Source organism: Nonomuraea sp. NPDC050663 (genome assembly GCF_044456985.1).
In the GTDB taxonomy this organism is placed as follows: Bacteria; Actinomycetota; Actinomycetes; order Streptosporangiales; family Streptosporangiaceae; genus Nonomuraea.
Map to the genome: position 1 here is coordinate 1 of NZ_JBITGL010000003.1, position 56,507 is coordinate 56,507.

The following is a 56,507-nucleotide window of genomic DNA, read 5'->3' on the forward strand; positions in this document are numbered from 1 at the left end:
GGCCGCACAGACAGCGGCCGCACAGACAGCGGCCGCACAGACAGCGGCCGCACAGACAGCGGCCGCACAGACAGCGGCCGCACAGACAGCGGCCGCACAGACAGCGGCCGAACAGACAGCTCGGCCGCACCAACCCGGCCCGGCCGCACCGACCGGCCTCGGCCCCACTGACCGGCCCCGGCTCCTCTGCGGGGCCGGGAAGCCCGCACCCCGCCACGGGTGCGGGCTTTCTCGCCGTCAGCCCGACTTCTCGCCCGCCCGCGTCGCGCCCAGGCTGGCCGCGATGATGCACCCGATCGCCGCCCAGTGCAGCAGGTCGAGGATCTCGCCCAGCACCACCAGCCCGATCATGGCCGCCGCCGCGGGCTCCAGGCTCATCAGCACCCCGAACACGTGCTTGGGCATCCGGCGCAGCGCCTTCAGCTCGAGCGAGTAGGGGATCACCGACGACAGCAGCCCCACGCCCAGGCCGATCAGCAGCAGCTCCGGCTGGAGCAGGTCGGCGCCGCCGGTCGTCACGCCCACCGGCGCGATGAACACCGCTGACACCACCATCGCGAACGTCAGCCCGGTCGTGCCGGGAAAGCGGCTGCCCGCCGCGGCCGACAGCAGGATGTAGGCCGCCCAGCACGCCCCCGCGACCAGGGCGAAGCCGATGCCGACCCAGCTGACCGACGCCGACTCCTGCCACGGCGCCATGAGCACGACGCCGATCGCGGCCAGGCTGACCCACAGCAGGTCGAGCCGCTTGCGTGACGCGGCCACCGCCACGCCCAGGGGGCCGAGGAACTCGATGGCCACGGCGATGCCCATCGGCAGGCGCGACAGGGCCTCGTAGAACGACAGGTTCATCAGGGCGAGCGTGCCGCCGAAGGTCAGCCCGATCGCCCAGTCGCGCCACGACAGGCCCTTGATCTTGGGCCGCGCCACCAGCAGCATGACCAGGGCGCCAGCGCCGATGCGCAGGAAGACCACCGCGCTCGGCGGCAGCACGGCGAACAGTTCCTTGGCGAAGGCGGCGCCCACCTGGACCGACAGGATCCCGAGCATCACCAGGCCCGACGGCGGGATGGCGTCGGCGGCGTGCCGGGCCAGCGAGCCCAGCCGCGGCAGGCGGGACTTGCCGTCGTCGAAGGGACGATCGAGGGCGTTGACGGTCACGGGGATCCTCACATGTCGGGCGGAGAGCTCCGAGCCTACTCAGCCGAGCCGACATTTCCGACGTCGGGTGACAGGGGGAGGAAGGTCCGCTCCGTCCCCGCGGCTACTCCCAGCGGAAGGTGCGCGAGGCCAGCCCCAGCGTCACGACGGTCCACGCCGCGAGCACGGCCAGCGGCCCGAGCGCGAGCCCCTGGCCCTCCATCAGCACCGCCCGCAGCCCGCCGGTCAGCGCCGAGATCGGCAGCAGCTCCAGCACCCTCTCCACCCCGCCGGGGAAGACCGACAGCGGGAAGACCACGCCGCCGCAGCCGAGCAGCACCAGGTAGACGAGGTTGGCCGCGGCCAGGGTCGCCTCCGCGCGCAGGACGCCCGCCATGAGCAGGCCCAGGCCGCTGAAGGCCGCGGTGCCCAGCAGGAGGTACGGCACGGCGGCCAGGAGCGAGCCGGCGGGCCGCCATCCCAGGGCCAGGGCGACACCGATGATCACGACGACCTGGAGCAGCTCGACGGCCAGGACGGCGAGGGTCTTGGCCAGCAGCAGCCCGGCGCGCGACAGGGGAGTGGCGCCCAGGCGCTTGAGCACGCCGTAGCGGCGCTCGAAGCCGGTGGCGATGGCCTGGCCGGTGAAGGCGGTGGACATGATGGCCAGCGCGAGCACGCCCGGGGTGAGGAAGTCGACCCGGCGCGACTGGCCGACGTCGACCAGGGGCGCCAGGGAGAAGCCGACCAGCAGCAGCACCGGGATGATCAGCGTGAGCAGCAGTTGCTCGCCGTTGCGCAGGATCGCCCGGATCTCGGCGCCCGCCTGCGCGGCCACCATCCGGCCGAGCGGCGCCGCGCCGGGGGCCGGGGTGAGGTCTAGGGCGGTCACGAGTCGCTCCTGGGATCGGATGCCTTGTCACGCCGGTCGAGTGCCCGGCGGCAGGCATGGAAGGCCGGCACGGCTCCTGTCACGCCGCTCCGCCGTACGGGGGTCATCGCAGCTCCCTGCCCGTCAGCTCCAGGAAGACGTCTTCCAGGGTGCGCCGCTCGATGCTGAGGTCGTCGGCTGTGACACCCTCGGCGGCGCACCAGGCGGTGACGGTCGCCAGCAGCTCGGGGTCGACCTGCCCCTCGATGATGTAGTGACCCGCCGGAGACTCCTTGGCCGCGCTGCCGGTGGGCAGGGCCGTCAGGAGCTCCTCCAGCGCCAGCCCGGGCCGGGCGCGGAAGCGGAGCTGGCGCTCGGCCCCGGTCAGCGACGCCGGGCTGCCCTCGGCGACGACGCGCCCGCGGTCGATGATGACGACGTGGTCGGCCAGCCGCTCGGCCTCGTCCATGTGGTGGGTGGTGAGCACGACGCCGACGCCTGCCGTACGCAGGTCGGCGACCAGGTCCCAGCACGCGTGGCGGGCCTGCGGGTCGAGCCCGGCGGTGGGCTCGTCGAGGAAGACCAGCTCGGGCCGGCCGATGACCGCGGCGGCGAGCGACAGGCGCTGCTGCTGGCCGCCGGACAGGCGGCGGTACGGCGTGCGCGCGTGGTCGGTCAGGCCCAGCCGGGCCATCAGGGCGCCGGGGTCGAGCGGGCGGGCGTAGAAGCGCGACACCAGCCGCAGCCACTCGCCGCAGCGCACCGCGGGCGGCACCCCTCCGGCCTGCAGCATCACGCCGACCCTGGCGCGCAGCGAGCCGTCGGAGGGCGGCAGGCCCAGCACGCGCACGGTGCCCGCGTCGGCCTCGCGGAACCCCTCGCAGATCTCGATCGTGGAGGTCTTGCCCGCGCCGTTGGGTCCGAGGATCGCGGTGACCGCGCCACGGGCCGCCGACAGGGTGAGCCCGTCGACCGCGGTGGCGCCGCCGTACCGTTTGACCAGATCGATGACCTCGACGGCTGGGGAGTCCATGGCCACGAGTTTAGGGACCCCGGGCGCCGGTCAGCGCCCCAGGAGCGCTTTGGCGGCGCAAAGCACGCCAGAAGGCGGATCGCCGGGCCTTCGACTGCGATGCGTGAAAGGCTGACTACGTCGAGAAGGAGGGGAAATGTCAGAGCGGCAATCGTACGAGCAGGGCGTGCCCTGCTGGGTGGATCTGTCGAGCACCGACGTCGAGGCCTCGCAGGCCTTCTACGGCGCGCTGTTCGGGTGGGCGGTGCGCGTCCACCCCGAACCCGAGGCGGGCGGCTACGCGGAGTTCTTCCTCGGCGACAAGGTCGTGGCCGGCATCGGGCCCGTCTTCTCCGAGGGCATGCCGTCGGTCTGGAACACCTACGTCGCCACCGACGACATCGCGGCCACCGCCGACCGGGTCAAGAACGCCGGCGGCCAGGTGGTCATGGAGCGCATGCAGATCTTCGACCAGGGCGCGATGGCGCTGTTCCAGGCGGCCGACGGCGCGTTCTTCTCCGTCTGGGAGGCCCAGGAGCACGTCGGGGCGCGGCTGGTCGACGAGCCGGGCGCCTACTGCTGGAACGAGCTCAACTCCCGTGACGTCGAGGCCGCGGGGCGCTTCTACGGCGACGTGTTCGGCTGGACGACCGACGTGACGACCACCGACGTGCCCGGCGTCGGGCCGTTCAGCTACCACACCTTCCTGCTCGGGCAGGACTCCGTCGCGGGCATGGTCACGATGCCGCCCAGCTACCCCGAAGAGGTGCCGAGCTTCTGGCTGCCGTTCTTCGCCGTGGCCGATCTGGACGACACGATCGCCCGTGCCCAGGAGCTGGGCGCGGCGGTCTACATCCCGCGCATGGACTCGCCGAAGGGGCCGTTCGGGCTCTTCCAGGACCCGCAAGGCGCCCATTCCTACGTCATCCAACTAAATGGGAATAAGGGATGACCGGATAGCTGTTAGCACTCCTCGGCCCTCGTCGGGGCCCTTTCAGGCCTGCGAGGGAAGAGGAGTGCGCGCATGTCCGTGGCAGTGGAGGCCCCCGCCCAACGGAGGGAACGCCGGGGACTGCTCCTGCTCATCCTGGGAGCGTTGTCGGCGATCGGCCCGCTGTCGATCGACATGTACCTCCCGGCGCTGCCGGCGATCACCCACGAGATGGCCACCGGGCCCGCGCAGGTCCAGCTCACCCTGACCGCCTGTCTCATCGGCGTCTCGCTCGGCCAGGTCATGGCCGGGCCGCTGAGCGACAGCCGCGGCCGGCGCCTGCCGCTGCTCGTCGGCGTCGGCGGCTACACGATCGCCTCCCTGCTGTGCGCCTTCGCCCCGAACGTCGGCTCGCTCATCGTCCTGCGCCTGCTGCAGGGCATCCTGGGCGGCGCCGCGCTGGTGATCGTGCGGGCCATCGTGCGCGACATGTACGACGGCGCCGCCATCGCGCGCATCTTCGCCAACCTGATGCTGGTCAGCGGCCTGGCCCCGATCCTGGCCCCGATCGCGGGCGCGCAGCTGCTGGAGTTCACCTCCTGGCGCGGCGTGTTCGTCGCCCTGAGCCTGGCCGGGCTGGTGCTGCTGGCCATGACCATCCCGGGCGTGCGCGAGACGCTGCCCGCCGAGGACCGCGCCGCGGGCGGCCTGCGCCCGACGGCGGTCACCTTCTGGAAGCTGCTGCGCGACCGCAGGTTCATGGCGCCGGCGCTCGCCTCCGGCCTGGGCTTCGCCGCCATGTTCGGCTACATCTCCGGCTCGCCGTTCGTGCTGCAGGAGATCTACGGCGTCTCGGCCGGCCAGTACGCCCTCATCTTCGGCGTCAACGCCCTGGCCCTGACCGTCATGGCCCAGGTCGGCGGACGCCTGGCCGGACGGGTCGATCCCGGCAAGCTCGTCATGGCCGGCCTGTTCGTCTGCCTCGGCGGCGGCGTCCTGGTGCTGGTGTCCGCGCTGGCGGGCCTGGGCCTGTGGGGCGTGCTGGCGGGACTGTTCCTGCTGCAGTCGGGCGCCGGACTGGTCATGCCCGGCGCGGGAGCCCTGGCCCTGGCCAGCCAGCCCGCGCAGATCGCCGGAAGCGCGAGCGCCCTGCTGGGCGTGCTGCAGTTCGCCCTCGGAGCGCTGGCCGCCCCGATGGTGGGTCTGGCGGGCGGTACGGCTGCCGCGATGGGGGTCGTGATCCTCGTCCTGATGGGTTGTGCTTTCGCCGCATTCACGCTGCTCAGAAGAGTTAGGTAAGCCTATCCTGCGTGAGAAATTCCATTCCCGGTTCGTTTGGTGACCGGGAAGGAATTACGGCACACTGATGTTGTGAAAAACATGCAGGGGATGGACTCGGGTACGCGTGCGCGCGTCGCCAGGCTCATTCTCGAGCATGGCCCCATCACGGCCGCGGCTCTCGGGGAGCGGCTCGGACTGACCCCAGCGGCGGTCCGTCGCCACCTCGACGCGCTGGAGGCCGAGGGGATGATCGAGCCTCGCACCATGCGACCGCGCGGGCAGCGCGGGCGCGGGCGACCGGCGAAACTGTTCGCCATCACCGATGCGGGGCGCAGCGCCTTCGAGCACGCCTACGACGACCTGGCCGGCAGCGCCCTGCGCTTCCTGGCCGAGCGTCTGGGCGAGGAGGCGGTGTCCGACTTCGCCCGTTCCCAGGTCAAGGGCCTGGTGGAGCGGCTGGAGCCGGTGATGAGCGCAGTGCCCGCAGACCGGCGCGTGCAGATGCTGGCCGAGGCGCTGTCGGCGGAGGGGTATGCGGCCAGCGCCACCAAGGCGAAGTCGGGCGGCGACCAGCTCTGCCAGCACCACTGCCCGGTCGCGCACGCAGCCGCGGAGTTCCCGCAGCTGTGCGAGGCCGAGACCGAAGCATTCGGGCAGCTGCTCGGCACTCCGGTGCAGCGGCTGGCCACCATCGCACACGGCGACGGGGTGTGCACCACGCACGTCAGCCCCGTACGGATAAAAGAGAGCAAGGAGACCGGAAGGTGACTGTCACCGACCGCCCGGAGCTTGAGGGCCTCGGGAATTACAAGTTCGGCTGGGCCGACTCCGACGAAGCCGGGGCCGCGGCCAAGCGTGGCCTGTCGGAGGAGGTCGTCCGCAACATCTCCGCGCTCAAGAACGAGCCGGAGTGGATGCTCGACCTCCGACTCAAGGGCCTGCGCCTGTTCGGCAAGAAGCCGCTGCCCACGTGGGGCTCCGACCTCACCGGCATCGACTTCGACAACATCAAGTACTTCGTGCGCTCCACCGAGAAGCAGGCCGCTTCCTGGGACGAGCTGCCCGAGGACATCAAGAACACCTACGACAAGCTCGGCATCCCCGAGGCGGAGAAGCAGCGCCTCATCGCCGGCGTCGCGGCTCAGTACGAGTCCGAGGTCGTCTACCACCAGATCCGCGAGGACCTGGAGGAGAAGGGTGTCATCTTCGTCGACACCGACACCGGCCTGCGCGAGCACGAGGAGCTCTTCAAGGAGTACTTCGGCTCGGTGATCCCGGTCGGCGACAACAAGTTCGCCGCGCTCAACACCGCGACCTGGTCCGGCGGCTCCTTCATCTACGTGCCGCCGAACACCCACATCGACATCCCGCTTCAGGCCTACTTCCGGATCAACACCGAGAACATGGGCCAGTTCGAGCGGACCCTGATCATCGTGGACGAGAACTCCTACGTCCACTACGTCGAGGGGTGCACCGCGCCGATCTACAGCTCCGACTCGCTGCACTCCGCGGTCGTCGAGATCGTCGTGAAGAAGGGCGCGCGCTGCCGCTACACGACCATCCAGAACTGGTCGAACAACGTCTACAACCTGGTCACCAAGCGCGCCGTCGCCTACGAGGGCGCCACCATGGAGTGGATCGACGGCAACATCGGCTCCAAGGTGACCATGAAGTACCCGGCCGTCTACCTCATGGGCGAGCACGCCAAGGGCGAGACCCTGTCGGTCGCCTTCGCCGGTGAGGGCCAGCACCAGGACGCCGGATCCAAGATGGTCCACCTGGCGCCCAACACCAGCTCCACCGTCATCTCCAAGTCCGTCGCCCGTGGTGGCGGCCGCACGTCCTACCGCGGTCTGGTCCAGATCGAGGAGGGCGCCCACGGCTCCGCCTCCACCGTCAAGTGCGACGCGCTCCTGGTCGACCAGATCAGCCGCTCCGACACCTACCCCTACGTCGACGTCCGCGAGGACGACGTCTCCATGGGTCACGAGGCCACGGTCTCCAAGGTCAGCGACGACCAGCTGTTCTACCTCATGAGCCGCGGCCTGGGCGAGGACGAGGCGATGGCGATGATCGTGCGCGGCTTCGTCGAGCCGATCGCCCGCGAACTGCCCATGGAATACGCGCTCGAGCTGAACCGCCTGATCGAGCTGCAGATGGAAGGAGCCGTCGGCTGATGGGCCTGAACGAGAAGCCCCTGTCGACCCTGCACGAGAAGTCTTCGTTCAACCTGGAAGACTTCGACGTCCCGAACGGCCGCGAGGAGAGCTGGCGCTTCACGCCGCTCTCCCGGCTGAAGGGCCTGCACAAGGGCACCGCCGCCGCCGGGCACATCACCGTGACGGTCGACGCCGCCCCCGAGGTGACCGTCGAGACCGTCGGCCGCGACGACGCCCGCCTGGGCCGGTCGTTCGAGCCCTCCGACCGGGTCAGCGCGCAGGCGTGGAACAGCTTCGAGAAGGCGACCGTCATCACGGTCCCGCGCGAGGCCGTCGCCTCCAAGCCGACCGTGGTCACCCTCACCGGCTCCGGTGAGGGCGCCGCCTTCGGCCACCTGCTGGTCAAGGTGGAGCCGATGGCCGAGGCCGTCCTCGTCCTGGAGCACGTCGGCTCGGCGGTCTACGCCGACAACGTCGAGTTCGTCGTCGGCGACGGCGCCACCCTGAAGGTCATCAGCCTCCAGGACTGGAACGACGACGCCGTCCACGTCTCTCAGCACCACGCCCAGCTCGCCAAGGACGCCACCTTCAAGAGCTTCGTGGTGACCCTGGGCGGCGACCTCGTACGGCTCTCGCCGAGCGTCACCTACACCGCCCCCGGCGGCGACGCCGACCTGTCGGGCGTCTACTTCGTCGACGCCGGCCAGCACCTGGAGCACCGCCTCCTGGTCGACCACTCGCAGCCCACCTGCAAGTCGAACGTCGACTACCGCGGCGCGCTGCAGGGCCAGGACGCCCACGCCGTCTGGATCGGCGACGTGATCATCCGGGTCGAGGCCGAGGGCACCGACACCTACGAGCTCAACCGCAACCTCATCCTGACCGACGGCGCCCGCGCCGACTCGGTACCCAACCTGGAGATCCTCACCGGCGAGGTCGCCGGCGCCGGCCACGCCAGCGCCTCCGGCCGCCTCGACGACGAGCACCTGTTCTACCTCCAGGCCCGCGGCATCCCCCACGACGAGGCCAAGCGCCTGGTCATCCGGGGCTTCCTCGGCCAGCTCATCGAGAAGATCGAGCTGGATGAGCTGCGCGAGCGCGTGTTCGCGAAGGTCGAGGCGGAGCTGGCGCGATGACGTTCGAGAAGGTCTGCCAGATCAGCGACATCGACGACGGCGGCGTCCTCGGGCTGGAAGTCGGAGAGACGCCCGTGGCGCTGGTCCGCAAGGGCGAGCAGGTCTTCGCCCTGCACGACGTCTGCTCCCACGCGGAGGTCAAGCTCAGCGAGGGCGAGGTCTACGACGGCACGCTCGAATGCTGGCTGCACGGCTCGTGCTTCGACATCGCCACCGGCAAGCCCACCGGCCCGCCCGCCACCAAGCCCGTTCCCGTCTACCAAGTCAAGATCGAGGGCGATGACGTTCTCGTCTCGCTTTCGAAGGAGTCATAGTGTCCACGCTTGAGATTCGTGACCTGCACGTCGCCGTCGAGGACAAGCAGATCCTGCGCGGTGTCGACCTGACCGTGCGCGCCGGTGAGACCCACGCCATCATGGGCCCCAACGGCTCCGGCAAGTCGACCCTGGCCTACGCCATCGCCGGCCACCCGAAGTACACCATCACCGGCGGCAGCGTCCTGCTCGACGGCGAGGACCTCCTCGAGATGTCGGTCGACGAGCGCGCCCGCGCCGGCCTGTTCCTGGCCATGCAGTACCCCGTCGAGGTCCCCGGCGTCAGCGTCTCCAACTTCCTGCGCTCGGCGGTCACCTCCGTGCGCGGCGAGGCGCCGAAGCTGCGCGAGTTCGCCAAGGACCTGAAGGCCGGCATGGACTCCCTGTCCATCGACCCCGCCTTCGCCCAGCGCAACCTCAACGAGGGCTTCTCCGGCGGCGAGAAGAAGCGCCACGAGATCCTCCAGCTCGAGCTGCTCAAGCCGAAGATCGCGGTGCTCGACGAGACCGACTCCGGCCTCGACGTCGACGCCCTGCGCGTCGTCTCCGAGGGCATCAACCGCTTCCGCGGAACGGGCGAGACCGGCGTGCTGCTGATCACCCACTACACCCGCATCCTGCGCTACGTGAAGCCGGACTTCGTCCACGTCTTCGCCGGTGGGCGCATCGTCGAGGAGGGTGGCCCCGAGCTCGCCGAGAAGCTGGAGGCCGAGGGCTACGCGGCCTACACCAAGGACGCCGCATGAGTTTCGACGTCGAGAGGATCAGGAAGGACTTCCCGGTCCTCTCACGTGAGCTGCCGGGCGGGCGCACGCTCGTCTACCTCGACTCGGGCAACTCCTCGCAGAAGCCCACCCCGGTCATCGAGACCATGCGCGAGCACCTGGCGATGCACTACAGCAACGTCGGGCGCGCGATGCACGTCCTGGGCAGCGAGTCGACCGAGGCCTACGAGGCGGCCCGCGACAAGATCGCCGCGTTCGTCGGCGCTCCGTCGCGCGACGAGGTGGTCTTCACCAAGAACGCCTCCGAGGCGCTCAACCTGCTGGCCTACAGCTTCGGCAACCGGTCCAACACCGATCCGCGCTTCACGCTCGGAGAGGGCGACGAGATCGTCATCTCCGAGATGGAGCACCACTCCAACATCGTGCCGTGGCAGATGCTCGCCCAGCGCACCGGCGCGACGCTGAAGTGGTTCGGGGTGACCGACGAGGGCCGCCTCGACCTGTCGGGCGACGTCATCACCGACCGCACGAAGATCGTCTCGGTCACGCATCAGTCGAACGTGCTCGGCACCGTCAACCCGGTGGCCGAGATCGTACGGCTGGCGCGGCAGGCCGGCGCGCTGGTGGCGCTCGACGCCTCGCAGTCCGTGCCGCACCACCCGGTCGACGTCGCCGCGCTCGGGGCCGACTTCGTGGCCTTCACCGGCCACAAGATGGTCGGGCCCTCCGGCATCGGCGTGTTGTGGGGCCGCCAGGAGCTGCTCGAGGCGATGCCCCCGTTCCTGGGCGGCGGCGAGATGATCGAGGCGGTCTGGATGGACCGCTCGACCTACGCGCCCGTCCCGCACAAGTTCGAGGCGGGCACGCCGCCGATCGTCGAGGCCATCGGCCTGGGCGCGGCGGTCGACTACCTGACCGGCGTCGGCATGCGGGCCATCGAGGCGCACGAGCGTGACCTGACGGCCTACGCCATGCAGGCCCTCCAGGAGATCTCCGGCCTCAGGGTCATCGGGCCGACCGATCTCGACGACCGTGGCGGAACCATCTCTTTCACCTTGGAAGGGATTCACCCCCACGACGTCGGGCAGATCCTGGACGACCAGTTCGGCATCGCCGTACGGGTCGGACACCACTGCGCCCGCCCGCTGCACCTGCGCTTCGGAATACCGGCGACCACGCGGGCGTCGTTCTACCTGTACAACACCACGGGCGAGATCGACGCCCTGGTGCGCGGCCTCCACCAAGTCCAGAAGGTGTTCGCCTGACATGATCACCGACTCCATGTACCAGGAACTGATCCTGGAGCACTACAAGCGCCCGCAGGGACGCGGGCTGCGCGAGCCGTACGAAGCCGAGGTTCACCACGTGAACCCGACCTGCGGCGATGAGATCACGCTCCGGGTGCACCTGGAGGGTGACAAGGTGGCCGACGTGTCGTACGAGGGGCAGGGCTGTTCGATCAGCCAGGCCGCCGCCTCGGTGCTGCACGAGCTGGCCAAGGGGTCCACGGTCACGGAGTCGCTGTCGGTCGTCGACGAGTTCACCCGCCTGATGCAGGGCAGGGGACAGATCGAGCCGGACGAGGACGTGCTGGGCGACGCGGTGGCCTTCGCCGGGGTGGCGAAGTTCCCCGCCCGCGTCAAGTGCGCCCTGTTGTCGTGGATGGCCTACAAGGATGCTGTTGTGAGGAGTTCTGCCGTATGAGCAAGCCTGTTGAGACCCCCACCGGCTACGACGGCGAGGCGACGCACGACGAGGTCATGGAGGCCCTGAAGGACGTCGTCGACCCCGAGCTCGGCATCAACGTGGTCGACCTCGGACTGATCTACGGCCTCAACCTCGACAAGGTCGAGGGCGCCGAGCGTCCGGTCGCCACCATCGACATGACGCTGACGAGCGCGGCCTGCCCGCTGACCGACGTCATCGAGGACCAGGCCCACTCCGCCCTGGAGGGCATGGTCTCCGATGTGAAGATCAACTGGGTGTGGCTGCCGCCGTGGGGCCCCGACAAGATTACCGACGAAGGACGCGACCAGTTGCGTATGCTAGGCTTCAACGTCTGATTCTTTCTGGTACGGCTGGCATTCGTCCCATGAATGCCGGCCGTTTCGGCGCGCACTCGGAATAATCCACCACCACGTGCGCGTTGACACCCACGTGTACCTGACGCACCAGTGATGTGCGTAATGCCGCCTGCGCCGGCTTCTCGGGTGCGCGTATGACGGGCCGCACGACAAGGCCCAGTCCCCACCCGACAGGGGCGTGCAGACACGCCCGCATGTAACCAGGCTCGTCCTTTCGCAGAAGTGACGTGCCGCTTATGAAAGGCACGATTACGTGACCATGCTCGACGCTGCCATGCCCGAAATCTCCGAAGACAACACCGTCTCGGAGTTCGAGCTGCTTGGCCTGCCCAAGCCGCTCGTCGCCGGCCTGGCCAGGCAGGGCATTGAGGCTCCCTTCCCGATCCAGAGCGCCACCATCCCCGACGTCCTCGCCGGCAACGACGTGCTCGGCCGAGGCCAGACCGGCTCCGGCAAGACGCTCGCCTTCGGGCTGCCCACGATGGCCCGCATCGCCGGCCGCCGTCCCAACCCCGGCGCGCCCCGCGCCATGATCCTGGTCCCCACCCGCGAGCTGGCCCTGCAGGTCCACGACGCCATCGAGCCCCTGGGCCGCGGCCTGGGCCTGCGCATGAAGGTCATCGTCGGCGGCATGTCCATGGGCAAGCAGATCGAGGCGCTGCGCCGCGGCGTCGACATCGTCGTGGCCACCCCCGGCCGCCTGGGCGACCTCATCCGCCAGGGGGAGTGCTCGCTCGACGAGATCGAGGTCAGCGTCCTGGACGAGGCCGACCACATGTGTGACCTCGGCTTCTTCCCGGTCGTCACCGAGCTGCTCGCGCAGACCCCGGCCGACGGCCAGCGCCTGCTGTTCTCCGCCACGCTCGACGGCGACGTCGACAAGCTGGTGCAGCGCTTCCTGAAGAACCCGATCACCCACTCCGTCGCCCCGGCCACCTCCCCGGTGGACACGATGGAGCACCACCTCATGCAGGTCTCGCGCGACGACAAGTTCGACATCGCCGCCGAGATCGCCAACCGTGAGGGCAAGACGATCATCTTCGTCCGCACCCAGCACGGCGTCGACCGGCTGTGCAAGCAGTTCGCCCGCGTCGGCGTGAAGGCCGGCGGCCTGCACGGCGGCAAGCGCCAGAACCAGCGCACCCGCATCCTGGCCGAGTTCCGCGAGGGCGTCATCGACGTGCTCGTCTGCACCGACGTCGCCGCCCGCGGCATCCACGTCGACAACATCTCGCTGGTGCTGCACGTCGACCCGCCGCAGGACCACAAGAGCTACCTGCACCGCGGTGGCCGTACGGCACGCGCCGGCGAGAAGGGCACCGTGGTCACCCTCGTGCTGCCCAACGAGCGCCGCTCCACCGACGCCCTCACCCGCAGGGCCGGCATCAAGCCGTTCAAGCTGAGGGCCGAGATCGGGCACCCGCGCGTGGCCGAGGTCACCGGCGCCCGCACCCCGAGCGGCGAGTCCATCCCGGTGTGGGAGCCCGACGTGCGCAAGCCGCTGCGCCCGCGCCGCGAGGGCTCGTTCGGCGACCGCGGACCGCGTCGTGGCCGTCGTGAGTTCGACGGCGAGCGCCGCCCGCGCCGCCACGAGGGCCAGGGCGACGAGCGTCGCCCGCGCCGCTTCGACGGCGAGGACCGGCCGCGTCGTTTCGACAACGACCGTCCGCGCCGTTTCGACGGCGACCGTCCCCGCTCGTTCGAGGGCGACCGCCCGCGTTCGTCCGAGGGTGAGCGTCCCCGTTCGTTCGACAACGACCGTCCCCGTTCGTTCGACAACGACCGTCCGCGTCGTTTCGACGGCGACCGCCCCCGTTCCTTCGAGGGTGAGCGTCCCCGTTCGTTCGACAACGACCGTCCGCGTCGCTTCGACAACGACCGTCCCCGCACCACCGACGGCGGCCGTCCGCGTCGTTTCGACGGTGACCGCCCCCGCTCGTTCGAGGGCGACCGCCCGCGTTCGTCCGAGGGTGAGCGTCCCCGTTCGTTCGACGGCGACCGTCCGCGTCGCTTCGAGGGCGACCGCCCGCGTCGCTTCGACGGCGAGCGTCCGCGCACGTTCGGCGAGGACCGCCGCGCCGGTGGCTTCCGCCCCGGCGGCGACCGTGGCCGCCCGTTCTCGGCCGAGGGCGGCTCCCGCTCCGGCGGCGGCCACCGTTCGGGCGGCTTCCGCTCCGAGGGCGACCGCGGCCGTCCCTTCTCGGCCGACGGCCGCCGCTTCGAGCGCCGCGACGGCGACCGCCCGTTCCGCGGCAACGACCGCGGCGACCGTTACGGCCGCTGACCCAGGGAACGAGTAGGACCCGCGAGGCGGGACAGGCGATGCGCCTGTCCCGCCTCGCGGCGTTTCAGGCGGTCAGGCAATCGCCGGGCAGGTACACGTACCAGTCGCCGGTCACCTCGAAGAAGGTGAGCGTGACCTTCACCCACACCTGATAGTGGTCGAAGGAGACGACCAACCCGCCCGCCTGGAGCACGGAGGCGAGGTCGGGCGGAGCCATGTGCTCCTGCGAGCTCAGATCCGGCGACACGTAGACCGAAGCCACCCCGGACGGCAACGCGCCCCGCAGCTTCACCTTCCCCCCGACGGTGAACTTCTTGGACGGGTCCACCGCGTCGAAGCCGTACTCGAAGTAGTCGGCCGCCGTGAACGGGGTGGACAGTTCGCCGGCGTGCACCACCGCCTCGCTGGGCGGTCCCGGCCCACCCATGGCGTAGAGGACGAGGAGCTCGAGCTGCTGGTCGCGGCGCCTCCGCATGATCCAGGTCTTGGCCTGCGGGGAGTGCGCAGCGGGCCGGAACTCCGGGGTGTGGTCGCGCTTCTTCGACTGGCCGCACAGTTGCGTGTAGACATCCTTCAGATGCCGCCCCCAGCTCTCCAGCCAGTCAGGGTGCTTCGGAATCGTGCAGCGCGCGTCTGCCGCGATGAGGCGGTCGACGAGCGCCGCGACTGCGTCCTCCGGGGTGGCCTCCGCGATCGCCTGTGCCGTCCCGGCCACCAGGGCGATGCTCTGCTGCCAGGCGTGGTCGAAGTCGCGGACGTGCTCACCCTCGAATGCCCGCAGTTGTCCGGCGATGCGTGGGGTGATGGCCAGCTTGATCTCGTACGAACGGTAGTCGTGGGTCCAGTCGTTCAGCTCTCCGCCCACCTCCGCGACGGGGACGATGGTTTTGACCCCGGCGACCGTCATCTCCCACTTGTCGACCACGCGCCTGCCGGTGCCGATCTTCTCCCGGCCTTCGCGCAGCCCGTACGAGACGTGCAGCGCGTCGGAGTAGGGCGGGCTCACCTCCAGCCGGAACCCATGAGAGCCCGACGGGGTGGAGACGGGGAGGAGCGAGACCGTGAAGCCGCTCCACTCGTTGCTGTTGCCGAGCACCCTGGGGAATGCGCCGGCCAGCTTCCTCCGCAGGGTCTCGGCGTCCACGGCTTGGTAGGACGGCGGATAGGACGCGGGCGCGCCCGCGAGCGCGCTCTCCTGGAGGGCGGCGTCCGTCAGGGGAGTGCTCGGCGTCGCCTCGTCGGTCTCGGCCTCCCCGGCCAGCGCCGCCTCCGCGAGGGCCTCGGGCAGGGTCTCGCTCATTCGCTCACCGGCAGGCCTTGCCGCCCGTCCAGGATCGAACCCGCCTGGCCGATCTGGTTGACCACCGGCACGCGCGGGAACATGTGCTCGAACAGCTCGCCCCGCTTCACGTCCCCGTCCCTGATGATCTGCAGCGCCAGGTTGACCCGCTCCGCCTCCAGCTCCCGCAGCGCGTTCTCCACCTTCCGGTTGCGCACCGCCTCCTGCTGCAGCCCCTTGGAGTAGTCGTCGAGCCCGTCGCCCCGCCCGATGAAGGTGTCGACGAGGACGCCGTCGGTGCGCATGACGTGCGAGTCGGCCGAGACGATCACGCCGGGCACCTGGAGGACGAGCCCCGAGCCCGCGACGTCGTAGGACGACTGCCTGGCCGGGTTGATGCGCAGGTAGCCGGCTCCGGCCGTCTTGCTGGGCGGGGCGACCTGCTGGAGGAGGTCCGTCACCGGATCCTCCCGGTAGTCCATGATCGTCGAGAGCTGCCGCACGAGCCCGGACCGCACCTCGTCGTGGCGTTCCGGCTTGACGAAGGTGGTCAGCAGGCGCTGCAGGTCGGACAGCGGCACCTCGAAGCGGGACTCGGCGTAGCCGTTGAAGAAGGCGACGCGCACGTCGACCAGGTGCAGCAGGGTGATGTACTCCTGGTTCATCTGACGGAAGACGAAGTTGAGCGTGCGGCTGACGTTGATGTTGGTCAGGTCGCGCTCGATGGCCTGCTCCTCGCCCGCCTCCAGTTTGACGTCGAGGCTGGTGTCGACCTGGACGTCGCGCTTGGTGGAGGCGCGGGCGGCGTTGTGCGAGACCGCGTTGGACACGCCCTTGGCGAACTCCTCGCGGGCGATGGAGGACGACCCGCTCACCCCGCCCGAGGCCGACGCGCTGGCCTTGCCCCAGCCCCAGGTGGCGCTGGCCTCGGCCTCGGCTTCCGCGTGGTACTCGAAGGTCTCGGTCGAGTCGTACTTGCTGGAGCGTTCCGCGATGACCGAGCGCTCGAACTCGCTCTCGGTCTCATCGCTGGTCGAGTCGATGATCGAGGTGGCCTGCAGCAGGCTCTGGGCGCTGCGCTTGTAGGTGCTCACGCGGATGCGGGTGCGCTCTCCTGGCAGCAGCGAGAAGGTCTTGATCGTACGGCCGGCGCCGTACCGTGCCGGGAAGGACGACAGCCGGTAGTACTCCACCAGCAGGATCCTGGGCACCGGGTCCTTGGGGGCCGGGATGAAGCGATAGGTGTAGCGTCCGCCGGCCGAGCGGTAGATCGTCAGCCGGTAGCCGTTCTGCAGCTGCTCGACGACAGTCTCGAGCTGCAGGTCGGCGATGGCGTTACGGGCGTTGACCCGGCTGAACTCGTCGAGACCCACCCCGACGTTGGGGAAGACGCGCTGGTCGAAGTAGCCGGTCGTCCGGGCGGTCTGGAAGGCCGCGGTGATGCGCTCGGTGGTCATGTCGGCCTGGTCGGCGCGGTCGGGCGTCTGGGAGCCGATCAGCGGCGCCTCCTCCCCGATGACGGGCGGGCCGTTCGACGGTTCCGTGGGCGGGGCCGAGCGGGCGTGCTGCCCGCCGGGCTCGACGAAGTAGGCGAGCGGGAAGTCCAGCTCGACGATGTGCCGGCCGCGGTAGGAGGTCGGCTCCGGCACGTTGTAGCTGAGGATCACCGGCGAGCCCGACGGGTCGAGCTGGACCAGCGGCCCGCCCTGCCCGCCGAACGGGGTGCTGTTGGCCGCCCAGGTGAAGTGCACGAACTGCTGCGACAGCTCCCGCAGCCCGGTGGGGAAGGTCAGCGGGATGACGACGTCGTCGACGCCGCTGCCCTCGTAGTTGAGCCGGAAGGTCATCGTGTCGCCGGTGAAGCCGCCCAGCGAGAGGACGTCGGAGTCGGTGGTGCCGTTGCGGGTGGTCATGTGCCAGACGATCCGCTCGCCGTCGAACACCGTGCAGGTGAACAGGCGTGCGTCGTGCGGGAGTGTGGTGACTCTGTACTGGAACGAGTTCGGCGGGATCCCGCCGTTCTGACTGACGAAGTACGTGACGAACAGCCCGTGCCCCTCTTGCGCCATTTCTGGAACGCTCCAATTTCTCGGGCGGGCCCCCTTGCGGCCAGACTGTAGGGGGTGGCCGGGGCCCGGGTCGAGCCGCTGTCACAGATTGGACAGCGGCCCTACCCGGAGGGCTTCAGGAGCAATGACCCCCGTTCAGCGTGAACACCTCGGGCGCCGGGTTCGGCCCGTCGGCCTGGGTGCCCAGGAAGCCGAGCGTCACCGACTGGCCGGGAGCGATGCGGGCGTTCCAGGGCAGGCTCTTGGCCGTGACCACGGAGCCCTCCTGCCGCACCGCGGCGTTCCAGGCGCGCCGCACCTCCTGGCCGCCGAGGAACCACCACTGCAGGGTCCAGCCGTTGATGGCCTTGGACCCGGTGTTCTTGACGGTGACCTGCGCGTTGAAGCCGTCGGGCCAGCTGCCGTGCACGGTGTAGGAGATCGCGCACGACGAGCTCGGCCGGCGGTCGGCCAGGAACGAGGAGATCCAGGCCAGTGGCGAGTTCCAGTTGATGGTCAGCTCGTTGGTCGACCAGGACTCGATGTCGTCGATGTAGCAGAACTGCGGCTTGCAGCCGCGCAGCAGCCGCTGTGCGACCGGGTCCTGGATGGCGGAGTTGGGCCCGCCTGACAGGGTGCCGCGCGGCGGGTTGGGCAGCGACGGGTCGAGCTGGCGGGCGTACCAGCGGCTGTGCTGGTTTTTGGAGGCCACCTCGCCGTACCCGGTCACGTACGACTGGTTGAGCGCGTTGCGACCGAGGATGTAGTCCATGCCCTCGCGCACCCCGGCGCGATACTTCTCCTGGCCGCTGAGGTCGTGGGCGACCGCCATGACGACCATGTTGTTGAGGACGAGGTTGTTGGAGCCCCAGTCGTAGTCGGGCGGGCCGTACGGCAGGCCGTACGCCTGGCCGCGCATGACGGCGAGGTACTTGTCGGCGCCGGCGAGCACGGACTGGCGCACCCTGGCCCGGTCGGGCAGGGCGTTGGGCACGGCGGCGAGCTGGAGCCGGCCGAGCTGGGCGGTGTTGCCCCAGTCGAAGCCGCGCTCGCGCCAGATGTCGGCGGTGTGGTGAGGTGAGGCCTGCACGGCCTCGCGGTAGGCACGCTTGCCGGTGGTGATGAACAGTTCGGCGGCGGCCCAGTAGAACTCGTCGCTGACGTCGGCGTCGGCGTAGCTGCCGCCGCCCACGCCGTCGTCGGGGGAGGCGTACACGGCGGGATTGCGGCGGGCGGCCTGCCAGGCGCGTTCGGCCGCCCCGAGGGCGCGCTTGGCGAAGGCCGCGTCGTAGGGGGCGTAGAGCCGGGCGGCCTGCGCGGCGGTGGCGGCCAGGTTCAGGGTCGCGGCGGTGGAGACGGGGTGCAGCTCGCGGCGCTGCGGGTCGAGGTGGGGGAGCAGGGGCAGTCCCGTCCAGGCCGCGTCGTGGATCTTGTGATGCACCATGCCGTCGTCACGCTGCATCTTCAGCAGGAAGTCCATCTCCCAGCGGGCCTCGTCGAGGACGTCGGGAACGGAGTTGCCGCTCTCGGGGATGGCCAGCTGGCCGTCGGGGAAGGCGGTCTTGTCGCGTTCGTAGGCCGCCATCAGCTGGTGCACCGAGATGCCGCCGTTGACGACGTACTTGCCGTGGTCGCCCGCGTCGTACCAGCCGCCGCTGACGTCGAGGCTGTAGTCGCACACGCCCTCCTGGCACGGCACCTGCCTGTCGCCCTGGTTGGGGGCGACCTGCGTGTGCCCGGCGGGCCTGCCGTACCCGGGGCGCAGCGAGTCGAGGATCTCGATGCCGCTGCGCTGGGTGTAGTAGAACTTCAGCGCGTCCACGCGCATCTGGTCGTAGAGGTCGGCGGCGATGTCGAAGGGGCGGCTGGTCTGGCCGTCGGCGACGAGCGTGAAGCCCTCGCCGCGCCCGCGGTAGGAGCCGAAGTCGATGGTGTGGACGTTCTGCCCGGAGCTGGCGTCGACACCGCGCGGCGTGCTGGTGCCGGTGGCCGCCTCGGCGCCGGCGGAGTCGAGCAGCCGCCAGCTCACCGCCTCGGTCGCCTCGGTGACCAGGGTGGCGTTCTTGGGGCCTTCCGGCAGGTAGCCGACCATGTTGACGCGCACGCGCGGTCCGGTGTCGGGCTCGTAGACGTCCGGCGGCGCGCCGCCCTTCAGCGAGACGTTGTCCAAGCAGAACCTCCAGGGTTCGGCGCTGCCGCCCAGCTGGAAGGCCACCTGGGCGTTGGGGAGCGAGGTCGGGGCGGTGAAGGTGAAGGAGTAGTCGTTGCCGGAGACGCTGAGCTCGGGCGAGGCCGACAGGTACTGCGTCCACGGGTCGACGGGCAGCTGGATCAGCGCGCGGGCGACCTTGGGCGTGCTGGAGGAGGCGAAGAAGCGGTAGGCGTAGCTCTCGCCCCCGACCAGGGCCAGGTCGTTCTGGCCGATGATGACGTCCCAGGGGTTGGCCGTGCCGCCGGGGATGTCGGCGCACAGCCGGCCGTCGACGATCTGGGCGGTGACGTTGCCGGTGTGCCACCACGGCGGGAGGCCGGCGTCGAAGGAGCCGTTCACGATCTGTTCCGGAGGCTCGTCCGCGGCCGCGGCGGGGGCGGGGACGAGCGTGGCTAACAGCAGGGCGGCGACCGTGAGCAGGGTACGTGTCATGGTGACCTCTCGGGGTGGTTGGGAGCGCTCCCATCTTCGGTCCCTCACCAGGGGCCGTCAATGGCGGTGAAAAGTTCAGACGTCGTCGTCGCTGGGCTCCGGATCGTGGACCTCGATCACGAGACTCCTCTCATCGAGAGCAACTCCTCCTCGATCTCAGCCAGGAACTCCCGGGCCTGCGCCCCGTCCAGGTACCGCTCGTCCACGCTGAGCTTGCACACCAGACGGGGCGCGAGCTCGTAGACCGTGAGCGTGAGCGGGGTGTCCTCGGGGCCGGTCGAGGTCTCCAGGCGGGGGCCGGGGCCGGGGCCCGCTCCGGGGTAGCCGCTGATGTTGTTGATCACCACGTCGCGGTGCCGGACGATGCCCAGCTCCGCGATCGTGCGTTTGAGCCTTTCGTGGTCGTACCTGCCTCGCCGGTAGGCACGAAGGGCCGAGCCGTGCAGGATCCTGGAGGTCTGGGTGAGGCAGGCGCCCGGCGGGAGGCGATAGCCGACCAGCGTTTCCTGGGAGATCGTCCCGATGTAGTGGGCGGTCTCCGGCTGCTGGCGGTTGGCGCACAACACGTGCATGACACCCTCCGCGCTGCCGTACCTGCGGTCGATGGCACGCGCGAGCGCGGCGAGCAGGACCGACGACGGAGCGCACGGTGCACGGCGGGCCAGGACGTCGCCCGCCCCCGGCGAGCGCAGGATCACGTGGTGATGCCCCCGATAGGGGGAGTCGTCGCGCGGCGGCAGGGCCCTGGCCGGGTGGCGGCCGAGCACGGTGACCCAGTGGTCGATCGCCGCGTCGAGCTGCCGGCGCGCCCGCGGTGACTGCTCGGCGACGGCCAGGTCCACTGGCTGGACGGCGGGCGGTGGCGCCGCCCGCTCACCGGCCAGCGCGCCCGCCAGCTCGCGCCGCAGCAGCACGGCCGCCGCCCAGTCGGCGGCGATGTGCGACAGGTGCAGGACGAGCAGGTACGGCCGGTTGCGGCGGGTCAGGATCGTGACGCGCACGGGGTACTCGTCCGCCAGGCCGAACGGCCGGTCCTGCGCCGTGGCCAGAGCGAGCTCCTCCTGCGTCACGGCCTCGACGAGAGCTGCCCGCAGCTCGCCGCGGCCGGCGACCTGCTGTGTCCCCTGCTCGGGCAGATGGGTGGAGCGCAGCGATTCGTGCCTGGTCAGCGTGGCCGACAATGCGTGGCTCAGGGCGGGCAGCCCAGCCCTGGTCCAGATCCGCAGGGTGAGGACGTCCGCGGCTCCGAGTGAGTCCTTGCCGACCCAGTCCAGCACGTTGCGCTGACCGACGGTCTGGGGCCAGGCCCCCGCGCGGGGGCCGCTGAAGGGGATCGCGAGCGTCACCGCGGATCCTCGGCGATCCCCGCCGGGTGGCGGATGGGGAGGAGCTCGGGGTCCTCCGATGCGGGCAGGGCGGGTGGAGTGTTCCTGGTCATGGGCACCCTTGGGAGGACGGCATATTGGGAGCGCTCCCACACAACGTAGGAAGGGCGTCGGCGACTGTCAACAGAGAAGTAACACGTAACGGCACGTTTGCTGGCGAAGTGTCACCCCTGTTTACCTGCGGGTCGATAGTTTCCGACAATTATCCACGTTGAGTAACGGCCGCAATTCCATCCGTGAAACACGTCTTGACGCCGGCCGAAGGCCAAACCTAGCCTGTGCCGTGGGAACGCTCCCACCCGATCAATCGCTGCCCTCCAAGCCCAGCGACCTGCTTCAGCGAGATCCCTCTTCCCGGACACAGTGCTGACGATCCACGTCGCCTGCGGAAACCTCCTGAGGATGTGAGTGATGAGCCCGCGAACCGTCCAGGACCTGCTGCGATTACGGGCGGACGAGGAACCCGGCAAGGAATCGATCATCGTGGACGGCCCTGGGCCGCCCGCGCCCTCCGCCCGGCGCAGCCGCGCGTACGCCCCGGCGTCCTGGCTCATCAGGCGAGGGATGTGCCCGCGCGCCGGGACGGCGCTCGGAGGTGCCGCGCGATGATCGTCCATCCCCTGGACCCGGCGCTCAGCCTGCTCGAGGTCTCCGACATCGACGTGGCCGGCACCATCGTCGACTGGGCCAGGCAGTACCTGTGCCGGCCCCACCCCGAACTCGGCCGCAATGGGCCGACCTGCCCATACACCCAGCCCTCGCTCGACAAAGGCCGCTTCTACATATCGATCTTCGCGGGCCCGCCGGCTTCGGTCGACGAGATCATCCGCTGTGTCGAGGTCTATCGCGACTGGTTCGCCGAACTCGCCCCACGCGAGCAGCACGCCGCCCAGTTCACCACGATCCTCGTCGCCTTCCCCGAGCTCGGCGGGCGCACCGAGCTGATCGACGAGGCGCAGCGGCGGCTCAAGACAGGATACGTCGAGCTCGGGCTGATGATCGGTGAGTTCCATGACGGCCCGCCGGACAAGGCAGGCCTGTGGAACGCCGACTTCCGCCCCCTCGCCAGCCCGGTCCCGCTGCTGGCCATCAGGCACATGGTCCCCACCGACCTGCCGTTCCTGCGCGACGATCAGCGTCAGCTGCGCGCCTACCTGCGCTACTTCGGCCACCGGGTGCCCTCCCACCTGCGGGAGACACCAGCGGCGGTGACGGCGGTGACGTCCGAGTGAACGCGCCTTTGCGGCCCGCCCAGCGCCGCCTGTGGTTCCTGGACCGGGCCGGGCACGGTACGGCCTACCTGATCTGGCACGCCTACCGGCTGACCGGCCCCCTGGATGAGGCGGTGCTCGAAGCCGCGCTCCTGGCCGTGGTGAAGCGGCACGACGCCCTGCGGAGCGTGGTGGCCGAGCACGACGGCGAGCCGGTGTGGGTGATCGGCCAGCACACCTGCGCCCCGCTGATCGTCCACGAGGCCGGATGCGCCGACGAGGCCGCGCGGATCGCCGGCCGGATCGCCCAGGAGCCGCTCGACCTGGAGCACGGACCCCTGTTCCGCGTCGGCCTGGTCAGGACCGGCCCCGAGGAACACCTGCTCGTCCTGACCTTCCACCACATCGTCTGCGACGGCCCCTCGATCGGCGTCGTCCTGCGCGACCTGTGGACCTGCTACCGGGCCCTCCTGACCGGCCGGGAGCCCGGGCTGCCCGCGCTCCCGGCCCCCGTCGCGGCGGACCAGGAGCCCGCCGCGACGCAGAGCGCCCGTGCCTACTGGAAGGCGTCGCTCACGGGCGCGCCGCCCCTGCTCGAGCTGCCCGCCGACCGTCCGCGCAGGTTCACCGCGGGCCGGGGAGCACGTCACCCCGTACGGCTCGAGCGGCAGACCGCGGCGGCGGTGCTCGACCTGGCCAGGCGTGAGCGCTGCACGCCCTTCATGGTCCTGCTGGCCGCGGCCGCCGTCATGATGGCCAGGCACAGCGGTCAGGACGACATCGTCATCGGCGCCCCCGCCACCGGGGCCGACCGACCGGGGCCGGACGCCGTGGGCATGTTCGTCAACACCCTGGCCCTGCGCGTCGACCTGTCGGGCGATCCCACGGCGCGCGAGCTCCTGCGCCAGGCCCGCCGTAGCACCCTGGGCGGCCTGCAGCACCAGGGCTTCCCGTTCGACGAGCTGGTGGCCGAGCTGGATCCGGGACGCGGCTCCGGCCACAACCCGCTCTTCCAGGCGATGCTCGTCGTGGAGCACCCGCCGGGCGCGGAGGAGCCCGCCCCTGGACTGTCGGCGGTGTGGCAGGACCTGACCCCCGAGACCACCCGGTTCGACCTCACCCTCCTGGGCCTCGTCGGAACGGAACGCGACCTGGAGCTGGTGCTCGACTACTCCGCCGACCTGTTCGACCCGGGTACGGCCGCCGGATTCGCCGCCAGCCTGGTCAGGATCCTGAAGGCGATGGCAGCCGACCCGGCCTGCCGGGTCTGGGACATCCCGCTGGCCGAGCCCTCCCTGACAGCGGTCCGCGAGGAGTGGACGCGGCCGGTCCACGAGCAGTTCGCCGCCCGCGCCGCCACCACCCCCGAGGCTCCGGCCCTGGCAGGCGAGAGCGTGCTGGCCTACGGGGCGCTGGAGCGGCGGGCCAACCAGCTGGCCCATCGGCTGCACGATCTCGGCGTCGGCCCCGGCTCGCCGGTGGCGGTGGTCCTGCCCGCGGGAGCACAGGCGCTGGTCGCCGTCCTCGGCGTGCTCAAGGCCGGGGGCGCCTACGTGCCGCTCGATCCCGCCCAGCCCGCGGAACGACTCGGCCTGCTCATCGCCGAGTCCGGCGCCCGTACCGTGATCGGCCACGGCGGCCTGACGCTAGGCGAGGGCGAGGCGGACGAGCCGCCGGCGCGTCCTGTCGGGCCCGGCGACCTCGCCTACATCGTCTTCACCTCGGGCTCCACCGGCCGGCCGAAGGGCGTCATGGTCACCCACGGCACCCTGGCCGAGCTCACCCGCTCCTTCCGCGAGGTCCACGAGTGCTTCGAGCCGGGACAGCGGGTGCTGATGTTGCCCCCGCTGACCTTCGACGCCTCCGTCGGCGACCTCTTCCCCGCCCTGACCGGGGGAGCGGCGCTGGTCCTGCACCCGGACCCGGCCGCGCTCGACGGTCCCGAACTGGTCCGCTGGTGTGTACGCCACGGCGTCACGGCGGTCGACGCGCCGTCCTCGTTGTGGCAGCAATGGGTGCATGATCTTCGCGACCTGAACGGCACCACGGTCGAGTGGCCGGTCACGACGATGATGGTCGGCGGTGACCGGGTGCCGGTGGAGTCGGTGCGCGCCTTCTCCCGGCTGACCGGCGGGACGGTGGCACTCTTCAACCACTACGGCCCGACCGAGGCCACCGTCTGCGCCACCGTGCTGCGCACCGTCGACGCCGCCGAGTTCGGCGAGCTCAGCCACCTGCCCATCGGCCGGCCCCTGCCGCACGTCCGCGCCCACGTCCTGGACGGCAGGGGCGGACCGGTCCCCTCGGGCACGCCGGGTGAGCTCCATCTGGGCGGCGCCTGCCTGGCCCGCGGTTACCTCGGCGAGCGGGAGGCGACCGACGAACGTTTCGTGCCGGACCCGTTCGCGGGCGGGCGTATGTACAGGACGGGGGACCTGGCCCGCGAACGAGCTGACGGCACGCTGGAGTTCCTCGGACGTGCCGACCGGCAGGTGAAGATCAACGGCTACCGCGTGGAGCCCGCCGAGGTGGAGGCGGCCGCGCTGGCCTGCCCCGGCGTGCGGGACGCCGTCGTGGTCGCGGCGCAAGGGCGGCTCGTCGCCTACACCGCGGGCGGCGCCCATCCCGGCGACGTGCGGCGTTTCCTGCTGGGGCGGCTGCCGAGGCAGTTCGTCCCCGCGGTGGTGGTGTCGCTCGGGGAGATTCCGCGTACGGCGCACGGCAAGCCGGATCTCGCCCTGCTGCCCGCCGCTCATGAGGCCGCGCCCGTTCACGAGGCCCCCCGCGGATCGCTGGAGCACGCGCTGGCCGAGGCGTGGCGGCGGGCGACGGGAGCCGCGCGGGTGGGCAGGGGCGACAGCTTCTTCGCCCTGGGCGGCTCGTCGCTGGTCGCCGTGCGCATGTTGCGCGAGGTCGAGCGGTCGTCGGGGGTGCGGCTGACGCTCGCGGCGCTGTTCGAGACGGCGGATCTGGCCGAGTTCGCCGCGTCGGCGGGCCGGGCAGGCCAGGAGCCGGACGCCGCCGGCCTGCGTGCCCGCGCCGTTCTGCCGCGCGACCTCCGCACGGCCCTGCGGTCCCGGACCCTCGAAGCTCCCCGCACGGGCGACCGAGCGGCCGCGCCGCGTGCGGTGCTGCTGACCGGCGCCACCGGCTTCCTGGGCTCCTTCCTCCTCGCCGAGCTGCTGCGCCAGGGCGCCGGTCACGTCTACTGCCTGGTCAGACCCACGGGCACGCAGGACCCCGCGGCCAGGCTGCGCCAGGCGATGACCGGGCGCGGCCTGCGGGACCCCGCCACGAGTGAGCGCATCACGGTCCTGCCCGGCGACCTGACCCAGCCCTCGCTCGGCCTGGTCGCGGAACGGTACGAGGCCCTGGCCGGTGAGACCGACCTGATCGTCCACTACGGCAGGCACGCCAGCTTCGCCCAGCCGTACCGCTCACTCGAACCCGTCAACGTCGGCGGCACCCTGGAGGTCCTGCGCCTGGCGGCGCACCGCCGCCTGATCCCGGTGCACGCCGTCACCACGCTCGGCCTCTACGCGGCCGGGCAGGCGACGGTGACGGAAGGGCGGCCGCCGGACGAGCCCGAGGGCCTCGACTCGCCGTACTACCAGAGCCGCTGGGTCGCCGACGCCCTCGTCCGCGCCGCCCGCGAGCACGGCCTGCCCGCGGCGATCCACCGGCCGGCCCGCGTCGGCGGCGCCAGCGGGTCCGGGATCTGCGACCCCGGCGACTATTTCAGCAGGCTCCTGCGCACCTGCAGGCAGCTCGGCCTGGTGCCCGACCTGGCGGGCGGCCAGGACGCCGCGCCGGTGGACCACGTCGCGGCGGGTATCGTCCGCCTGGCGCTCGACCCGGGCTCGACCGGTCGCGACTATCACTACGCCAACCCCAAGACGATCTCCTCGCCCGAGCTGGCCGCAGCGCTCGGCGCCGAACTGGTGCCGTGGCGGCGCTGGCAGGAGGAGGTCGACGCCCGCGACGACGCCGCGATGGCCGCGTTCGCGGGCGACGAGCAGCCATGGGGTTCGACCGTGGACAGGTTCGACTGCGCCGCGACCGTCAGCGCGGCCGGGCTGCGGTTCCCGCCGCTCGACAGCCGGCTGATCGGGCTGTACCTGGAGACGATGTGATGACCAGGTTCGCCTCCCTCTGGCTCGCCGAGCTCGTCTCGGTCGTCGGCTCGGCGCTGACGGCGTTCGTCCTGAGCGTCTGGGTCTACCAGGAGACGGGCTCCGAGCTGCACTTCGCCGCCACGCTGCTGTGCGCGGTCGTTCCCGGCCTCATCGTCTCTCCCGTCGCCGGAGTGATCGCCGACCGGTTCGACCGCAAGCTGATGCTGATCCTCGGCGATGCCGGGGCCGCGTCGTGGACGCTGGTCCTCGCCTGGCTGATCTCCACCGGCCAGCTCGCCGTGTGGCACGTCTACGTGGGCACGGCCCTGGGCGCGGCGGCGGCCGCCTTCCACCTGACCGTCTACCAGGCGATGACACCGCTGCTGGTGCCCAGCCGCCACCTGGGCAGGGCCAACGGCCTCATGCAGGCCTCCTGGGCGATGCAGATCGCCGCGCCGGTGGCGGCGGGAACGTTGCTGGAGTCGGTCGGGCTGCGCGGGGTGGTCCTGATCGACCTGGCCTCGTTCGCCGTGGCGGTCGGCGTGGTGCTGACCACCAGGCTGCCCGCCCACGTGGTCAGGCCGGAACCGGCGCGACCGCCCAGGTGGCGCGCCGACCTGCTGTACGGCCTGACGTACCTGCGCGAGCACGGCCTGCTCCCGCTGGTGGCCGTCTCCGCCGGGTTCAACCTGATCTTCGCCGCGGCCGGGGTGCTCATCAGGCCGCTGATCCTCTCCTTCGCCTCGCCGGCCACGCTCGGGCTCCTGGTCTTCCTGGGCGGCGCGGGCATGTTCGCGGGCAGCCTGGTCATGGGCGCCTGGGGCGGCCCGCGGGCGAAGGTGGCGGGCGCCGGGGCGTTCATGCTGCTGGCGGCGGGGACGCTGGCCGCGCACGGGCTGCGGCCGTCGGTGGTGCTGATCGCGGTGGCCGCGCCCCTGTTCCTGTTCACCCTCCCCGCGGTCACGAGCTGCCTGGCCACGGTGATCCAGACGAAGACCGCCACCGCGGCCCTGGGGCGGGTGCAGGCCACCGGGCGCACCCTGGGACAGCTCGCCATGCCCCCGGCCTACCTGGGCGCGGCGTTGCTGGCCGAGTGGTTCACCGAGCCGCTGATGCGTGACAACGGGGCGCTGGCCGGGAGCGTGGGCGAGCTGATCGGCGCCGGGCCCGGCCGCGGGATCGCCCTGCTCTATTTGGTGTTCGGGCTGCTCATGGCCGCGCTGGCGGCCACCGTGCTCCTGCTGCCGCGCCTGCGGGGCATCGAGGATCGGGTGCCCGACGCGACCCGCGACGCAGAACCGTCCGTCCCCTAGGAGGACCCATGCCGCTCTCGCTCCCGCCGCAGGAGGCCGCCCGCTACCTGGTCGCCGGGCAGGCTCCCGCGCCGCTCGTCGACCTGGTCCACACGATGGCCTTCCACGCGGCCGCGGCCGGGCTGCGGCTGGGCGTCTTCGACGCCCTCGCCGGTGGGGCGCGCGGGCCGCAGGACCTGGCGGAGGAGCTCGGCGCCGAGCCGTACAGCCTGCGGGTCCTGCTCGACGCGCTGGCCGCCACGGGCTATCTGGAACGGGACGGCGACCGCTACGCCAACGGGGTGGCGGCCACCTGGCTGGTCTCCTCGACGCCCGGCTCGTACGGCACGGCGCTCGGCTTCTGGCATGCCCTCATCTCCGAGTTGTGGAGCGGCCTGGACGGCTCGGTGCGCACGGGCACTCCGGGAGCCGACTTCTACGCCTGGCTGGCCACCAGGAGCGAGGTGTTCCGCGGCTTCCACGCCCTCCAGCGCAAACTCGCCGACTGGCTGTTCGAGGAGGTTGCCGAGGCCGTGCCGCTGCCGGAGGGCGCCACCCGGCTGCTGGACCTGGGCGGCGGCCACGCCCGTTTCAGCATCGGCTACTGCCTGCTGCACGACGGGCTGTCGGCGACCGTCGTGGACCTGCCGGAGGCGTTGGAGACCGGCCGCGCGAACGCCGCGGCCGCGGGGCTGGCCGGCCGGGTGGGGTTCGCCACCGAGCCCGGCACCGGCCACGACGTGGTGCTGCTGTTCAACGTGCTCCACGGTTTCGCGCCGGAACCGGCCCGCCGCCTGGTGGAGGAGGCCGTGGCGGCGCTGCGGCCCGGCGGTCTGGCGCTGGTGCTGGAGACGGCGCCGTCACCCGTGGACGCGGGGGTCGTCGACACGGCCTTCGCCCGGTGTTTCGAGCTGAACCTCCTGCACACCCAGGGCGGCCGGCTGTATCCCGCGCACGTCCTCGACGAGTGGCTGAGGCTGGCGGGTTGCGGCCCGGCCACCGTGCACCCGCTGCGCCGCATGGCCACCCGAGTCCTGCTGGCCGCTGTCAAGCGTGGTCCATCTTTATGAAACGGTTCAGTAGCTATTGAAACTTAACGGGTTAAGTGGTGACATATTCGGCACTTGCCCATGTGGTTGGACGGAGTGTTCCATGAGTTCCCTGCGCGCATTGCATCACGGTTGGACCCTGCATCGGGTGGAGGGCGACCTGACCGCCCCCGCGACGATACCCGGTTGCGTGCACACCGACCTGCTCGCCGCCGGGCTGATCCCGGACCCCTACCTCGACGACCACGAGCTCGGCCTGACGTGGATCGGCCGCTCCGCCTGGCGTTACGAGACCTCCATCACCTGGGAACCGTCCGGCCACGAGCGGGCCGACCTGCTCTTCGAGGGTCTCGACACGGTGGCGGAGGTCGAACTGAACGGCGTGCCCGTGGGGAACACCGCGAACATGCACCGCTCGTACCGCTTCGATGTGCTCGGAGCGCTCCGGCCCGGGCAGAACGCGCTCACGGTGACCTTCGCCTCGCCGTACGGCTATGCCGAGCACCTGGAGGCCGAGCTGGGGCAGCGGCCGGGCGCCTACGCCGAGCCGTACAACATGATCAGGAAGATGGCCTGCAACTTCGGCTGGGACTGGGGCCCCACCCTGGTCACGGCGGGCATCTGGCGCCCGGTCGGCCTGCACGAGTGGAGCGGGGCACGCCTGGCCCGGGTGCGCCCGGTGGTCCGCGTGCAGGACGGCGTGGCCCGCGTCAGCGTGCACGTGGAGCTGGAACGCACCCACGACGACCCGGTCGAGGTCGCGGCGGAGCTGTGCGGCCTGCGCGTCGTGGGCGCGATCTCCCGCGAAGGGGTGCTGGAGCTGGAGGTGCCCGACCCCGCGTTGTGGTGGCCACGGGGCCACGGCCGGCAGCCGCTGCACGAGCTGACCGTCACGGCGGGCCAGGACGTCTGGCGGCGCCGGATCGGCTTCAGGACGGCCGAACTCGACACGGCCGGTGGAGCGTTCACCCTGAAGGTCAACGGCCGTCCGGTGTTCGCCAAGGGCGTCAACTGGATCCCCGACGACTGCTTCCCCTCCCGCATCGGCCGCGACCGCTACGCCGAGCGGCTGGAGCAGGCGTGCCAGGCCGGGGTCAACCTGATCCGGGTCTGGGGCGGCGGCATCTACGAGAGCGACGACTTCTACGAGCTCTGCGACGAGCTGGGCCTGATGGTGTGGCAGGACTTCCCGTTCGCGTGCGCGGCCTACCCCGAGGAGGAGCCGCTGTGGAGCGAGGTCGCGGCGGAGGCCGAGGAGAACGTGGTGCGGCTGATGCCGCACCCCAGCCTCGTGTTGTGGTGCGGCAACAACGAGAACATCTGGGGTTACGCGGACTGGCAGTGGAAGCCCGCCCTGAACGGCAGGTCCTGGGGTGAGAGGTACTACCTCGGCCTGCTCCCCGAGATCGTGGAGAGCGTGGATCCTTCGCGATCCTACTGGCCGGGCAGTCCCTACTCCGGCTCGATGGAGCTGCACCCCAACCTCCCAGAGGTCAACAACATGCACATCTGGGATGTGTGGAACGAGCGCGACTACGTCCACTACCGCGACTACCGGCCACGGTTCGTGGCCGAGTTCGGCTGGCAGGCCCCCGCCACCCACGCGACCATCGCCCGCGCCATCCACGACGAGCCGCTCACCCCGGACTCGCCCGGCCTGCTCCACCACCAGAAGGCCGACGACGGCAACGGCAAGCTGGCCAGGGGCCTGGCCCACCACTTCGACGAGCCGGACGGCTACGACGACTGGCTCTACCTGACGCAGCTCAACCAGGCCCGCGCCATCCAGCTCGGCGTCGAGCACTTCCGCTCGCTGTGGCCGTACTGCGCGGGCAGCGTGGTCTGGCAGCTCAACGACTGCTGGCCGGTCACCTCGTGGTCGGCCATCGACGGCGACGGGCGCCGCAAGCCCCTCTTCCACGCGCTCAGGCGCGCCCATGCCGACCGCCTGCTGACCGTCCAGCCCCGCGCGGAGGGTCTGGCTCTGGTCGCGGTCAACGACGACGACGAGCCCTGGCGGGCCGAGGCGCTGGCCGTCCGGCTCTCCGTCTCCGGCAGGGAACTGGCGCGCGAGCACCTGGAGCTGGAGGTGCCGCCGCGCGGCGCCCTCACCCTGCCGCTGGACCGCAAGGTGGCCGAGAGCGGCGACCCGGCGCGCGAGCTGATCGCGGTGAACGCCGGCTCCACCCGGGCCTTGTGGTTCTACCTGCCCGACAAGGACCTCGACCTGCCCAAGGCCGCCTACACCGCCCGCCTGGAGGGCCGCACGCTGCACGTGACCGCGCACACCCTGCTCAGGGACCTGGCGGTCTTCCCCGACCGCCTCGACCCGGCGGCCGAGGCGGACGACCAGCTCGTCACGCTCCTACCGGGCGAGAGCGCCAGTTTCGACCTGGGCGTCTCCGGCCTGGATCCGCTGCAGGTCACCGGCAAGCCGGTGTTGAGGTGCGTGAACGACTGAGGACGCGCAGTTCACCAAGGCGCCCGCGCACAAGGTCCCAGCCCTCCACCCCCGAGGAGCCCCCTGTTGTTCGTTGACATGCCGCTGGCTCAGCTACGCGACTACCTCCCAGCTCGCGAGGAACCCGGCGACTTCGACGCCTTCTGGCAGCGCACCCTGGAACAAGCGCGCTCCCATGAGCTGGACGCCCGCTTCGAGCGCATCGAGACGGAGATCGTCACCGCCCACGTCCACGACGTCACCTTCAACGGCTTCGGCGGTCACCCGATCAAGGCCTGGCTGCTCACCCCCGTCTCGGGGCCCGCGCCCTGCGTCATCGAGTACCAGGGGTACGGCGGCGGCCGCGGCCTGCCGGTCGACTGGCTGGCCTGGCCTTCCTTCGGCTACGCCGTCCTGGCCGTCGACTCGCGCGGCCAGGGCGCGGGCGGCTGGCGGCGCGGCGACACCCCCGACCCGCATCCCGGCTCGGGACCGACCACGCCCGGCGTGATGACCTCGGGCATCCTCGACCCCGGACAGCACTACTACCGCCGTCTCTACACCGACGCCGCCCGCGCGGTCGAGGCGGCCCGCGCGCACCCGGCCATCACCAGGATCGCCGTGAGTGGCGGCAGCCAGGGCGGCGGCATCGCCCTGGCCGCCGCGGCCCTGACGGGCGATGTCGACCTGGCCCTGATCGACGTGCCCTTCATGCAGCACATCAGGCACGCCGTAGACATCACGGCCGAGTACCCGTACCAGGAGCTCGCCGTCTACTGCAAAGCCTTCAAGGACCAGGTCGAGCAGGTCTTCCAGACGATCTCCTACTTCGACGGCCTGAACTTCGCCGCCCGTGCCACCGCGCCCGCTCTCTACTCGGTGGCGCTGCGCGACGGCATCACCCCGCCCTCGACCGTCTTCGCCTCGTTCAACCACTACGCGGGCGCCGACAAGGAGATCGAGGTCTACCCGTACAACGGCCACGAGGGCGGCGAGTCGACGCACCTGCTGGCCAAGGTCCGCAAGGCCCGGAAGGTCCTGGAATGAGACTCGGCGCTTCCTCCGTCAACACGAGCTAGACGGGCCGGGCGGTGCTCCCGCGCGGTGTCAGGCGCGCCGCCTCGTCCTCGAAGCTGCCCGGCTGCTCGCCGTCGATCACGGCGAGCAGCCGCCGGGCGGCGTGCGCCCCGAACGCCGGGACGTCGCGGCTGACCGCCGTCAGCGGCGGCCGCACCACCTGGCACAGCGGCGAGTCGTCCCAGGCGACCAGGGACAGCTCGCCCGGCACCGACAGTCCCATCTCCTGGGCCACCGACAGTCCCGCCACGGTCATGATGTCGTTGTCGTAGAGGATCGCGGTGGGCCGGGCGGCCGAGCCGAGCAGGCGCCGGGTGGCCCTGGCGCCATGCTCGCCGGTGTAGTCGGTGTGCACCGTGCGGTGCTCCAGGTCCGCGCACGCGCCGGCGAAGGCGCGGTCGCGGATCTCGGTGTGCATGAGCGTGGGCAGCCCGGCGACCCGGGCGATGCGCCGGTGGCCGAGCGCGGTGAGGTAGCCGACCGTCTCCCGCATGGCCGTCACCTCGTCGGACCAGACCGACGTCAGCGAGCCGGCCACCGACGGGTGGCCCATCACCACGGCGGGCAGGCCCAGCTCCTGCAGCGCCGGCACCCGGATGTCGTCGGCGTGCAGGTCGACCAGGATCACGCCGTCGACGCGGCCCTCGCCCCACCAGCGCCGGTAGATCTCCAGCTCGGCGCGGTGGTCGGGGACGGTCTGCAACATCAGCGCGCACGAGCCGAGCTCGCTCTCGATGCCGCTGATCAGCTCCATGAAGAACGGTTCCACCCCGAGGAAGCGCGCCGGCCGGCACACCACCAGGCCGATGGCCTGGGCCCGCGCCCCGCTCAGCGACCGTGCCGCCAGGCTCGGCTGCCAGCCGATCTCGGCGGCGATGGCCCGCACCCTGGCGCGCGTCGCCTCCGACACGCCGGGCTGGCCGTTGAGCGCGTAGGAGACCGCGCCCTTGGAGACCCCCGCCCGCCGCGCGATGTCGGCGATGGTCGGCCGCTTGATGTGTGGCACGGAACTGAACCGTATCAGTCCACCGGATGTCACAGTGGGAGGATGAGAACCTCCTACGTGGTGCGCATCGAGGTGCCGCTCGAGGAGTTCCGGCGCACGCTCGCCGGGCTCGACGGGGCGGTGCTCCATCGTGAGCTGAGTCCCGGGCGGGTAGTCGTGCTCGGCGACCGCCCGCTCGGGACCCTGCTGCCCGGGCTGGCCGGGGTGGTCGGCGTCACGCCCGACCTGCCCCGGCCCATGGACTAGCTACTGCACGGTTATCTTGTCCACCTCCACGGTGATGCCCTTGACCTGCGGGGTCGAGGTGGCCGTGGTGACCGAGTCGGTCCCCGCGAGCACGCCGCGCACCCGCATCGTGTAGGTCAGCGAGCCTCCCGGCGCGCCGGGGGTGCTGCTGACCCGCAGGTCGGTGGTGGGCGGACCGGTGATCTGGCCGCCGGCCGTACCCTCGTCGTTCTCCACGCCGACCGTCAGGCCGTAGCCCGCGGGCGGCGAGCCGGGGGCGCTCGGGTAGGCGTAGGTGATGTCCTCGCTGCCGTTGACCCCGATCCACTGCTGGAAGATCTTGAGGTCGCTGGTTCCGAAGACGTTGACCCGCCACTCCACGACGACCCAGGTGGACACGCCGTCGGTGAGCGTGGCCGCGTAGATGCCGGGAGCGCCCGTGCCGTCCAGGTCGGTCCAGTAACTGGCCAGGACGTTGTTGGGCCGGGCCGGGTCGGGCAGGCTCTGCGGCTGGAAGGCGATGTCCTCCGCGCCGGTGGTGCCGCCGATCACGGAGTAGCCGTTCGAGGTGATGCCGAGCCGGGTGTAGGTGCGTCCGGCGAAGACGAACGCCGGGGTGGTCAGGTTGAGCGCCTGCTCGTCGCCGATCGGCACCGGCGTGACGCCGAAACCGTCGAGCGGGAGGTAGCCGAACAGGCTGCCCTCGGCGATCCCCGGCCGGTCGGGCTGGCGGGCCGCGAGCGTCTGCTTGGTCGTGGCGATCTGCGAGCCCACCTGGGTGGCCCCGGTCACGCCGTTGAGCCGCAGCCGCGCGCCGAGCGTGCTGAGCGCGGTGACCTCGGCGTCGGCCAGGGTGCTGTTCTGAACGGTGACGGTGCAGACCGACTCGCCGCTGTTACGCGGGATCGTCGACGGCGCGCACGTCTGGTCGACCGGCACCGCGCCCTCCTTGCGGACGAACGCGACCGGCAGGTGCAGGTCGCGGCTGCCGCCGACCTGCTTGAAGTTCACCTGGCCGAAGTACTGGCCGCCCTCGGCCAGGTCCGGCGCCGTGATCACGATCGAGACCGTGACGCTCTTGCCCGGCCGTACGGTGAACGCGGGCGGGAGCACGACGATGCTCGCGCCCGCGACCGTCTTGCCGGTCGCGACGTAGGCCAGCGTCTTGTTCGTCACGTTGGTGAGGGTGCGCTTGGCGGTGATGACGCCCGGCATGACCGGCGCGTTCACCGACGGCAGGTTGAGGTCGATCCGGTTGAGCGAGTCGGTCTCGGCCGCCACGAAGTTGGCCGCCGTCTCGTCGATGGTCAGGCCCGGGTCGCCCGCCTTGGTCAGGTCGACGCGCCCGCCGCCGAAGTCGAACGGGTCGGCGGGGGTGGTGCCGTCCTGCTTGACCACGCTGGTCTTGGCGGTGGTCTCCAGTGCCGACTTGACCTGGCCGGGTGTCCAGGTGGGGTTGAGGGCGAAGAGCAGCGCCGCCGAGCCCGCCACGTGCGGTGACGACATCGAGGTGCCCGCGATCGCCTGGAAGTACTGTCCGGACGGGCCGCCGGTCGGGTCCTCGAGCGTCGGCGTGGTTCCGGCCAGGATGTGCAGGCCGGGCGCGGTCACGTCGGGCTTGAGGAAGTCGCCTCCCGGGCCGCGCGAGGAGAACGTGGTCATCACGTCGCCCTGCCACGTGGTCTTGGTGCCCTGCGTGAACGACGCCTTCGCGGTGCCTGGGTTGGCCGCCACGAACGCCAGCAGCGTGTCGGTCTCCGGCTTGTTCAGGTGGACGGTCGGCAGCCAGTGGTTGTCGGTCATCACGTCGAGCGGCGTGGTGTTGACCAGCAGCATGCCGACCGCGCCGCCCTGCAGGACGTTGAAGCCGCGGATCACGCGTCCCGGTCCGCGCTCGCAGACCACGATCTTGCCGGTGAACAGGCCGGGCGGCGCCGGGGTGAGGCAGCCCGCGTTGTTGTACGGCGGAGCCGACGCGAGCACCACGTTCGCCGGGGTCGCGACCCCGGCGGTGATCGTGGCGCCCTTGACCGTGGCAGAGGAAGAGGCCCCGGTCAGCGTCACGGTCGACTGGAAGGTGCGGCTCTGCGTGGAGGCGGCCACCGTGGTCACCCACGGGCTGAGGTGGTTGACGGTGCCCGCGCCGGGACCGTCGTTGCCCGCCGAGGCCGACACCAGCACCCCGGCCGCGTACGCGTCGAGGAAGGCCAGCTCCACCGGGTCGCTGTAGGGGTCGGTGCCCCCGGAGATCGAGAAGTTGATCACCCGGACGCCGTCGAGGATCGCCCGGCCGACGGCCTGCGCCGAGTCGGAGGGGAAGCAGCCTTCGACGCCGCAGACCTTGTAGACCGAGACCTGCGCAGCCGGGGCGATGCCATGGATCGGTCCACGGCTGATGCCAAGCGGGTTGGCGTCGGCGACGGGCCCGCCGGCGGAGGTGGTGGCGGTGTGGGTGCCGTGGCCGTTGGAGTCGCGCGCCGAGTCCGGGTAGACCTCGCCGCCGAAGACGGCGTTGTAGGTGTCGAGGAAGGGCGCCCCGCCGATCAGCTTGTTGTTGCAGGTGAAGACGTCGACGGCCGGGGTGAGCGGGTTGTCGCCGAAGTCGCACAGGCGCGGCGTGCCGTCCCTGGTCGGTCCGGGGGCCGGCAGCCCGCCGGGGTCGGCGAACGACGGGTGCTCCGGCCAGGCGCCGGAGTCGAGGATGCCGACGTTGACGCCCTTGCCCGACTGGGAGCTGCCGCCGAGCTTGCCGTAGATCGTCGGCGCGCCCATGAAGGCGGGGCTGGAGTCGGTCAGCATCTGCTCGGGCTTGTCGGACTGGACGGCCGCGACATTGGGCAGGGCCAGCAGCCGGCCGCTGGCGTTGGCGGGCAGGCGCAGCGCGATGCCGCCGTAGACCACGCGCAGCCGCTGCCCGACCTGGGCGCCGGGCAGCTGGGCCGCGAGGGCGTCGAGGAAGGACTGCTCCACCTTCTCGATGTGCTTGGTGTACTTCTGGGCCGCGTCGCTCTTGACGTCCAGCGCCTTGCCGGTGGCCGCGGGACTGGTGGCGGGCAGGTCCTTCAGGCCGCCCCGGTAGGCGGCGAGGGAGTCGTAGTCCAGCTTGACCACGACGCTGACCGGAGCGGGAGAGGTCGACCTGAGCAGGGCCTGGTCGCTCTCGGCCAGCTTGCCGGTGGCCGACTTGTCGCCGTCGACCAGCTCGGCGCCGGTCAGTGGGGTGGCCTTCCAGCTCTTGGACGGCGACGGGGTGGGATCGGCCGATGCCGGCGGGCTCATCGACACGACGAGGGCCAGCCCGGCCACGAGGGCGCCTAGGCGCCGGGGTAACAGGGGAGTGCTCGACATTGAGAAACCTCCACGACGGGGTCTGCGCACCCACGGGAGACTCGCCGCTTCCACCATGGAGGGAACTCGGCGAACCCTCCCCGGTGGGCGACACTCAGACGATCAACTCCTGGACGTTAACCCTGCGGCAGGCGGTGGCATAGAGCTCCAAGTGGACAGGTTTCTGTCACGAAATGCACCCGGAGTGTTCGCTGGACGCGGACGCCCGGCGATGCTCGGGACCACGCTAGGCTCTGCGGCATGATCGACCGGCTCAGCAACCAGATCAAGGACTACGCGTGGGGTTCGAGGAGTGCGATCGCCACGCTGATGGGACGTCCGGTCCCGTCCCCTGGACCTGAGGCCGAGATGTGGCTGGGAGCCCACCCGTCGGGGCCCTCGATGCTCAAGCGTCAGGGCGCGAGCCTGTCGCTGGAGCAGGTCGTCGCCGCCGACCCCGCACGAGAGCTGGGGGCCGCGACGGCGGAGCGGTTCGGGCCGCGCCTGCCGTACCTCATGAAGCTGATCGCGGTCGGCGCGCCGCTGTCGTTGCAGGTGCACCCGTCGGCCGAGCGGGCGCGCAGTGGCCACGAGCAGGGCACCTACGTCGACCCCTACGCCAAGCCCGAGCTGGTGTGCGCGCTGACGCCGTTCACGGCGCTGGCCGGATTCCGCCACCCGCGCGAGGCGGCCGAGCTCGTCGGGGCGCTCGGCGTCGCCGCGCTGGAGCCGGTGGTGGCCAGGCTCAGGGCGGGCGAGACCCTGCAGGCGCTCAGGCTGCTGCTGGAATGGCCGCAGGAGGAGCGCGCCGGGCTGGTCGAGGCCATCGCGGCGCGCGGCGACGCCATGGTCGGGCTCCTGGCGCGTCTCTACCCCCGGGACCCGGCCGTGCTGGCGCCGCTGCTGATGCGCCGCCACGAGCTGCGCCCCGGCGAGGCGCTGTTCCTCGGCGCGGGCGTGCTCCACGCCTACATCGAGGGCTTCGGCGTGGAGATCATGTCCGCCTCCGACAACGTGCTGCGCGCCGGCCTGACGCCCAAGCCGATCGACGTCGAGGAGCTGCTGGCGGTGACCGAGCCGACGACCCAGCCTCTCGGGGTCGAGCCCTCCCGCCACCTCTACCGGGTGCCGACGCCGGAGTTCTCGCTCGGCAGGGCGGTCAACCCGCGGCTGCGCCTCGACGGCGGCCTGCCGCGCATCCTGCTGTGCACCGAGGGCGAGGTGCTCGCGGGCCGCCAGCGGCTGGCGGCGGGGGAGTCGGCGTTCGTCAGCGCCTCGGCCGGTGACGTCGAGGTGCACGGCAGGGGAACGATCTTCTGGGCGCAGCCGAATCTCGGCTGACGGACACGCGCGACCCGCCCCCTCCGGGGAGACTAGGCTGGTCCCCGCCGTATCCGACTCTGGAAGAGAGCCCATGAAGACCTTCGATGAACTGTTCGCCGAGCTGTCCGAGAAGGCACGCACCCGGCCCGCGGGCTCGGGCACCGTGGCCGCGCTCGACGCCGGCGTCCATGCCATCGGCAAAAAGGTCGTGGAGGAGGCGGCCGAATCCTGGATGGCCGCCGAGCACGAGTCCGCCGAGCGGGCCGCGGAGGAGATCTCCCAGCTCCTCTACCACGTGCAGGTGCTCATGCTCGCCAAGGGCCTCAAGCTCTCCGACGTCTACCGGTGGTTGTGATGCTGCGCCTGGCCGTGCCCAACAAGGGCGCGCTGAACGAAGCCGCCCAGCTCATGCTCAAGGAGGCCGGCTACCGCGGCCGCCGCGACAGCAAGGAACTGGTCGTGGTCGACCAGGACAACGCCATCGAGCTGTTCTTCCTGCGCCCCCGCGACATCGCCGTCTACGTCGGCGAGGGCACCCTCGACGCCGGCATCACCGGCCGTGACCTGCTGATCGACTCCGGCTCGCCCGCCGAGGAGATCATGCCGCTCGGCTTCGGCGGCTCCACCTTCCGCCTGGCATCCAAGTCCGGCGCGCTGTCGGGCGTGCAGGACCTGGCCGGGCTGCGGGTGGCCACCGCCTTCCCCGGCCTGCTGGAGCGCTACCTGGCCGACAGCGGCGTCGACGCCCGCGTCATCAAGCTCGACGGCGCGGTCGAGACCGCCATCCGGCTGGGCGTCGCCGACGCCATCGCCGACGTCGTCGAGACCGGCACCACCCTGCGCAACGTCGGCCTTGAGGTGTTCGGCGAGCCGATCATGCGATCGGAGGCCGTGCTGGTCAAGCAGCACGGCTCGCCCGAGACGCCCGGCCTCGCCCAGCTCATCCGCCGCCTGCAGGGCGTCATCCACGCCCGCGACTTCGTCATGATGGACTACGACATCCGCGCCGAGCGGATCGAGGAGGCCATCGCGCTCACCCCTGGGATGGAGGGGCCGACCGTCTCGCCGCTCCATCGCGAGGGCTGGGTGGCGGTGCGCGCCATGGTCAGGCGCAAGGGACACCAGCAGGTCATGGACCAGCTGTGGGAGATCGGCGCCAGGGCGATCCTGGTCACCGACATTTACGCCTGCCGCATCTAGACGCGATCGGCCGCAAGCCTCACAGTCATCACTGTGAGTAACTTTGCGATCGCTCGACGTGGTCTGCTCGTGGCCGCCGGGGCGGCGTTCGCCGGCATGGGATTCGCCGGGGGCGTCGCCCTGGGCCGCTCGGCGCCCCCCGTGGTCACCGAACCCGTGCCGCACGGGGCGGGTGAGGCCTGGGCCGCGCTGATGCGCGGCAACGCCCGCTGGTCCGGCGGGCGCGCGGGCCACCCCCACCAGGACATCGCCCGCCTGCACGAGGTCGCCGGCCACCAGGCCCCCTACGCCGTCGTCGTCTCCTGCATTGACTCGCGGGTGCCGCCCGAGGTCGTCTTCGACGCGGGCGTGGGCGACCTCATGGTGGTCCGTACGGCGGCGCACACGCTCGACCCGCTGGTCAAGGCGGCCGTGGAGTACGGCCCGCAGCACCTGGGCGTGCCGCTGGTCGTCGTCCTGGGCCACCAGCGCTGCGGCGCGGTCACCGCCGCCTCCGAGGCCATCCGCGGCGGTGCGCGGCTGCACGGCGACCTGCAGCGTGTCGTCGAGGAACTGCGGCCCTCCTACCGCGGCGACCTCACCGGCATGATCCAGGCGCACACCCGGGCGTGCGTGCGCAGGCTCGGCGGCGTGGGCGTCACGGTGGTCGGCGCCTACTACTCGCTCGACACCGGCGTCGTACGGCGGATCTGACCACGGCCCCGGCTCTGATCGTTTTGCCGTTCCGGCAACGTCGCTTGCCCCGTCCGCTGCTCGTGCTGCACAGTCGGAGTCATGTTCGACCAGGCCTTCTGGGAGGAGCGTTACAGCTCGGCTCCCGCCATCTGGAGCAAGAATCCCAACCCCCAGCTCGTCACCGAGGTGTCCGAGCTCACCCCCGGCACCGCGCTCGACGTCGGGTGCGGCGAGGGCGCCGACGCCCGCTGGCTCGCCTCGCGCGGGTGGCGCGTGACCGGCGTGGACATCTCACCCACCGCGCTCAAGCGCGCCGCCGAGATCGAGCCCGCGGTGGAGTGGGTGCACGCCGACCTGCTCGGGGCCTGGCCCTTCGGCGGGCGCGCCTTCGACCTCGTCTCCGCCCAGTTCATGCACCCGCCGGCCGAGGACCGCGCCGTCCTGTTCGGCAGGCTGGCCACGGCCGTGGCGCCAGGCGGGACGCTGCTCATCGTCGGGCACCACCCGCTCGACCTGGAGATGGGCGTGCCCAGGCCGCCGATGCCCGAGCTGTTCTACACGGCGGAGGACCTCGCCGCGGCGCTCGCGCCGGGGGAGTGGAGCCAGATGGTCACCGACACCCGTCCCCGGCAGGCGACCTACGACGGCCAGGAGTACACCATCCACGACGCCGTCCTCGTCGCCCGCCGCGCTCAGGCCAGGTAGATCGCGACGATCACCACGGCCACCCCGGCCCTGACGCTCCAGTGCGCCCGCCCGGCCGTCCCCACGACGGCCAGCGGGTAGGCGATCACGCCGCCGAGCACGATCAGGTTCATGCCGGGGGAGTCCATGGTCCACAACCCGTGCAAGCAGATCGACGCCAGCGCCGCAGCCGCCCACGCGGGCCGGATCCGCAGCGCGCGCAGCAGCGGCCACGCGATCAGCACCGCCACCCATGGACCGTACCCCCACACGGTGTCCAGGAGGCCAAGCCATCCGTAGGACCCGCTCGCGACGCCGGGGAAGACGGCGGCGGCCACGAGGACCGAGGCGACCAGGACGATGGGGAACCCGACGCCGACGAGACCGGCGAAGACCACGCGCTCTGCCATGGAGCGCTCGGGGGGCGTCATGGACGGTTCGACGGCGGAAGATCGGCTTTTGTTCGCCCGTCACCGCAGAGCCGCCACCGCCTTGACGGCCTGGTCGACCTGCTCCGGGGTGTTCATGATGGTCGTCCCGAACCGCAGCAGCGGCTCGGCGTACGGCGTCACGCTGGTCTCGATCCGGTGCTGGAGCCGCAGCCGCTCGACCGCCTCGGCGGGCTGCATGCCCGTCACCGACAGGCACACCAGCCCCGCGGAGACCGACGGCGACAGCGGCGTCGCCAGCCGGACGTTGGGCAGCGCCCGCAGACCGTCCTTGAGGCGCGTGGCCAGCGACTGGATGCGCTCCTGCACGCGCTCCTTGCCGATGCGCCGGTGGAAGGCGAACGCCTCGGGCATGGCCCACCGGTGCTCGAAGGCCTTGTAACCGCCGGGCGTGAAGTAGTCGCCCGACGCCTGGCCGGGCGCGGCGCCGCTCTGCCACGACCGGAAGGCGGTGCCGCTGAAGCTGGGGATCAGCGCGGAGAGCGGCTCCCACGTACGCGCCCACAGGATGCCGGTGCCGCGCGGCCCGGCCAGCCATTTGTGGGTGCCGCTGGCCAGGAAGTCGCAGCCGAGGTCGTCGACGCCGTCGGCCATGGCGCCGAAGCCGTGCACGCCGTCGACGCACAGCAGCGCCTGTTCGCCGTGGTTGCGCGAGCGGTTGGCCTCGGCGACCATGTCGGCGATCGCGCGGACGGGCAGGCGCACGCCGGTGCTGGAGTGCACCCAGGTGATCGCGACGACGCGGGTGCGCGGGGTGATGCCCGCCTTCAGGGCGGCGACGATCGCGTCGGCGGAGGCGGTGGCCGGGTCGTCGTAGAGGCGCACGCGCCGCACGGTGGCGCCTGTGCGCTCGGCCAGCAGGCGCAGGCCCTCGTGGGTGGCCAGGAAGTCGTGCTCGGTGGTGAGCACCTCCTGGCCCTCGCGCAGGCGCAGCCCCGAGTAGAGCAGGCCCAGGCCCATGGTGGTGCTGTCGGTGATGGCGATCTGCCCGGGCTGGGCGCCCAGGTACTCCGCGGCCGCCTGGGTCACGGCCAGGTCGGGGGCCCCGCCTCCGGCGGGGGTGTAGTGGGGGTCGGCGTCCAGGGCGTCGCGATGCCCTTGGATCGCCCGCCGTACGGGCTCGGGATGCGGAGCCAGGACGAAGGCGGCGAAGTTGGCCACGTCGGGCTTGAGACTGAACTGGGCTCGAACGGCCTCCCACTCGTCGAGCGCGGGTCGTGCGGCAGGCGGGTCCGAGGAGGTGCAACCGGCCAGCGGGGCGAGGATCCCGGCGCCCAGGAGCGCCCGTCGATTCAGCGTCACAACCCCCTAGTCTGGAGCCATGACGAACGCGGTGGAACGCTTCTACGCGGCGATGTTGAACGGTGATGTCCGCGAGCTGCTGGCCGTCCTGCATCCGGAGTTCGTGCTCGACGTCAGCCGGGGCATGCCTCTCGGCGTGGGTGGTGTGCATCACGGGCCCAAGGCGGCGCTCAAGGAGTGCTGGGGAGTGATCTTCGGCGCCTACGAGACCGCGCCCGTTCCCGACGACTACGTCTGGTCGGGTGAGGAACGCTGCGTCGCGATGGGCGCCTACCGCGGCCGCCTGCGCGCGACCGGTGAAGACTACGAGGCCGCCTTCTCCCACGACCTGCGCCTGCGCGACGGGCTGATCGTGCGCCTGGCCCAGGTCACCGACACCGCTAGCTGGCCCGCGCCGCGCTGACCCGGCGCATCAGGTCCGACACCCGCACGATGCCCATGCACCTGTTCAGCTCGTCGGTCACCACCAGGTCGTCGTAGGCGCGCGTGCTGTCGCGCCCGGCGACCTGCATGGCCGCGATGGCCGGCGTGGTCTTCGGTACGGCACGCGGCGGGTCGGCCAGCCGCAGCGCCGGCTTCCTGCCGTGCAGCGCGTGACCGAAGCGCGAGGAGAACGACAGCAGGAAGCGGCTGCGGTCCAGGCTGCCCTTGGGCCGCTGGTAGTCGTCGACCAGGATGACGCTGGTGATCGACGGCTCGGTGCCGAACGCCTCGATCACCTCTTCCGCGGTGGCCTGCTCGGGCAGCGTCACCGCGGGCAGCAGGAACTCCTGCACACGCGGGCCCAGCAGGGCGGCGTCGGGCTCCTGCGGGGGCGTCGGCAGCGGCACGTGCACCCGCCCGTCGCGCCCCGGCGCCAGCAGCGGCCCCTCCGCCAGCCGTACACCCCAGGCGCGCACCTGGTCGAGCTGCGGCTCGTCCTCGACACCCTGCGCCAGGACGTGCGCGCCGATGCCGCGCGCCATCGTGACGACAGACCGGGCCACCGCGGCCCGCCGCGGGTCGCGCGGCGCGCGGCCGACCACGTCGGCGGCCAGGACCAGCAGGTACGGCGAGGCGTCGGCGATCAGGTCGGGCGGCATGCTCTCGGAGCCCAGCCCGCCGAAGGCCAGCAGGTATCCGATGGCGCGCAGCCCGTCGAGGCCGACGGTGAGCAGCCGCCGTTCCGCCTCCCCGCAGCCGCCGCGCAGCACGAGGATGACCTCGCGCGGGCGCCGGCCGGAGCGCCTGAGCGCCTCGTGGAGGGGCGCCAGCGCGCCGGAACCGTTCAGGACCACCCGGACGGGCAGGTCGAGCAGGAGGGGGAGCATGCCCTCCTGGCGCGCGGCGTCGATGGCGTCGGGCGGGGTGTGCAACGCCACGACACCCCCGGTGTCGAGGTCGACGACGGGGGTGATGGAAGTCAGCTGGGCCAGCACGTACGTGATGATCCTCCGTGTTGCTCCCGTTACAGAAGGGGGCGGATGCGAAGTTCACCGACATTTCCCCACGAGTTCCCGACGCCTCCGGTGGGTTAACCTGCTGGGCATGACTGCCCGGCCCGCCAGCGGCGGCGGGCGCTGGGTGGACGTGCCGCCCGAGCGCCTCAACAAGTGGATCGACGGCTTCGCCGGCCGCCACGGACCGATCACCGCCGAGGCCGGGACCGATTCCCTCGTGCTCACCGCCGCCGACGGGTCGACCGCCGAGTTCGTCGTGCCCTTCCCGCCGTTCGAGTTCGCTCCGCCGTACATCTCGCGTTTCATCGCCCACGCCTCCCGTGACCGGACCGTCGGGGTGATCCTGCTGCGGCTGGGCGGCCACGCCACCGGCCTGTTCCGCGGCTCCGAACTGGTGGTGTCGAAGGTGGGTTCCACCTATGTCCAGGGCCGCACCGCCGCGGGCGGCTGGTCGCAGCAGCGCTTCGCCAGGAGGCGCGGCAACCAGGCGAGCAAGGCCGTGGAGGCGGCGGGCGACACGGTGGCGCGCGTGCTGCTGCCGTACGAGAAGGAGCTCGACGCGGTGATCCTGGGCGGCGACCGCCGGTCCGTCGAGGTGCTGGGCGACGACAGGAGGCTCGCGCCGCTGCTGGCCAAGGTGGTGGAGCCGTTCCTGACGGTGCCCGATCCGAAGCTCGCGGTGCTCAAGGAGACCCCCGCGCGCTTCCGCGCGGTGCGGGTGCGCGTCGTCAACGCCGGGGAGTCCGCGGCCCGTTGACGCGGCCCGTTAACCAGGCGAGGCTCCGGCCCCCTGACCGTAGACTGATTCCCATGCGTGCTCCCGATTGACCCCGGCTCCAGCCGCCCTCCTTTCCCACGACCTATCGGGAGCCCCTTCCTCATGATCATCGCGAACGACATCGAACTGCGCGCCGGATCGCGCCTGCTCATCGAGCACGCCTCCTTCCGTGTCAACCCCGGCGACAAGATCGGCCTGGTGGGCCGCAACGGCGCCGGCAAGACCACGCTGACCAAGGTGCTGGCCGGCGAGGGCCTGCCCGCCGCGGGCACGGTGACCACGAGCGGGGCCATCGGCTACCTTCCCCAGGACCCGCGCACCGGCGACCTCGAGGTGATGGCGCGCGACCGCATCCTGTCGGCGCGCGGGCTCGACGAGGTCATGCGCAAGCTGCGCCTGGCCGAGCAGGGCATGTCGAGCGCCGACGAGAAGACGCGTGAGAAGAACGTGCGCCGCTACGGCCGGCTCGAAGACCAGATGCACGTTCTCGGCGGTTATGCGGCCGAGGCGGAGGCCGCCTCCATCGCCTCCAGCCTGGGCCTGCCCGACCGGGTGCTCAAGCAGCCCCTGGAAACCCTGTCCGGCGGTCAGCGCAGGCGCGTCGAACTGGCCAGGATCCTGTTCAGCGGAGCCGAGACTCTCCTTCTTGACGAGCCGACAAACCACCTCGATGCGGACTCAATCGGGTGGCTTCGTGATTTTTTGCGATCACATCAGGGCGGCTTGGTGATCATTAGCCACGATGTTGATCTTTTGGACGCGACGGTCAACAAAGTGTTGCATCTCGACGCGAACCGCTCCGTCATCGACACCTACAACGTCGGCTGGAAGGCCTATCTGGCCCAGCGCGAGACCGACGAGAAGCGCAGAAAGCGCGAGCGCGCCAATGCAGAAAAGCAGGCGAGCGCGCTGCTTCAGCAGGCCGACAAGATGCGCGCCAAGGCCACCAAGGCCAAGGCCGCGCAGGACATGGAACGCCGCGCCAAGCGCCTGCTGGCCGGCACCGAGGCCGAGCGCGCCTCCGACAAGGTCGCCAAGCTGCGCTTCCCGCAGCCCGCGCCGTGCGGCAAGACCCCGCTGACCGCCGCCGAGCTGTCGAAGTCGTACGGCTCGCTGGAGGTCTTCACCGACGTCGACGTGGCCATCGACCGCGGCAGCAGGGTCGTCGTGCTGGGGCTCAACGGCGCCGGCAAGACCACGCTGCTGCGCATCCTGGGCGGCCTGGAGCAGCCCGACACCGGCGAGGTCAGGCCCGGCCACGGCCTCAAGATCGGCTACTACGCGCAGGAGCACGAGACCCTCGACGCCGGCCGCACCGTCCTCGAGAACATGCGCTCGGCCGGCCCCGACGTGACCGACGCCGAGCTTCGCAAGGTGCTCGGTTCGTTCCTGTTCTCCGGCGACGACGTCGACAAGCCCGCCGGGGTGCTCTCCGGTGGCGAGAAGACGCGTCTGGCCCTTGCCACACTGGTGCTTTCGAGCGCCAACGTCCTGATGCTCGACGAGCCCACGAACAACCTCGACCCGGTCAGCCGCGAGCAAGTGCTGAACGCTCTTCACTCTTATTCCGGGGCAATCATCCTGGTTACGCACGACGAGGGAGCGGTTGACGCTCTTGCACCAGATAGGGTGATCTTGCTACCGGACGGAACTGAAGACGCCTGGAGCGAAGAATTTTCCGATCTTGTGGCACTTGCCTGATCTTAATTTGAGTGGGTACGGATCTTTTCCCGTGGAGTAGGTAGCCGATCCCGCTGAAATGACTGATCATGGCGGAGTAACGCTGCGGAAGTCTGGCACTACAGGAGGTACTCGTGGCCGAGACTCTCAAAAAAGGCACCCGGGTCACCGGGGCCGACCGGGAAAAGCTGGCCGGTGATCTCAAGAAGCGCTACGCCGCGGGCGAGAGCATTCGCGCCCTGGCCGCTTCCACCGGCCGGTCGTACGGGTTCATCCACCGCATCCTGTCGGAGTCCGGCGTGACTCTGCGGGGCCGCGGCGGTGCGACCCGGGGCAAGTCCAAGAGGTAGATGGACTGCCGACCGGCGAAGCAGGGAACGCGCGTCCGCAGCCGCTCGTCCCTACCCGCGGAGCTTGTCACGCCCGAGCAAAGTTCTAGTAGGCTCGGGCGTGACGAGCCGGGGATCTAGGGAGGGCTGTGCGCGTGCATGGGGGGAATCCGGAGAACAACGCCAACACTGGCGGCCTCCGCTTCGAGGTGGACGGTGAGATCGCGACGATCACGCTGGACCGGCCCGAGAAGCGCAACGCCCAGACGTTCGCCCTCTGGTCGGAGCTGACCCGCATCGGCGAGAACCTGCCGGAGCAGGTGCGCGTCGTCGTCGTGCGAGGTGAGGGACCGTCCTTCTCGGCAGGCATCGACCTTGCCATGTTCGGCACACTAACGGCTGGAACCAACCTCGACGACCAGATCGCGGAGTTCCAGCGAGGATTCCTCTGGCTACGCCGTCCCGAGATCGTGTCTGTCGCCGCGGTCCAGGGACACGCCATCGGCGCCGGGTTCCAACTGGCGCTCTCCTGCGATCTGCGCATCGTGACCGACGACGTGAAGTTCTGTATGAAAGAGCCCGCCCTCGGGCTGGTGCCCGACCTGACCGGGACCAAGCCGCTGGTGGAGCTCGTAGGCCTGGCCAAGGCGATCGACATCTGCCTCACCGCCCGCGTGGTGCAGGCCGAGGAGGCGCTGCGGATCGGGCTCGCCGAACGCGTCGTGAGCCGGGAGGACCTGGCTCAGGCGGTCAAGGAGAAGGCGGCCGAGCTGCTGGCGGTCAACCGCGACGCGGCGATCGCCACGAAGCGGCTACTCCAGGGCGCGAGGGGGCGCTCCCTGGAGGAGCAGAGCGCCGCGGAACGCGCCGAACAGGTGCTCCGCATCCGCGCGATGTCCAGCGGCTCCTGAACGGCGCCGACACGTTCGCCTCCAGCAGACCCGGGAATCACCTGAGGTGAGGGAGGCGCTGTAACAGGCATGTCGATGGGTTTCGGGCCGGGGGCCATGCGCTCGCTGAGGCGTGACGAATCAGTCATGGAGCAGCGGCTCAAGCCCGGCACCGTCAAACGCATCGCCCGCTACGCCAGGCCCTTCAGCCGCCAGATCATCGCCTTCCTCGTCCTCGTCGTGCTCGGCGCCACCATCGTCGTGGCCAACCCGCTGCTGATGAAGGCGATCATCGACAACGGCATCCTGGCCAAGGACACCGCGCTGGTGATCGGCCTGGCCGTCGCCATCGCCGTGCTCGCCATCGTCGACGCCGGGCTGAGCCTGGCCCAGCGCTGGTTCTCCGCCCGCATCGGCGAGGGCCTCATCTACAACCTGCGCACCGAGGTCTTCGACCACGTGCAGCGCATGCCGGTGGCCTTCTTCATGCGCGCCCAGACCGGCGCCCTGGTCTCCCGGCTCAACACCGACGTCATCGGCGCCCAGCGCGCCCTGACCAGCACCCTGTCGAGCGTGGTATCCAACGTCGTCAGCCTGGTCCTGGTGCTCGGCGCGATGCTGGTGCTGTCGTGGCAGGTCACCCTGGTCGCCCTGGTCCTGCTGCCGATCTTCATCGTGCCCGCCAAGTACGTCGGCCGCCGCATGTCCGCCTTCACCCGCGAGCAGATGAAGCTCGACGCCGAGATGAGCTCGGTCATGACCGAGCGCTTCAACGTCGCCGGAGCGATGGTCGCCAAGCTGTACGGCAGGCCGGAGGAGGAGGCCGAGATGTTCGGCGGCCGGGCCGCCCGGGTGCGCGACATCGGCGTCACGGTCGGCATGTACGGCGCGGTCTTCCGCGTCGCCCTCGGCCTGGTCGCCGCGCTGGCCACCGCCCTGGTGTACGGCATCGGCGGCGTCCTGTCGGTCAACGACATCTTCGAGCTCGGCACCCTGGTCGCCCTCGCGGCCCTGCTCATGCGCCTGTACGGCCCGCTCACGTCCCTGTCGAACGTGCACGTCGACGTGATGACCGCGCTCGTCAGCTTCGACCGCGTCTTCGAGGTGCTCGACCTCAGGCCGATGGTCGCCGAGAAGCCCGGCGCCACCGCCGTGCCGGACGGCCCGGTGACGATCGAGTTCGACGACGTGCACTTCCGCTACCCGAGCGCCGAGGAGGTCTCCCTGGCCTCGCTGGAGTCGGTCGCCCGCCAGGACACCGGCCCCTCGCACCCCGTGCTCAAGGGCGTGAGCTTCACCGCCGAGCCCGGCCAGCTGGTCGCCCTCGTCGGCCCATCCGGCGCGGGCAAGACCACGATCACCTCGCTGGTCTCCCGCCTCTACGACGTCGACTCGGGCGCCGTCAGGCTCAACGGGCTCGACGTGCGCGAGGCGACGCTGGCCTCGCTGCGCGACACCGTCGGCGTCGTCATGCAGGACGCCCACCTCTTCCACGACACCATCGGCGCCAACCTGCGCTACGCCCGCCCCGAGGCGAGCGACGAGGAGGTCTGGGAAGCGCTGAGCGCCGCCCAGATCGCCGACCTCGTGGCCGCGCTGCCCGACCAGCTCGACACCGTCGTGGGCGACCGCGGCTACCGGCTGTCCGGCGGCGAGAAGCAGCGGCTGGCGCTGGCGCGGCTGCTGCTCAAGGCCCCGCGCGTGGTCGTCCTCGACGAGGCCACCGCCCACCTCGACTCCGAGTCCGAGGCGGCGGTGCAGCAGGCGCTGAAGACCGCCCTGCGGGGCCGCACGTCGCTGGTCATCGCGCACCGGCTGTCGACGATCCGCGAGGCCGACGAGATCCTCGTCATCGCCGACGGCCAGGTGGCCGAGCGCGGGCGGCACGAGGAGCTGCTGGAGCGGCAGGGGCTGTACGCCGAGCTGTATCGCACGCAGTTCAGCGCCGCGGGCAGCCCGGTGCGCCTGTCCGACTAGGAGGTCAGGTAGCCGAGCCGGCTGAGCTCCTCCTTGGCCACCTTCTCGACCAGCTCGCGGTCGGCCGGGCGCAGCCTGCCGGCGCTGGGCTGCAGCCGCCTGCCGTACAGGGCCACCTTGGAGACCTGGGTCTCCAGGAACGCCGAGAGGGCGGCGAGCGACTGCGCGGGCGAGCGCACCAGGTCCTCGTAGCGCACGGTCAGCAGCTGGTCGGCGGGCAGGTCCTGGCGCAGGCCCGCGCTCAGCCTGATCGCGCTGCGCCAGCGCAGCGCCGCCTTGCCCGCCACCGGCATGCTCTTCCAGTTGTCGCGGTGCTCGCCCTTGCTCAGGCCCAGGAACGGGTTGGGGAACTCGGTCTCGTCCGACAACATGACGGGCTTGAACCACGCCAGGCACGCCGGGTCGGCCAGCATGTCGGCGGCCACGTCGCGGCCGTCGCGGATGAGCTGCACGAAGCGGGCGTCGGGGAAGGCGTTCAGCAGCGCCGTCGCGCTGTAGAGCAGGTCGGGGCTGGCGTCGCAGAACCGGTTCAGCGACGCGGCCGACACGCACGGGCCCGTCCCGGTCACGCCGCCCGCCTCCCGGCACGCCTCCGGGCACTGCGCGCACGCGCCCGGCACCACCTGCCACGCCTCGGCCAGCGCGTCGCGGATCACGCGGGCGGCGCCGGAGCTGCGGCTGATCGAAGGGCGGCGGGCGAAGGCGTAGACGACGTGGGCGACGCAGGTGCGGCCCATCGTGACGTGGAAGCCCGGCGAACGTTTCAGGGCACGCCCCAGGAGGTCCGCGCCGGAGTGCGGGGCTCCCATGAGGAAGACCGGCCTGCGGACCTTGATCCCGTTGACCACGAGGATGTGTCGCATACCTGGGTCAAGTGTGACACCGTTTTCGTCGTGAACGTGACTGTACTCACCGGTGCCGGCATCAGCACCGAGTCCGGCATTCCGGATTACCGCGGACCCGAGGGCCTGTGGACCCGCGACCCGGACCACGAGAAGCTCGTCACCATCGACTACTACCTGGCCGATCCCTCCATCAGGGAGCGGTCCTGGCGTATGCGCCGCTCCAGTCCCGCCCTGACCGCCGAGCCCAATCCCGGCCACCACGCGCTCGTGGACCTGGAACGTGCCGGGCTGCTGCGGCTGCTGGTCACCCAGAACATCGACGGGCTGCACCAGAAGGCCGGCTCCACCGATGTCGTCGAGCTGCACGGCAACATGAACGGCGTCGTCTGCGTGGGCTGCGACGCGCGCACGACCCTGCAGGAGGCCTTCGACCGCATCGATGAGGGGGAGCCGGATCCGGCGTGCGTCGAGTGCGGGGGCATCCTGAAGACGACGACGGTGATGTTCGGGGAGTGGCTGGAGGCGGAGGTGCTCGGCAGGGCGATCAGCGCGGCCAAGCGCAGCGACGTGTTCGTGGCCGTGGGCACCTCGCTGCAGGTGCAGCCGGCCGCGACGCTCGCGGGGCTGGCCGTGGAGTACGGGGCCCGGCTGGTGATCATCAACGCCTCGCCCACGCCGTACGACGAGTACGCCTCACAGGTCGTCAGGGAACCCATCGGCAAGGCGCTGCCCGCGCTGGTCAAGGAGTTGATCGATGAAGCCAGGTGACACCGTCGCCATCGTCTGCCCCTCCGGACCCCCGGATCCGCTGCGGCTGCGCCGCGGGATCGGGCGGCTGGAGAAGCTCGGGCTGAAGGTCGTCGTGGGCGAGCACGTGCTGGACCGGGGCGCCGGACTCGGCGCGGGCCGGACCGGCGGGCCGCTCGGCTACCTCGCGGGGCAGGACGCCGCGCGCGCCGCCGACCTGCAGGCCGCCTGGTGCGACCCGGCCGTCTCCGCCGTCGCCTGCGCCAGGGGAGGGTACGGCGCGGCCCGCCTGCTCGGCCTGCTCGACTGGGACGCCATGCGGGCCGCGGGGCCCAAGGTGCTGCTCGGCTCCAGCGACATCACCGCCCTGCACCACGTCTTCGGCATCGAACTGGGCGTGCCGACCCTGCACGGTCCCATGCCCGCCTGCGCGCCGATCTCCGACGAGCCGGGGCCCGAGCCGCGCACCTGGGAGCACCTGCAGGCCGCCCTCTTCGTCCGGGCGCTGCCGGTCTCCGGCACCCACGCCCTGGTGGAGGGCCGGGCCGAGGCGGTCGTGGTGGGCGGGAACCTGTCGTTGCTGGCGTCGATGTGCGGAACGCGCTATCACCCCGATTTCGCCGGAAAAATCGTGTTCTTGGAGGATATTGGGGAGGAGCCCTATCGCATCGACCGCATGCTCACCCAGCTCCTGCAGGCGGGCGCCTTCGACGGGGCCGCCGGATTCGTGCTCGGCTCGTGGGAGGGCTGTGGCGACCCCTACCCGGTCCTCGCCGACCGCCTCGTCCCGCTCGGGGTGCCGATCCTGGCCGGCGTGCCGGTCGGGCACGGCTCGCCGCAGCTCAGTGTGTGGCTTGGGGCTCTTGGGGTTATCGATACCGAATCGTGCTCCCTGGCTGGCCGGTTCAGCAATGAGGACACGGCAAGGTAGGAGCAGCGCAGAGGGACAAACCAGACAGAAAGGGCATGGGGCGTGAACTCTTTCCGGCCGGCACGGCCGCGATCGGTCGAGGAAGTCGACCTCGACTCGCTGCTCGCCCTCGTCGCCGACTCCCTCGGCCACAGCTGCGCCTTCGCCGCCGACGGCGCCTGCCTCACCCTCGGCCCCCAGCCCTCGCCCAACGGCCACCAGGCCAACGGCAAACACCTCATCGTCCGCCTCACCGGCCTGCGCCGCGAGGCCGGACGCCGCCCCCGCGAAGACTGGCCCATGCTCGTCTCCGAGCACCTCAAACGAGCCCTCGCCGACGCGTCCCTGCCCGACCCGTGCGACCTCGACCAGGTCCGCCCCCTCCTGCGCACCCGCGTCGAGGCCGTGGAGGAGGTGCCCGACCTGACCCGCGTCGTCGGCCGCCACCTCGGGCCCGACCTCGTCGAGCTCCTCACCGTGCACGACCGCCCGGTGCGCCCCGAGGAGGCCGGCTGCTGGCCCATCCCGTCGGCGCAGGCCCTGGAGGTGGCGCTGGCCAACGTACGGCAGGCCGACCGGCCCGCCCTCACCCCGTCCGACCTCGGCGGCACGCCCGTCTGGCACCTCCACGGCTCGGTCGCCGCCGCCTCCCACCTGCACTGGCTCGACGACCACCTGCCCGTGCCCGCCGACGGCGTGCTCGTCATCATGCCGGGCGCCGACTCCCTCGTCGTCCACCCCGTCGACGGCATCGGCGTCGTACGCGCCATCGAACGCATGCGCGTCCACGCGCTGCGCGCGGGCGGGCCCAGCGAGCAGGTGTACTGGTGGCATGCGGGGCGGCTGACGCTCATCAGGGCCGACATCGTCATGCAGGAGGGCCAGACCCGCCTCGTGGTCGCCCCGCCCCCGGAGTTCGCCCGCGTCCTGGCCCGTCTGGCTCAGGAGCACTAGTCTCCACGATCATGAAGAAGGTCCTCGCCGGCCTCGTGATCGTCGCCGGAGTCCTCGCCTTCCCGATCGTCGTCTACGTGGGCGAGGCCGAGCTCGCCTGCTGGCTCCAGCAGGACGTCCTGGACGTCGCCCTGGCGGACGTCGACTGGACCGAGCCGCAGTTTCCCGGAGCGGTCCCGCTCGCGGAGCCCGACTACGGCTGCGAGCCCGACGACCTGTGGGTCACCGTCGACAGGAGCTTCCGCCTCCCGCACGACACGACCGCCGAGGACCTCGTCGCCCACCACCAGCGGCTCGCCCAGCGCCACGGCTGGCGCCCCGCCGAGCCCGCGCCGTGCCTGGTGATGGACGCGGACGGGCACGAGTTCCAGCTGGAGGTCATCCCTGGCGGCACGCGTGACTACACCGTGAGCGTCTCCACCTACCCCTGCTGACCTACGACAGGGCCCTCGCCGCGTGGACCAGGGGCACGTGGCTGAACGCCTGCGGGAAGTTGCCCACCAGCCGCGCGTACCGGGGGTCGTACTCCTCCGCCAGCAACCCCACGTCGTTCCTCAGCGACAGCAGCCGGTCGAACAGCCGCGTCGCCTCCTCCCTGCGCCCCATCATCGACAGCACCTCCACCAGCCAGAAGCTGCACGCCAGGAACGCGCCCTCGCCGCCGGGCAGGCCGTCGACCGAGTTGTCCTCGGCCACCGGGTAGCGCAGGACGAACCCGTCGGCCATCAGCTCGCGCTGGATCGCCTCCACGGTGCCGATCACGCGCGGGTCGTCGGGCGGCAGGAAGCCGGTGAGCGGGATGAGCAGCAGCGCCGCGTCGAGTTCCGTGGAGCCGTACGACTGGGTGAAGGTGTTGCGCACCGGGTCGTAGGCCTGGCGCAGGATCTCGGCGTGGATCTCGTCGCGTACGGCACGCCATCGCTCCACGGGCCCGGTGCGGTCGAAGTTCTCCACCTGGCGGATGGCCCGGTCCATGGCGACCCAGCACATGACCTTGGAGTGGGTGAAGTGGCGGCGCGGCCCGCGCACCTCCCACAGGCCCTCGTCGGGCTCGTCCCAGTGTTCCTCGACGTACGACAGCAGTTGCTGCTGGATCGCCCAGGCGCGGTCGCTGGCGGGCAGGCCCGAGGTGCGCGCCAGGTAGAGGCAGTTCATCACCTCGCCGTAGACGTCGAGCTGGAGCTGGTCGACGGCGGCGTTGCCGATGCGGACGGGACGCGACCCCTCGTAGCCCGCCAGCCAGTCGAGTGTCGCCTCGGGCAGGCGGCGCTCGCCCGCCACGCCGTACATGATCTGCAGGTCCTGGGGGCGGCCGGCGATGGCGCGCAGCAGCCAGTCGCGCCAGCTCTCGGCCTCGCCGGAGTAGCCGGAGTCGATCAGCGCCTCGAGGGTCATGGTAGCGTCGCGCAGCCAGCAGTAGCGGTAGTCCCAGTTGCGCACGCCGCCCAGGTCCTCGGGCAGCGAGGTGGTGGGCGCGGCGACGATGCCGCCGGTGGGCTCGTAGGTCAGCGCCTTGAGCGTGATGAGCGAGCGCACCACCGCGTCGCGCCAGGGTCCCTTGTAGGTGCACTGGCCGACCCATTCGGCCCACATCGCCTCGGTCTCGGCGAGGTGGGTCTCCGGTTCGATGAGCGTGGGCATCGGCTCGTGCGAGGGGTGCCAGGTGAACACGAACGGCACCCGCTCGCCCGCCGAGACGGTGAAGGTGGCCTGGTGGGCGTAGTCGCCGCCGATGAGCGGCAGCGCCGAGTGCAGCCAGACCGAGTCGGGGCCGCCGATGGCCTGCAGGTGGCCCTCGGAGCGGCGCACCCACGGCACGATGCGGCCGTAGTCGAAGCGCACCCGCAGCTCGGTGCTGACCTCGACGGTGCCGGAGACGCCCTCGACGATGCGGACCACGTCGGGGTTGCGGTCACGTGGCGGCATGAAGTCGATCACCCGGACGGTGCCGGTGGGGGTGTCCCACTCGCTCTCCAGGATGAGCGTGTCGGGCCGGTAGCGGCGGCGGGCGGCCATCGGCCGGCCCGTGGGCCCCACCCACCAGTGGCCGTTGTGCTCGCCGCCCAGCAGCGCCCCGAAGCACGAGGGGGAGTCGAAACGGGGCAGGCAGAGCCAGTCGATGGAGCCGTCGCGGCCCACGAGCGCGGCCGACTGCATGTCTCCGATGAGTGCGTAGTCCTCGATCCGCATGCCACCGACGCTACAAGGTCGCCGGACGATCTACGGGGATCTGGTTCACGACAGGGGGAATTTGCGAGAGAACTGCTGCACCAGCGGTCCGATCGCCAGTGCGAACAGCAGGGTGCCGATGCCGGCCGTGCCACCCAGCAGCCAGCCGATCGACAACACCGTGATCTCGATCAGGAAGCGGGCCAGCCGCACCGACAGGCCCAGCCGGACCAGGCCGGTCATGATGCCGTCGCGCGGTCCTGGGCCGAGCTTGGCGCCGATGTAGAGCACGCTGGCGAAGGCGAGCAGCAGGATGCCGGAGACCAGGTAGAGCCACTGCAGCGGCCACACGTCCGGCGAGGGCAGCAGCCACAGTCCCGCGTCGCAGGCCAGGCCGACCAGGAACACGTTGCTGATCGTGCCCAGGCCCGGCTTCTGCTTCAACGGGATCCAGACCACCATGACCGCGGCGCCCACGATGATCACCCAGGTGCCGACCGACAGGCCGAAGTGCACCGCAAGGCCCTGGTGGAACACGTCCCAGGGGGAGCCGCCCAGCGTGGACCTGATCTGCAGGGAGATGGCCAGGCCGTACAGGGTCAGGCCGGTGTAGAGGCGCACCAGCCGGTGGGACAAACGCGGAGACAAGTCGATAGCGGTCATAGAACCCGAGAATGGCATGATAAAAGTGGAGAATACAGGTCCAATTCGGGAAAGTGGTCTGATGAGATACCTCAGCGCCGCCCAGGTGGCCAGGCTTGTCTCCGCGGGTCCCCGGCCCAGGCCGTACTATCGCGCCCTGGCCGACGAACTGCGCCGGCTCATCATGGACGGCCGCATCCCCGTGAACGTGCGCCTTCCCGCCGAGCGGCACCTGGCCGAAACCCTCGGCGTCAGCCGTACCACCGTGACCTCCGCCTACGACCTGCTGCGCGAGCGCGGCTACGTCGACAGCCGCCAGGGTAGCGGCAGCCGCACGGCGCTGCCCGACCCGGCCACCACCGCCGACAACCCCTGGCTGACGATCGACGGCGACGGCATGCTGCAGCTGCACGCCGCCGCCCCCGCCGCGCCCTCCCAGCTGCCCGCCGCGATCGAGGAGGCCGTCGCGCAGCTGCCCA

At 71.2% G+C, this 56,507-nt stretch carries 50 protein-coding genes (1 of these 50 running past the window's edge); 35 read left to right on the forward strand and 15 right to left on the reverse strand.

The genetic code is table 11. The features are described 5' to 3' along the window. Nucleotides 1-237: 237 nt before the first annotated feature. The 3 genes from ACIBH1_RS09115 to ACIBH1_RS09125 all read right to left on the reverse strand — a co-directional run bounded on the left by ACIBH1_RS09115 (nucleotide 238) and on the right by ACIBH1_RS09125 (nucleotide 3,044). Complete coding sequence (locus tag ACIBH1_RS09115) at nucleotides 238-1,161, reverse strand: EamA family transporter (protein WP_397313113.1); 924 nt, start codon at nucleotides 1,159-1,161, stop codon at nucleotides 238-240. Nucleotides 1,162-1,264: 103 nt separating this feature from the next. Continuing rightward, nucleotides 1,265-1,981 (reverse strand): ABC transporter permease, encoded by a 717-nt coding sequence (locus tag ACIBH1_RS09120; RefSeq protein WP_397313918.1) that lies wholly within the window; start codon nucleotides 1,979-1,981, stop codon nucleotides 1,265-1,267. Nucleotides 1,982-2,135: 154 nt separating this feature from the next. Next, the gene (locus ACIBH1_RS09125; protein ID WP_397313115.1) at nucleotides 2,136-3,044 is read right to left on the reverse strand and encodes an ABC transporter ATP-binding protein; all 909 of its coding nucleotides are present in this window, start codon (nucleotides 3,042-3,044) and stop codon (nucleotides 2,136-2,138) included. Between the two features lie 136 nt (nucleotides 3,045-3,180). Between ACIBH1_RS09125 and ACIBH1_RS09130 the strand changes: the two genes are divergently transcribed. The 11 genes from ACIBH1_RS09130 (at nucleotide 3,181) to ACIBH1_RS09180 (ending at nucleotide 13,937) form a co-directional block, all read left to right on the forward strand. After that, nucleotides 3,181-3,975, forward strand: coding sequence for a VOC family protein (locus ACIBH1_RS09130; protein ID WP_397313116.1), 795 nt, complete (start codon nucleotides 3,181-3,183; stop codon nucleotides 3,973-3,975). Nucleotides 3,976-4,047: 72 nt separating this feature from the next. Continuing rightward, nucleotides 4,048-5,253: a multidrug effflux MFS transporter gene (locus ACIBH1_RS09135; RefSeq protein WP_397313117.1), complete on the forward strand. Its 1,206-nt coding sequence runs from the start codon at nucleotides 4,048-4,050 to the stop codon at nucleotides 5,251-5,253. A gap of 81 nt (nucleotides 5,254-5,334) precedes the next feature. Then, nucleotides 5,335-6,003: a helix-turn-helix transcriptional regulator gene (locus ACIBH1_RS09140; RefSeq protein WP_397313919.1), complete on the forward strand. Its 669-nt coding sequence runs from the start codon at nucleotides 5,335-5,337 to the stop codon at nucleotides 6,001-6,003. Next, nucleotides 6,000-7,412: a Fe-S cluster assembly protein SufB gene (sufB, locus tag ACIBH1_RS09145; RefSeq protein WP_397313118.1), complete on the forward strand. Its 1,413-nt coding sequence runs from the start codon at nucleotides 6,000-6,002 to the stop codon at nucleotides 7,410-7,412. Before ACIBH1_RS09140 ends, sufB begins: the two co-directional genes overlap by 4 nt. Further along, nucleotides 7,412-8,530 carry a Fe-S cluster assembly protein SufD gene (gene sufD, locus ACIBH1_RS09150; RefSeq protein ID WP_397313119.1) on the forward strand — a complete coding sequence of 373 codons (1,119 nt, stop codon included), beginning with the start codon at nucleotides 7,412-7,414 and terminating at the stop codon, nucleotides 8,528-8,530. Before sufB ends, sufD begins: the two co-directional genes overlap by 1 nt. Beyond that, nucleotides 8,527-8,844 (forward strand): non-heme iron oxygenase ferredoxin subunit, encoded by a 318-nt coding sequence (locus ACIBH1_RS09155; RefSeq protein WP_397313120.1) that lies wholly within the window; start codon nucleotides 8,527-8,529, stop codon nucleotides 8,842-8,844. Before sufD ends, ACIBH1_RS09155 begins: the two co-directional genes overlap by 4 nt. Then, the gene (gene sufC, locus ACIBH1_RS09160) at nucleotides 8,844-9,590 is read left to right on the forward strand and encodes a Fe-S cluster assembly ATPase SufC (protein ID WP_397313121.1); all 747 of its coding nucleotides are present in this window, start codon (nucleotides 8,844-8,846) and stop codon (nucleotides 9,588-9,590) included. Before ACIBH1_RS09155 ends, sufC begins: the two co-directional genes overlap by 1 nt. Then, the gene (locus ACIBH1_RS09165; protein WP_397313122.1) at nucleotides 9,587-10,834 is read left to right on the forward strand and encodes a cysteine desulfurase; all 1,248 of its coding nucleotides are present in this window, start codon (nucleotides 9,587-9,589) and stop codon (nucleotides 10,832-10,834) included. Before sufC ends, ACIBH1_RS09165 begins: the two co-directional genes overlap by 4 nt. 1 nt (nucleotide 10,835) lies before the next feature. Beyond that, a complete protein-coding gene (sufU, locus tag ACIBH1_RS09170; protein WP_397313123.1) occupies nucleotides 10,836-11,273 on the forward strand; it encodes a Fe-S cluster assembly sulfur transfer protein SufU in 438 nt (145 codons plus the stop codon). Beyond that, on the forward strand, nucleotides 11,270-11,632 hold the full coding sequence (locus ACIBH1_RS09175; RefSeq protein ID WP_181614749.1) for a metal-sulfur cluster assembly factor: 363 nt from the start codon (nucleotides 11,270-11,272) through the stop codon (nucleotides 11,630-11,632). The genes sufU and ACIBH1_RS09175 overlap by 4 nt, the downstream gene beginning before the upstream one ends. A gap of 295 nt (nucleotides 11,633-11,927) precedes the next feature. Next, nucleotides 11,928-13,937 (forward strand): DEAD/DEAH box helicase, encoded by a 2,010-nt coding sequence (locus ACIBH1_RS09180; protein ID WP_397313124.1) that lies wholly within the window; start codon nucleotides 11,928-11,930, stop codon nucleotides 13,935-13,937. A gap of 64 nt (nucleotides 13,938-14,001) precedes the next feature. Here the strand turns inward: ACIBH1_RS09180 and ACIBH1_RS09185 are convergent, their stop codons facing one another. From ACIBH1_RS09185 to ACIBH1_RS09200, 4 genes are all read right to left on the reverse strand, one after another. Continuing rightward, entirely contained in the window at nucleotides 14,002-15,237 is a 1,236-nt protein-coding gene (locus ACIBH1_RS09185; protein ID WP_397313125.1) for a hypothetical protein, read from the reverse strand. Beyond that, nucleotides 15,234-17,285: a hypothetical protein gene (locus tag ACIBH1_RS09190; RefSeq protein ID WP_397313127.1), complete on the reverse strand. Its 2,052-nt coding sequence runs from the start codon at nucleotides 17,283-17,285 to the stop codon at nucleotides 15,234-15,236. The genes ACIBH1_RS09185 and ACIBH1_RS09190 overlap by 4 nt, the downstream gene beginning before the upstream one ends. Before the next feature lie 115 nt (nucleotides 17,286-17,400). Beyond that, nucleotides 17,401-19,908: a glycoside hydrolase family 9 protein gene (locus ACIBH1_RS09195; RefSeq protein WP_397313128.1), complete on the reverse strand. Its 2,508-nt coding sequence runs from the start codon at nucleotides 19,906-19,908 to the stop codon at nucleotides 17,401-17,403. 116 nt (nucleotides 19,909-20,024) lie between these two features. Beyond that, nucleotides 20,025-21,254: a condensation domain-containing protein gene (locus ACIBH1_RS09200; protein WP_397313129.1), complete on the reverse strand. Its 1,230-nt coding sequence runs from the start codon at nucleotides 21,252-21,254 to the stop codon at nucleotides 20,025-20,027. A 450-nt stretch (nucleotides 21,255-21,704) separates the two neighbouring features. Here ACIBH1_RS09200 and ACIBH1_RS09205 point away from each other — a divergent pair, with 450 nt between their 5' ends. The 7 genes from ACIBH1_RS09205 to ACIBH1_RS09235 all read left to right on the forward strand — a co-directional run bounded on the left by ACIBH1_RS09205 (nucleotide 21,705) and on the right by ACIBH1_RS09235 (nucleotide 32,447). Next, nucleotides 21,705-21,902 (forward strand): hypothetical protein, encoded by a 198-nt coding sequence (locus ACIBH1_RS09205; protein WP_397313131.1) that lies wholly within the window; start codon nucleotides 21,705-21,707, stop codon nucleotides 21,900-21,902. Then, complete coding sequence (locus ACIBH1_RS09210) at nucleotides 21,899-22,525, forward strand: DUF6875 domain-containing protein (protein WP_397313132.1); 627 nt, start codon at nucleotides 21,899-21,901, stop codon at nucleotides 22,523-22,525. Before ACIBH1_RS09205 ends, ACIBH1_RS09210 begins: the two co-directional genes overlap by 4 nt. Next, on the forward strand, nucleotides 22,522-26,637 hold the full coding sequence (locus tag ACIBH1_RS09215; protein ID WP_397313134.1) for an amino acid adenylation domain-containing protein: 4,116 nt from the start codon (nucleotides 22,522-22,524) through the stop codon (nucleotides 26,635-26,637). The genes ACIBH1_RS09210 and ACIBH1_RS09215 overlap by 4 nt, the downstream gene beginning before the upstream one ends. Continuing rightward, the gene (locus ACIBH1_RS09220) at nucleotides 26,637-27,932 is read left to right on the forward strand and encodes an MFS transporter (RefSeq protein ID WP_397313135.1); all 1,296 of its coding nucleotides are present in this window, start codon (nucleotides 26,637-26,639) and stop codon (nucleotides 27,930-27,932) included. The genes ACIBH1_RS09215 and ACIBH1_RS09220 overlap by 1 nt, the downstream gene beginning before the upstream one ends. A gap of 8 nt (nucleotides 27,933-27,940) precedes the next feature. Further along, the gene (locus ACIBH1_RS09225; protein WP_397313136.1) at nucleotides 27,941-28,981 is read left to right on the forward strand and encodes a methyltransferase; all 1,041 of its coding nucleotides are present in this window, start codon (nucleotides 27,941-27,943) and stop codon (nucleotides 28,979-28,981) included. Between the two features lie 82 nt (nucleotides 28,982-29,063). Next, on the forward strand, nucleotides 29,064-31,421 hold the full coding sequence (locus tag ACIBH1_RS09230; protein ID WP_397313137.1) for a glycoside hydrolase family 2 protein: 2,358 nt from the start codon (nucleotides 29,064-29,066) through the stop codon (nucleotides 31,419-31,421). Between the two features lie 66 nt (nucleotides 31,422-31,487). Then, nucleotides 31,488-32,447, forward strand: a complete 960-nt coding sequence (locus tag ACIBH1_RS09235) for an acetylxylan esterase (protein ID WP_397313139.1) — start codon at nucleotides 31,488-31,490, stop codon at nucleotides 32,445-32,447. Nucleotides 32,448-32,475: 28 nt separating this feature from the next. On the opposite strand, the gene ACIBH1_RS09240 is transcribed toward ACIBH1_RS09235, so the two are convergent. Continuing rightward, entirely contained in the window at nucleotides 32,476-33,474 is a 999-nt protein-coding gene (locus ACIBH1_RS09240) for a LacI family DNA-binding transcriptional regulator (RefSeq protein WP_397313920.1), read from the reverse strand. Nucleotides 33,475-33,525: 51 nt separating this feature from the next. Between ACIBH1_RS09240 and ACIBH1_RS09245 the strand changes: the two genes are divergently transcribed. Further along, the gene (locus ACIBH1_RS09245) at nucleotides 33,526-33,729 is read left to right on the forward strand and encodes a hypothetical protein (protein ID WP_397313140.1); all 204 of its coding nucleotides are present in this window, start codon (nucleotides 33,526-33,528) and stop codon (nucleotides 33,727-33,729) included. On the opposite strand, the gene ACIBH1_RS09250 is transcribed toward ACIBH1_RS09245, so the two are convergent. Further along, nucleotides 33,730-37,056, reverse strand: coding sequence for a S8 family serine peptidase (locus ACIBH1_RS09250; protein WP_397313141.1), 3,327 nt, complete (start codon nucleotides 37,054-37,056; stop codon nucleotides 33,730-33,732). 240 nt (nucleotides 37,057-37,296) lie between these two features. Between ACIBH1_RS09250 and manA the strand changes: the two genes are divergently transcribed. From manA to ACIBH1_RS09275, 5 genes are all read left to right on the forward strand, one after another. Further along, the gene (gene manA, locus ACIBH1_RS09255; RefSeq protein ID WP_397313142.1) at nucleotides 37,297-38,376 is read left to right on the forward strand and encodes a mannose-6-phosphate isomerase, class I; all 1,080 of its coding nucleotides are present in this window, start codon (nucleotides 37,297-37,299) and stop codon (nucleotides 38,374-38,376) included. Nucleotides 38,377-38,449: 73 nt separating this feature from the next. Beyond that, nucleotides 38,450-38,713: a phosphoribosyl-ATP diphosphatase gene (locus tag ACIBH1_RS09260; protein WP_181614762.1), complete on the forward strand. Its 264-nt coding sequence runs from the start codon at nucleotides 38,450-38,452 to the stop codon at nucleotides 38,711-38,713. Continuing rightward, complete coding sequence (hisG, locus tag ACIBH1_RS09265) at nucleotides 38,713-39,558, forward strand: ATP phosphoribosyltransferase (RefSeq protein WP_397313143.1); 846 nt, start codon at nucleotides 38,713-38,715, stop codon at nucleotides 39,556-39,558. Before ACIBH1_RS09260 ends, hisG begins: the two co-directional genes overlap by 1 nt. Before the next feature lie 33 nt (nucleotides 39,559-39,591). Then, the gene (locus tag ACIBH1_RS09270) at nucleotides 39,592-40,251 is read left to right on the forward strand and encodes a carbonic anhydrase (RefSeq protein WP_397313144.1); all 660 of its coding nucleotides are present in this window, start codon (nucleotides 39,592-39,594) and stop codon (nucleotides 40,249-40,251) included. An 81-nt stretch (nucleotides 40,252-40,332) separates the two neighbouring features. Then, nucleotides 40,333-40,938 (forward strand): class I SAM-dependent methyltransferase, encoded by a 606-nt coding sequence (locus ACIBH1_RS09275; protein ID WP_397313145.1) that lies wholly within the window; start codon nucleotides 40,333-40,335, stop codon nucleotides 40,936-40,938. Here the strand turns inward: ACIBH1_RS09275 and ACIBH1_RS09280 are convergent. Continuing rightward, on the reverse strand, nucleotides 40,926-41,327 hold the full coding sequence (locus ACIBH1_RS09280) for a hypothetical protein (RefSeq protein ID WP_397313146.1): 402 nt from the start codon (nucleotides 41,325-41,327) through the stop codon (nucleotides 40,926-40,928). The two genes, ACIBH1_RS09275 and ACIBH1_RS09280, sit on opposite strands and share 13 nt — an antisense overlap. 60 nt (nucleotides 41,328-41,387) lie before the next feature. Continuing rightward, on the reverse strand, nucleotides 41,388-42,668 hold the full coding sequence (locus ACIBH1_RS09285; RefSeq protein WP_397313148.1) for an aminotransferase class V-fold PLP-dependent enzyme: 1,281 nt from the start codon (nucleotides 42,666-42,668) through the stop codon (nucleotides 41,388-41,390). Between the two features lie 19 nt (nucleotides 42,669-42,687). Between ACIBH1_RS09285 and ACIBH1_RS09290 the strand changes: the two genes are divergently transcribed. Then, a complete protein-coding gene (locus ACIBH1_RS09290; RefSeq protein WP_397313149.1) occupies nucleotides 42,688-43,071 on the forward strand; it encodes a nuclear transport factor 2 family protein in 384 nt (127 codons plus the stop codon). On the opposite strand, the gene ACIBH1_RS09295 is transcribed toward ACIBH1_RS09290, so the two are convergent. Continuing rightward, complete coding sequence (locus ACIBH1_RS09295; protein ID WP_397313150.1) at nucleotides 43,049-44,086, reverse strand: EAL domain-containing protein; 1,038 nt, start codon at nucleotides 44,084-44,086, stop codon at nucleotides 43,049-43,051. The two genes, ACIBH1_RS09290 and ACIBH1_RS09295, sit on opposite strands and share 23 nt — an antisense overlap. Before the next feature lie 109 nt (nucleotides 44,087-44,195). Here ACIBH1_RS09295 and ACIBH1_RS09300 point away from each other — a divergent pair, with 109 nt between their 5' ends. From ACIBH1_RS09300 to ACIBH1_RS09320, 5 genes are all read left to right on the forward strand, one after another. After that, entirely contained in the window at nucleotides 44,196-44,864 is a 669-nt protein-coding gene (locus tag ACIBH1_RS09300) for an acVLRF1 family peptidyl-tRNA hydrolase (protein WP_397313152.1), read from the forward strand. A gap of 123 nt (nucleotides 44,865-44,987) precedes the next feature. After that, nucleotides 44,988-46,586, forward strand: coding sequence for an ABC-F family ATP-binding cassette domain-containing protein (locus tag ACIBH1_RS09305; protein WP_397313153.1), 1,599 nt, complete (start codon nucleotides 44,988-44,990; stop codon nucleotides 46,584-46,586). Between the two features lie 113 nt (nucleotides 46,587-46,699). Then, nucleotides 46,700-46,915, forward strand: a complete 216-nt coding sequence (locus tag ACIBH1_RS09310; RefSeq protein WP_020547488.1) for a helix-turn-helix domain-containing protein — start codon at nucleotides 46,700-46,702, stop codon at nucleotides 46,913-46,915. Between the two features lie 134 nt (nucleotides 46,916-47,049). Next, nucleotides 47,050-47,805, forward strand: a complete 756-nt coding sequence (locus tag ACIBH1_RS09315; protein ID WP_397313155.1) for an enoyl-CoA hydratase/isomerase family protein — start codon at nucleotides 47,050-47,052, stop codon at nucleotides 47,803-47,805. Between the two features lie 69 nt (nucleotides 47,806-47,874). Further along, a complete protein-coding gene (locus ACIBH1_RS09320) occupies nucleotides 47,875-49,761 on the forward strand; it encodes an ABC transporter ATP-binding protein (protein WP_397313156.1) in 1,887 nt (628 codons plus the stop codon). On the opposite strand, the gene ACIBH1_RS09325 is transcribed toward ACIBH1_RS09320, so the two are convergent. Beyond that, the gene (locus ACIBH1_RS09325; protein ID WP_397313157.1) at nucleotides 49,758-50,624 is read right to left on the reverse strand and encodes a sulfotransferase family protein; all 867 of its coding nucleotides are present in this window, start codon (nucleotides 50,622-50,624) and stop codon (nucleotides 49,758-49,760) included. The two genes, ACIBH1_RS09320 and ACIBH1_RS09325, sit on opposite strands and share 4 nt — an antisense overlap. Nucleotides 50,625-50,654: 30 nt before the next feature. Between ACIBH1_RS09325 and ACIBH1_RS09330 the strand changes: the two genes are divergently transcribed. From ACIBH1_RS09330 to ACIBH1_RS09345, 4 genes are read left to right on the forward strand one after another with little or no spacing between them, the layout of a single operon-like run. Then, on the forward strand, nucleotides 50,655-51,374 hold the full coding sequence (locus ACIBH1_RS09330) for an SIR2 family NAD-dependent protein deacylase (RefSeq protein ID WP_397313159.1): 720 nt from the start codon (nucleotides 50,655-50,657) through the stop codon (nucleotides 51,372-51,374). Beyond that, nucleotides 51,361-52,284, forward strand: a complete 924-nt coding sequence (locus ACIBH1_RS09335; RefSeq protein WP_397313160.1) for an LD-carboxypeptidase — start codon at nucleotides 51,361-51,363, stop codon at nucleotides 52,282-52,284. Before ACIBH1_RS09330 ends, ACIBH1_RS09335 begins: the two co-directional genes overlap by 14 nt. Before the next feature lie 42 nt (nucleotides 52,285-52,326). Next, nucleotides 52,327-53,217 (forward strand): hypothetical protein, encoded by an 891-nt coding sequence (locus ACIBH1_RS09340; RefSeq protein ID WP_397313161.1) that lies wholly within the window; start codon nucleotides 52,327-52,329, stop codon nucleotides 53,215-53,217. Nucleotides 53,218-53,228: 11 nt separating this feature from the next. Further along, nucleotides 53,229-53,651, forward strand: coding sequence for a hypothetical protein (locus ACIBH1_RS09345; protein ID WP_397313162.1), 423 nt, complete (start codon nucleotides 53,229-53,231; stop codon nucleotides 53,649-53,651). A 1-nt stretch (nucleotide 53,652) separates the two neighbouring features. Here the strand turns inward: ACIBH1_RS09345 and ACIBH1_RS09350 are convergent, their stop codons facing one another. Continuing rightward, nucleotides 53,653-55,407, reverse strand: coding sequence for a glycoside hydrolase family 15 protein (locus ACIBH1_RS09350; protein WP_397313164.1), 1,755 nt, complete (start codon nucleotides 55,405-55,407; stop codon nucleotides 53,653-53,655). 45 nt (nucleotides 55,408-55,452) lie between these two features. Further along, complete coding sequence (locus tag ACIBH1_RS09355; RefSeq protein ID WP_397313165.1) at nucleotides 55,453-56,049, reverse strand: YitT family protein; 597 nt, start codon at nucleotides 56,047-56,049, stop codon at nucleotides 55,453-55,455. 61 nt (nucleotides 56,050-56,110) lie between these two features. On the opposite strand from ACIBH1_RS09355, the gene ACIBH1_RS09360 reads away from it, so the two are divergent. Continuing rightward, a protein-coding gene (locus ACIBH1_RS09360; RefSeq protein WP_397313168.1) for a PLP-dependent aminotransferase family protein crosses the window boundary here: on the forward strand, nucleotides 56,111-56,507 show its start. It continues 1,031 nt past the right edge of the window; the window shows 397 of its 1,428 coding nt (coding positions 1-397); the start codon lies at nucleotides 56,111-56,113; its stop codon lies beyond the right edge, outside the window.

Coding starts and splice junctions, on each gene's coding strand:
- ACIBH1_RS09220 (WP_397313135.1), top strand. CDS start 26,637: ATGACCAGGTTCGCCTCCCTCTGGCTCGCCGAGCTCGTCTCGGTCGTC.
- ACIBH1_RS09325 (WP_397313157.1), bottom strand. CDS start 50,624: ATGCGACACATCCTCGTGGTCAACGGGATCAAGGTCCGCAGGCCGGTC.
- ACIBH1_RS09180 (WP_397313124.1), top strand. CDS start 11,928: ATGCCCGAAATCTCCGAAGACAACACCGTCTCGGAGTTCGAGCTGCTT.
- ACIBH1_RS09225 (WP_397313136.1), top strand. CDS start 27,941: ATGCCGCTCTCGCTCCCGCCGCAGGAGGCCGCCCGCTACCTGGTCGCC.
- ACIBH1_RS09250 (WP_397313141.1), bottom strand. CDS start 37,056: ATGTCGAGCACTCCCCTGTTACCCCGGCGCCTAGGCGCCCTCGTGGCC.
- ACIBH1_RS09125 (WP_397313115.1), bottom strand. CDS start 3,044: ATGGACTCCCCAGCCGTCGAGGTCATCGATCTGGTCAAACGGTACGGC.
- ACIBH1_RS09185 (WP_397313125.1), bottom strand. CDS start 15,237: ATGAGCGAGACCCTGCCCGAGGCCCTCGCGGAGGCGGCGCTGGCCGGG.
- ACIBH1_RS09305 (WP_397313153.1), top strand. CDS start 44,988: ATGATCATCGCGAACGACATCGAACTGCGCGCCGGATCGCGCCTGCTC.
- ACIBH1_RS09300 (WP_397313152.1), top strand. CDS start 44,196: ATGACTGCCCGGCCCGCCAGCGGCGGCGGGCGCTGGGTGGACGTGCCG.
- sufD (WP_397313119.1), top strand. CDS start 7,412: ATGGGCCTGAACGAGAAGCCCCTGTCGACCCTGCACGAGAAGTCTTCG.
- ACIBH1_RS09190 (WP_397313127.1), bottom strand. CDS start 17,285: ATGGCGCAAGAGGGGCACGGGCTGTTCGTCACGTACTTCGTCAGTCAG.
- hisG (WP_397313143.1), top strand. CDS start 38,713: ATGCTGCGCCTGGCCGTGCCCAACAAGGGCGCGCTGAACGAAGCCGCC.
- ACIBH1_RS09290 (WP_397313149.1), top strand. CDS start 42,688: ATGACGAACGCGGTGGAACGCTTCTACGCGGCGATGTTGAACGGTGAT.
- ACIBH1_RS09280 (WP_397313146.1), bottom strand. CDS start 41,327: ATGGCAGAGCGCGTGGTCTTCGCCGGTCTCGTCGGCGTCGGGTTCCCC.
- ACIBH1_RS09335 (WP_397313160.1), top strand. CDS start 51,361: ATGAAGCCAGGTGACACCGTCGCCATCGTCTGCCCCTCCGGACCCCCG.
- ACIBH1_RS09355 (WP_397313165.1), bottom strand. CDS start 56,049: ATGACCGCTATCGACTTGTCTCCGCGTTTGTCCCACCGGCTGGTGCGC.
- ACIBH1_RS09175 (WP_181614749.1), top strand. CDS start 11,270: ATGAGCAAGCCTGTTGAGACCCCCACCGGCTACGACGGCGAGGCGACG.
- ACIBH1_RS09120 (WP_397313918.1), bottom strand. CDS start 1,981: ATGGTGGCCGCGCAGGCGGGCGCCGAGATCCGGGCGATCCTGCGCAAC.
- ACIBH1_RS09155 (WP_397313120.1), top strand. CDS start 8,527: ATGACGTTCGAGAAGGTCTGCCAGATCAGCGACATCGACGACGGCGGC.
- manA (WP_397313142.1), top strand. CDS start 37,297: ATGATCGACCGGCTCAGCAACCAGATCAAGGACTACGCGTGGGGTTCG.
- ACIBH1_RS09230 (WP_397313137.1), top strand. CDS start 29,064: ATGAGTTCCCTGCGCGCATTGCATCACGGTTGGACCCTGCATCGGGTG.
- ACIBH1_RS09320 (WP_397313156.1), top strand. CDS start 47,875: ATGTCGATGGGTTTCGGGCCGGGGGCCATGCGCTCGCTGAGGCGTGAC.
- ACIBH1_RS09210 (WP_397313132.1), top strand. CDS start 21,899: ATGATCGTCCATCCCCTGGACCCGGCGCTCAGCCTGCTCGAGGTCTCC.
- ACIBH1_RS09260 (WP_181614762.1), top strand. CDS start 38,450: ATGAAGACCTTCGATGAACTGTTCGCCGAGCTGTCCGAGAAGGCACGC.
- ACIBH1_RS09345 (WP_397313162.1), top strand. CDS start 53,229: ATGAAGAAGGTCCTCGCCGGCCTCGTGATCGTCGCCGGAGTCCTCGCC.
- ACIBH1_RS09350 (WP_397313164.1), bottom strand. CDS start 55,407: ATGCGGATCGAGGACTACGCACTCATCGGAGACATGCAGTCGGCCGCG.
- ACIBH1_RS09275 (WP_397313145.1), top strand. CDS start 40,333: ATGTTCGACCAGGCCTTCTGGGAGGAGCGTTACAGCTCGGCTCCCGCC.
- ACIBH1_RS09165 (WP_397313122.1), top strand. CDS start 9,587: ATGAGTTTCGACGTCGAGAGGATCAGGAAGGACTTCCCGGTCCTCTCA.
- sufU (WP_397313123.1), top strand. CDS start 10,836: ATGATCACCGACTCCATGTACCAGGAACTGATCCTGGAGCACTACAAG.
- ACIBH1_RS09205 (WP_397313131.1), top strand. CDS start 21,705: ATGAGCCCGCGAACCGTCCAGGACCTGCTGCGATTACGGGCGGACGAG.
- ACIBH1_RS09140 (WP_397313919.1), top strand. CDS start 5,335: ATGCAGGGGATGGACTCGGGTACGCGTGCGCGCGTCGCCAGGCTCATT.
- ACIBH1_RS09195 (WP_397313128.1), bottom strand. CDS start 19,908: ATGACACGTACCCTGCTCACGGTCGCCGCCCTGCTGTTAGCCACGCTC.
- ACIBH1_RS09135 (WP_397313117.1), top strand. CDS start 4,048: ATGTCCGTGGCAGTGGAGGCCCCCGCCCAACGGAGGGAACGCCGGGGA.
- ACIBH1_RS09245 (WP_397313140.1), top strand. CDS start 33,526: ATGAGAACCTCCTACGTGGTGCGCATCGAGGTGCCGCTCGAGGAGTTC.
- ACIBH1_RS09130 (WP_397313116.1), top strand. CDS start 3,181: ATGTCAGAGCGGCAATCGTACGAGCAGGGCGTGCCCTGCTGGGTGGAT.